Here is a 57671-nt window from a genome sequence, read left to right on the forward strand (position 1 = left end):
ACTGCACCAGATTTAATATTCGTTGCCGTTCGTGCAATCGCTCCTGTGGCGGGAATCCCCCCAAATAGCGGTGTCACCATATTAGCAATCCCCTGTCCAATTAGCTCTCGATTGCTGTTATGACGGCTCCCAGTCATGCCGTCCGCAACCACAGCGGATAAAAGCGATTCGATGCCGCCCAGCATGGCGATCACAAAAGCGGGCTGCAGCAAGTTCACCACACGCGCCCATGTGATCTCTGGAATATGAAACTGGGGCAACGCTCCCGGAATAGCACCGAAGGACGAACCAATCGTAGCCACCTGATCTTTGAAAAAGAGTGCGGCAATGAATGTGGATAGAACCAGACCGAGCAGTGAGGCTGGCACCTTAGGTGCGACCTTGGGCACAAGCAGAAGGACAGCCAGACAGATTCCAGCTGTCAGCAAACTGTGTATATTAATCGTTGAGAAATTCATCCCGATTTCTTTCATATTGGACCAGAAATCCTCGTGTTTTTCGATTCCCCGGAGCCCCAGGAAGTTTGCAATCTGTCCGCTAAAAATAATAACGGCAATTCCCGCCGTGAAACCGATGGTTACGGGCCTCGGAATAAACTTGATCAACGCTCCAAGCCTTAACACCCCCATAAGCACAAGCATTAATCCCGCCATCATCCCGGCGATCAACAGATTCTCGTATCCATACTGCATAACAATTGCGAAGAGGATCGGAATAAATGCCCCCGTCGGCCCGCCAATCTGGAATTTGGACCCACCCAGCAAGGAAATGAGTATTCCCGCAATGATCGTTGTATACAAGCCATACTCCGGCTTGACCCCGGAGGCAATGGCAAACGCCATACCCAGCGGAATTGCAATGATCCCCACAATCAGCCCCGATACCAGATCCTTGCGAAAATCGGAAGCATGATAACCCGCATATCTCCCCATCCATTTCATGTACATTAACCTTCTTTTCTTTATATATTTGAATATTTGAATATAATTAAAACACTACTCCCCTGAGTGGGCCCTGTCAATCGGATTCCACACCAGCCCGGCAGGAAAACAGCACAAAAAAACAAGAAGCTCCGGTAATTACGACCGGTTGCTCTTGTTTATTGTGTCAGGACTCTTTTCGAATGTCTTCCAGCATCGAAATGGCGTCAACCAGATGATTGTCAAAGATCTGTTTGGTGACTGCCAGCAAGTCTTTAATCAGCGGGTCGCGGAGCGAATACGTGACGGTTGTCCCTTCTTTTATTCCCTGAACAACGTTTTTGCCGCGTAGTACAGCCAGCTGCTGGGAAACAGCAGAGCCTTCCGATCCCAGAATGCTTTGCAGTTCATTCACGTTTTTGGCCCCATCGCTTAGCAGCTCCAGAATCTGAATCCGCATCGGGTGCGCCAACGCTTTGAAAAAATCCGCTTTAAACTGTTGTATGCTCTGATTCATACCCTATGCCCCTTCAATCGAACTTTTGAAGATGCAAATATCATAACATATAACCTATTGAAAGGAATGTCCCCTTCATCTGTGAGCATCTGGATGTTTCCGAACTCCGTCAGCAGGAAACATATTCAAACCAGTCAAAATCGGCGACCTGATCGGATCGCTCGCCGTTGCTTGTGCTAAACATTCCGATACAGCAGCCAACGAAGCCCCCAGCCACCTCGGTGCTCAAGCTGCTTGTATCCACCTTTTCTGTAACCAGGTGATACTGACTTCCATCCGTGCTGTAGTAGAAGCTTAGTTGCTGTCCTAATGCAGCCATTTTGATATACACGCGCGGCATCGCTATCTAGAGTGATTTGCGCAATGTGGGTTTCCTGCCCGTCGATCTAGGACATCACGCGCAATACCTGCTGCTCCTCGGTCATCGTACGCTCTATCCGAACATGATATTGATCATTCTGAATGACGACAAGGCGAGCCGTCTAGTGGATACTTCGGGGCACAAATTCCATCATCCTACACCATTTCTTTCAATTAACAGTACAACGAACACATCCTATCTATTCTCATATGCAGATTCAGATCCAAAAACCCTTTCTTTGCAATCAATAATGCACCTCTTCGAAGTACCAATTAGAGCCTGCGAGGAAATCCAAAACTTCTACAGGGTGCCCTTTTTGTGAACGGATAGGCCTCTGGACCATGGTGAGCAGAACATTTTGAAATAGTCCAGTTCAACGTTGCTAGGTACATCAAATAAAGCGCTGTGTAAGCATATGCATTTATAGTAAACTGGGGAAAATGTTCAATCACTTGGGAGGTCTGCTTATGCAACAGCAACATGCAGCACGAGTCGAGCTATTCGTTTCCAACACTCAGATCATTAAGAAGTCGTTCAAGTGGCAAAATGTGATGATGCACCGTCTGGCGGCCCTGCTGTATGCAGCGGAAAATAAACAAGCCGACGGCGATGCCATCCGTCAAAGCCATGAATTCATTAAACAAAATACCAATCTCTTCTCGGTATTCAGGGGAAATTCGGCGATCAGCGTCGCCACCATGCTCTCGCTAACGACAGATCAGGAAAAGAAACTGGAAAACACCCTTTTTATCTATGATCTGATGAAAAAAATTAAATTTCGTACTTCCGATTATCTGGTTATTGCCGCCTATCAGATTGCAGCTCACGCGACCCCTGACCAATTCGAACATAAAGTGGAACGAGCCAAAGCATTTTATGATCACATGAAAGCACAGTACCGCTTTCTCACTGGACAGGACGACTATATTTTCGCTGCCATGCTGGCCCTTTCCGATCTGGACGTGGACTCCGGTGTGACCCGTATGGAGCACCTCTATACTGAATTAAAACCTGAGTTCTCGCCGGGCAATAGCGTGCAAGCATTAACGCAGGTGCTGGTCCTCGGGGATGATAACCCGGAAGCGGGCGCTCGTGTATTGGCGTTAAATGAGACATTCCGCAGACGGGGGATACGATTGGATAAAACATACACCCTGGCTTCTCTAGGCATACTCTCCCTGCTGCCCGCTGACAGAGATACACTAGTAGAACAAGTTGAGGAAACATACGAATGGCTGCGCACACAGAAGGGCTATGGTAACTGGTCGATCAGCAAACAGGAATTGCTGCTGCTCTCGTCTTCACTGGTAGCGGTGCAATACTTGGAGGATCTTCGAAACGGCGTTTTGACCACGACTGTCTCCACTAGCATCACCAACATTATCATCGCCCAACAGGCTGCCATGACCGCTGCTGCAACTTCGGCCGCCGTTGTAGCTTCGTCTTCATCGAACTAAAGACTATGGAATGTATCGTACAAATTAAAACAGGCCCTCTGGAACCATCCAGAAGGCCTTCTTCATGTGAATCCATAAAGCTGTCAATCCTACGACTGAACAATTCCCGTGTCACGAAACTCCTCCATGAAACTATCCAACCAATCCGAGCCATAATCCAGTGCACCCATATCACTCTCGATAAAAGCAACATCCAGACCCATAACCCAGAATCTGCGAGCGATAATGAATAGATCTATAGCCTCTTCATCTTGTGTTGAGAAGCTTCGAATGGAACGATAGCCATTCAAGAGCGCATTCCACAACACTTCTTTTTGCTCACCAGACTGCCTCTTCCGGGCTTTCACCTGCGCAAGATCGTAGGCACGCCAACCTTTAGCTGCCCACTCAAAGTCATAATGGATAAACTGCCTGTCCTGTTGAAAAGCGTTATTGTTCCCATGCATATCGCCATGACACAGCCCTGTATCCAAACCTTGTTTGGTAGTGACGACGATGCGTGCTTTTAACTCTCTAGCAAACGTATGAAGAAATGATGATGCTTCATTTTTCTCACCAATGTAGTTAATGATTCGTTCAAGAGGCTCGTCAATTAGAAACTTCGTATCCAACTCATATCGTGGCTGGTCCAATACCACTTGCTCCATCGCCTTATGCAGCTCAGCCGCAGACTGACCAAATTTGTAACACGACTCTTCATCCTCAAGATTGTTCTCTGTCCCCTCGATGTAACGAAACATTACGGCCATTCGTCTGCCTTCTGCCGCATCCAGTACGGTATATCCGCTGCGATCTTTCTTCTCGATGTACTCTCCAATATCGGTATGTACTGATGAACCTAGAATGCCCTTTAATTGAGATAACAGGGATAGTTCGTAACGTACATCGTTTTCCGTAATTTCAGTACGGTAGACACGAAGAATATACATGCCCGTGGATGTTCGTACCCGGTATGTATCATTTAACCCTCTCAGCCAAAACAAACATTCTTCCCATGGTCCGATGTCATACTGATTACTCAATGCAAACTCCAGATATTTAGGGTTGAGCACTGAACGTAAAGCAGTCGGTTGGTTGAACATATGTATACTCCCTTTAGTTTAATATGATCATCACTATAGTTACGGATAATGATCGCTTCATCTATCAACCTATAACATAGTATATTTTTAAATTATTTTCCAGAATATATATTTAATCGGGTGAATGCTTAACTGAATTCGTTTCGCCTCCTTCTACATCTCTGAAGTTCATTAATTATAAGTGAGATTAGGGCCTGCGCTCTCTTAAAACAGACGAGCAGGCCCTATTATATTTGTTGGAAAAAGTCTTATTGGCCAATCTTACGATTCAAGCGCGGAAGCGAATTATGTCATAATATAATAGATCTGGATTCCTATAGATTAAGATGATTAAAAACGTTATAATTGAATATAATTAGCAAAATTGAGGAGGTTTGGAAATGAAAAAGCGATTATTTAGTATTCTATTCTCTGTAGCCATGATTACTAGCTTATTTGCTGGCGCTGCTTCAGCAAATGAAGCACCAGCAAAAGAACCAAAAGCTGTTGTAAACTCAGTTAAACTTAAACCAGTTGATGGGAATGACGACCTAGATGTATCTATTCAAGAATTATCAGATGGTACAGTTAGAAAAGTCATTAGTGGGTCAGGAAAGGCTGATGATAAACCTACTCGATATGATATTACGATTAACAGAGAAAAGAATACCTTTACTACCATTGAAACAGACCTCTCGAACGATCCAGAATATTCAATAAAACCATTTGCGCCTATATGGAGTAAACAAGTAAAATTATTAACATATGACCCAGTAGGCTGGGAAATTTGCTACTCAAAGGCGATTCTTTATTGGTATATGCAAAATGATTACGCCATTTATAGCAATGGCGGTTCCGCAACTTGGGCAGCTAATCCATCTCCTATAGACACACACTGGTATGTAGATTCGGAACAAACCCGGAGAAAGGATAAACCTGCTGCGGTTGGTCAAGAAACTGTCGCAAATTTTTCAAACTATGATTTTTTGAATGATAACTTATATACCTATGTTAACCACAATGTGTCAGTATGGGGATTTATGAATGGCTCCTTCGATTATGATGCTATTGAGGATGCAACTGGCGAAGCTAGCGTTTTGCTAACAAGCACCATCGAAATTTACTGATAAAAAAGAGATCAGGCATCAGATGCCTGGTCTCTTTTTTATTACCATTAATACAAAACTGATTAAAAATAAAACAAGATTAATCCAAATATACTTGAAAAATCCTTCACCAGAAGAGATATAAAGGCTTAATGGTAAAGACCAAATCACAAAAATTATAAATAATAAAATTCTTTGAGTTAAAGAAGCATATATCACTCCACAGGATGGAATAAGCAAACCAAAAACCAAAATAACGGTTGAAATTCCATTTGCATTAGGATCCATACTAACAAAAATAAAAGCAAGAATACCTATCAGACCACCGACAATACCCAGTACTTTTTCCATAACCATATCACCTCACAAAAATAATGAAAAACTGGTTTACTTCATTCTATAGGTTTTTTCTGTTTAGGTCATTTTTTAAAATAATGATTATAGTTTGCTCCTAAGCAGGAGACCTAATAGTACCCCTTAAGAAGACAGCCAAAAGAACACTTTATCTTCTGATGCTCATCTATTTTAGATACCTTGCCCTCCATACTCTTTATTGTTTGTCTCTTTTTGAGTAATAGAATATATTAATTGATGATGTACTTAGCTGCAGTAGCTTCTGGACAGAGAGATCCATTTCATATGCTAATTCAGATATGTATTCATAATCACTGGATTTAAGCCGTATAGACAAGCGCTTATCTTGAAATCCCAGTGAAGAATACGGCTTATTATCCAAGCTACCAATAATAAATCGATTTCTTTTATATGTTAGATTGCCGCGAAAGTGGATTTGAGCTGCATTGATGATTTCATCTTGTTCAAAACCCTTCAGAGTTGATGTTTCACAGATCGTTTTCATGGGCAGCTCACACAAGTAACTCAATTCAAATATACGTTCGTATTGATTGTTAACGCAGCCCCTATTATTCCCCTCCCGTTATTCCTGACCCCATCGATCCCCTACTTAAAAGCAATCACTTCCCTCTTGTCATTTCAGAAATAAATCATTGTTTAACACGTACTTCACGTATCAATCCGGTCGGAAATAAAGGCCTTTGTGGAGAGATGATCTCTCCGCAAAGGCCTTTTGCATGTACTACCTAAGTGTTGAATAACTGGATAATCGTTGGAATTTATCCTTGTTCAGCGAATGTGCCTCCTTTACAATAACTTTAGAAATTCCCGTATATCGATTTCTTCATTAAACAATATCCATATATGGTATAGCACTTCCTTAATTACGATATAAGCTCTTACTTGAGTTTATATAAAAAAATGATACAGGAGGCTATCGAATGTCCTTATTCAGATTCATTTTACCGTCTTCCAAGCTGGTATTGATTTGCTGTCTGCTGGTGCTTACAACGGTAAGCATGCTGTTCAACAGTCCAAAGGTGTTGTCACATGGTTACGTAGAAGGGCCGGCGAGCCGCGCTGCACTGTGTGCTTCGGGAGTCAACCAGGATTGCGGAAGTATCGTATATGAACCCCAAAGTCTTGAGGCGCCTAAGGGCTTCCCAACTACAGGACCTACGGACGGCCATATTGCAAGTGCTAACGGTGTGTTCCCTAAGCTTGATGAGCAATCCGCTACGCGTTGGTCGAAAGTGAATATGTCTAGTGGCAGTAATACGTTTACTTGGAAACTAACAGCTAACCATTCAACGGCAAGCTGGAAATATTATATTACGAAAACGAACTGGAATCCGAATGTACCTTTATCCCGTGATTCTTTTGACCTGACACCGTTCTGTTCCGTAGCCTATGACGGCAAGCAACCTCCATTTAGTTACACCAACTCATGCAACGTACCGGAACGCAGTGGTTATCATGTGATTCTAGCTGTCTGGGAGGTTGCAGATACTCCCAACGCCTTCTATAATGTCATCGACGTGAACTTCTCCGGGACGAATCCGGTTGATAATGTAGCTCCAACACCTCCAGCTTCCCTTGTGTCGACTGCAACTACAGCTACGAGCACATCCTTATCCTGGAAGGCTTCAATAGATAATGTAGGGGTAACAGGGTATAAAATTTACAACGGGGCTACCCTGGTAGGGAATGTATCCGGCACAACTACAAGCTATACGGTAACGGGTCTGACAGCAAGCACGACTTATACCTTTACTGTCAAAGCAGTCGACGCAGCAGGCAACGAATCTGCAGCCAGCAATAGTGTAAGCGTTACCACAACTACACCTCCAGCTAACGACACTACCGCACCAACATCTCCAGGCGGGCTGCACGTGATGGGAACACCGACCGCCTCCAGCATTCAGCTGATGTGGACGGCATCCACGGATAATGTCGGGGTGACAGGTTATAAAATTTACAACGGTTCTACTTTAGTTACAACGACATCCGGGACGGCAACGTCCTATACAGTAACCAATCTTGAAGCAAACACGACCTACAACTTTTCGGTTTATGCTGTTGACGCGGCAGGCAACCAATCAGCTGCAAGCACGGTCAGTGGTAAAACAGCAGCAGCTTCAACTGCACCTGCATGGGCAACCAACACCCAGTATACAGTGGGTACCATCGTCAGCTACAATGGCTTGACGTACAAGTGCCTCCTCACACACAAGTCTCAAGTGGACTGGATCCCTTCGGCAACACCAACCCTCTGGCAATTGCAATAACCGGATAGACTGAAGGATAATATGTAAATAATTTCATATAAATCCTGATTATAACCACAGCCGGTCCATTTTCATAGGCTCGGCTGTGTATTCTGGTTTCTGCTGAATGATCAGGCAACCTCTAACTTAACGCCGAAACGGCGATCACGTTATAATTTTAAGCGCATTTCGTACTGGCCAACATGATATACAAAACCTGATTTGACCAGGAAATCTTCCATCGGTTTCAGATGAGCTTCCATATTAAGGACACTGATCTTAGGAGATTCTGTATTAAGGATCATCTCTGTCAGGATGCTGCTTGCAACGCCTTTGCCCCGGTAATTTTGGTTGACTGCGAGCTGTGGAATATCACCTGTTTTTTTATCTATAATGCCATAGCCAACAATGCTGTGATCCTGACGTGCAACAACATAGATAAAAGCTTCCGGCACAGCGTAGATGGAATCAATTGAATTTTGCCAGGAGGGATCCTCATCCCAAAATCCCCTGAACTGCTCCAGATCGATCTTCTCCACACATTCCACCGTGCAGGTCGTTTGCGGTATGTATTTATCTTTTTGTAACTGGAAACATGAAAATTCTCTTTGAATTTTGAAGTTTTGTTTACTGTAAAGCTGAACGGCAGATTCGTTGGATTGGATGACTTCCAGCAAATATTGCTCTACATTTTTTTCTTTTAGCAGCTTTTGTATATTCAAGAGCAGATTTCTTGTTATGCCCTGCCGTCTGCATTCTTTTACAACACCTGTTCCAAGGTCATATGCGGTTGCCTTTCCATTCCAGTTTCGAAGTCCATTGATAACAAATCCGACCATTCTCTCATCCTTAAAGGCCCCCATAGATATTTCGGGGTGGTATCCCCTTCGTTGGAGCATTTGTTGAAACTTCCAAAAAGGCAAATCCATTTTAACCTGGTAGTCGGAAAACGCATCCACAAACACTTGGTGAAGTGTTTCCATGCTTATCTTGTCCAACATTTTATAAGTGTACATTAGGGCACTCTCTCTCCTTTGAAAAGATGAAAGCAATAACATATTAGGGCTCATGATCTCCTACCCTTTTTCATATGTCCTACTAAATAATGTTAACACTATACAGTGAAATCCGCACTATAAACGTCATAATTTCAACTATTTGGATCAGTTCGGAAAAGAGGTAGTGTCAGAGCATCCAACAATTAAAAAGCATACCTTAATGCACATTCGCATTAAGTATACTTCGCACTTCCTTCTTAATATTCAATGGGTAAAATTCCTTTTTAACTAAAATAGACCGCTCTCTGGTTAAGAGAATACGGTCTATGGAGTTAATATTCTATGAGGATACCGATTTTGTTAAACCTATTTTGGTGATAACCGTATCGTACGGGTCCAATTCCAAGGTCTCTTTTCCATACTCCGTATCGATCGTCGTTTTTTGAATTTGGTCACTATTGTTGATCACTACCAATATTTTACTCTCCGGATAATAAGTACACTCTGTATATAAGTTATCCGTGATGTACTTCGTCTCATTTAACTCATTGCCTGCAAAACGAATCAGATTCAGCAGCAGCCTTGTGTTCTCCCAACTGAATTCGAATGAAGGCAGATAGATTCCTTTTCCTTTACCAAAATCATGTGTAGACAATGTGACCATACCATCCGTGTCATCCACCACAGCAGCTGTTCCATCGGTAAGATATATGTTATTCTTCGCCGCTATTTTTGCCCCTTCCGGTAACAAACCATACTCATCGCGAGTCTCATATGTCCATTTTCCATGAACCACCCTGGCGCCAGTATCCTCATCCACCCCAAGAACATGTGCCATTCTGAAAAAGCTGTCGTACCCTTCTACCGCCGATGGCTGGTTGATGCCAATAAAGGTGCCGCCCTCATACACCCACTGAGTCAGTAAGTCCACACACGGGTGGTCATTCCAATGTTCTCCCCCGCTCCAGGCTGAACCAGCAGAGCCGGCATTGATCACGACATCTATATGCTGCAGTACACCCTGACGGATATCTTCAAAAGCAATGAACTGCACTTCAACCGGTAAGCCCGACAAGGCTTCATTTACATGAATTAAGTCATGCATAACCGTTTCATGGAAATGGCCAGATAACGTCCACGATCTTAATTTGCCCCAGCTATGCAGAACAGCTACCTTGGTTTTTATTTGATAGGGCTTGCCTTCATGATGCAGCTCTTTTATTTCCCTGAACTCGTCCGCAATCTTCTCAATATAATCGCAAAAGTCCGGGTAAGGCTCAACCAGATGCAGATATCCACCCAATCCAATCCGGTCAATCGGCTCTCTGAGCAAGGCGCGCCTTATATTGATCCAGTATTTTTTGGCATCCAGCGTGGGATCTCCGCCCTCCTTAAAAGTAGGAAGTCCGCCTAAGCCAACCGGAAACAAGTAGGGATGCAGCCGGATCTCATGGGTATCGACGTTGACACCTGAACACATCCTTGCCTCATAACCGGAGAACACACATTTAATCATCCCGTCGAATCCAAACTCCTGAAAACGGTCATTATAAGGCTCCATGCCAACCCAGCTATCATCATAGAAGACGTACGCCAGCTTGTCGTGATGATGCACGATATCAATTAACTTCTTGCCGAATTCGATAACAAAATCATTGATAAATGCCATCCAATCCAGCTTGCGCTGCTGTGCCGGAATATGAGTCACTCGATATTTGCCGCCATTCACAAAGTCTTCGGCAGAGAGCGAATATCCGTATTTTTTAGCAAACAGATCAAGCGCTCTTGAACTTACTGTAAAATCGTATGAACCCCAATCCGAGAAGAGATGGCGATTCCGCTCATCACTGCCCCAGATCCAGGCGAAATTATAAAATAATGAGGTGAACCGGACCACCGTTGTTTCCTGATGCTGCTGACACCAATTCTCCATCCATTCCAGCAAATATGTTTGCGTTTCCGGATAGATCGGATCAATCTGCATTAAGTGCTCTTTGTCCCAATGGTTCGTGGTGTGATTGTACATCGAAATCTCTTCCCAGATCCGATAGGCCATGAAGCTTACTGTGTATTTATGCCAAGGGACAATGCCGGTAATGACCACATGGCCGGATTCCCTTTCATAATTCCACAGTCCTCTTGGCACTTCCTCCCCGGTTGTCCGGTCGTAGACCTGCCAGTATTTAAACGCCTCTTTGGAATCATTCACCTTGAATTGTTCAGCAAAAAAATCTTCCATCAGATAGAATGATACATCATCTTGTACAGCTACCTTGGGATTCGTAATTAGAAAACATTGCTGCAGCTTATCCGTATTACGGGACGCCCATTCGTTATGATCCCGGATAATGCAAATCGTCGAGTAAATGCCATATCCAGCGTTAATAATCTCATCAGACAATTGCGTACCGTCACTGTCACGAATGACATCGGCCCCCCATCGCTCGGCAAGTTGTAAAGTCAGATCCTCATAACCGGCTTCCCCCGGCAGCGTAAAGGAGCCTTTGCTTGGTTTGGACAATTGGGTTCCCTCCCTATCTCAACATATCGGACAGAAAAGCGAGTGCCAGGCCCTGACCCCAGCCCTGAATCCAATCTTTTGGAATATTGCGATAGCCATCCCGATCCTTCATCACCGCCGTACCACCCGATACACCAAGCACACGTCCATCTTCACTTATGTTGTTCAGGATACCTTCCAATGCTTTTTGCACGTATTTTGTGTGTAGCGGATTACCGTTGTTGATCATGGCTGCTGCAATACCTGCAGAAGCCGACACCTCTTCATACGAATCCTCGTCGTCCAAAACCGTCCGCCACAAGCCGTTCTCGGTCTGAACGAGCTTCAGAGCGGCTAGTTGATCCCGCAGCGAACACTCGACGTCCATACATTGTGGATATAAGTACCAGTCTTTCAACTGAGGTTTCACCTGAGACATGGTATAAGCTCCCCAGGCGTTCGCTCTGCCCCAGTAAAATCCAGACATATGATCCTTGTTGACATTGTTGTAGCCGTGGTACCACAGTCCGCTACTCGGGTCCTGAAGGTATTTGATATGCCAGTAGTACTGATTCAGAGCATCCTGAATCATGGCCTCATCTTTTAATTTGCTTCCTACACGGAGCAGGAAAAATGCCGCCATAAACAATGTATCCGCCCATGCCTGCTCGGGAAAATCATTGGAAATGGATACGGTATGCTGCAGCACGTTATCTCCGAATCTAAGCGCATGATTTTGCAGATAATCCACCTTGCTCATCACAATATCCCAATATTTCTGATCCCCAGTTTCTTCATATAAAGTAATCAGCATATGGCCCATCGCGCATGTATTTACGGTCCAGTCCGGCAAGCCCAGCTCGATGTATTCATCCGCCCATTGGACAAGCCTGTCCAAAATCTCTGTATTCCCTGTCGTTTGATAAGCTCTGGTTACACCATAGTATGCCACACCGCAAGGCCAGTCCCATGTCAAATCCATCGCCAGTGTTTTTTGGGTAACGTTATCAATGACTCTTAAAATTTCTTCTCTGTCATATTTCACTTGAAGCATCGGTGATTCCCCTCTCCTGGCGCACACGCCCCCAAATGCGCTTGAGAGCTGTCCGTCCTTCGTTTGAAAACGCTTTACTTATTCCATTGTACGCAGTAAAATAGTTTCAATCTAAGCATATTCGCAACAAAACTGAGCAATTTCAATCATTTATGAATGGGAGTTATCGAATGTGCCCAGAAAAAAGCAACCCATTATTGAATACCGTCACTACAGCTTGCCGATCCACTTTCCTATTCTGCTGTTAAGCGGTGAACGTTGGAAAATCTCCGATATCAAAAGTGAACATCTCCATTTCCACAACCATTTGGAGATTGGCATTTGCCATTCAGATAGCGGCATGATGGAGATCAAAGGTGAATCAGTACCTTTTAAAGCCGGTGATGTGACCTTTATCCCCAGATATCTTCCTCATACAACGTATAGTTCACCCAATGAAGCCAGCTTATGGTCTTATCTCTTTTTCTCACCAGAGGATCTCTTTCAGCATTCGTTTAAAAGTAGTACCTACAGTAACTTTGAGCCCAATTGGTGGGCAATTCAGGGAATGAACTGCATATTAAACAGGGAGGATCATCCGAAGGTTTATACACTTGCGACATCGGTCGTAGAGGAATTGAAGCAAAAAGGTCCTTACTATCAGGAAAGTGCCTATGGCTTATTGCTATCCCTTTATATCGAACTCCTGCGAATCCATTCCCGGAATGAACCCTTGGCCGATCAAGAATCGCAGCATAATCTAAAAGGCGATCTTGTTATTTCTCCGGTTCTGGAGTATATCACCAAAAACTATATGTCGCCCATTACCATCGATTTTCTCGCTGATCTGTGCCACCTAAGCACCACCCATTTCCGAAGAAAATTCCATGACATCATGGGAACCGCACCTCTGGATTTCCTAAACAGCACCCGGATTGAAGAAGCCTGCAAGCAATTAAAAAGCACGGACGCTTCCATTCTTTCAATCTCCGAGCAAGTTGGTTTTCAGTCCATTTCCAGCTTCAACCGATGTTTCTCCAGACTTATGGGCGAGTCACCCAAACAATGGCGTAAAGGCGCACAGTCCGAAGCGCAATCTGCGAAAGCCTCCATTTTGGAGTTTACGGGGTGGATGTAGGGAAGGGATATCTGCGATAGAGTTTATAGACAAATTAAAGACGCTTCGGGAGCAAGTCTCGCGCGTCTTCTTTGAACTTAAATGTTTAGTTTAATTGCCATGCTAAATGTACCACTCACTGTACTACACATTACAAAAACGACTTAACACTTGAATGATTTGATCCTTGCTCATTGGTGCATCATGTCCTGGAACATACGTAGTAAATGAAAGGTCCTTCAAAAACTCAACATATGCTCTCATTTTAATAGGATCAATCTTGCCTTCCCCATGATAGTAATTTCCACTATGTGCATCACCTGCAAATAAAATTCCGGTTTCTTTTAAATATACAACACAAGAATCTTCTTCATGAGGTCCGCCTACCTTTAGTATCTGGCAAGTGGTATCCCCCAAATCTAGCGTCAAAGAATCCTCGAACATGATCGAACCCGTGCTAATCATAATATCATCAAACGTATCATATTCTTTTTTCATACAGTTATAGGCAAAATCTATTTCTTCTTTTGTCTCCAGGCGTCTTAAGACAGATTCTTCATCCCATTCCCATCCTTTTAGTCTCTGGAGTATTTCGTTCGTTGCCGATGAGACTATGGTTTCTCCATCAAACGCATGCATGCCAAAAGTATGATCCCAATGCCAGTGGGTGATCAAAGCATATTTGGGACGTGGCAGATCTTGCTCATCCAGACACTTGATAAATGCATCGAAATGCGATTTTGAGTTGCCACAATCAATCATAATGGAGAAGTTTCTACCTAAAACATACCCTAGAACAGGTCTATCTGTTTCTCTGACACTTTCGGAATAATAAATAGATTCATTTATTTTTTTCAGTTCCATAATATAGCGTTCCCACCTTTATCATACAGACTTAAGATGTACTATACCAAATCTCTCAAGCCAAAAAGAGAAAAATGAGTTACAACTACAATATGGGCTATCCAAAATCTTGATAAAAGATTTTAAGAACAGCCCATATTAATTTCCATCTATTTATCTCAAAAAACAAAACCGTGAGGCAATTCTACAATACCTCAGTCGTAAGCGTGAACCCTTCAATGACGACATCTTCGTCCACTTCAATCATGATACACCGTCTGCCTTGAAAATTCACTTGTTTCACATATCTCAAGTCTTGTGGGCTAACCGAAATTGTAGCCACTTTGGTTTCAATCTTAATGGACTTGGACGTAAACTTCGGCATGACACTGGTCGCTTTCATTTCATAATTCTTGTTGTCGACGATGGTTTCAAAGGCACGTTCCACCTTCTCAGACGTCAGGTCCTCTACACCGCTTGCAGTCAGTACACGTTCCAGATCTTTATAATCCAGCTTCGGAGGTTCTTCTTCATGTGACTCTTCGTTAATTTCGATGACCCGGTTGATCTCCTCGTACACATGTGCAATTGTGGCTGAGTCGAGCTGTTCACCGGCCACTTCCTTCACGATATCTTCGAAGATCGCCCGTTCTTCCAGTGCTGTCACAGACCTTTCTCCATTCAATACATTTTCAACAAAATGCGGATCCGGGAAATTGGATTTCCCTGTGCAATATAGAACACGATTCACATCGGAGTAGTTGTCCGTCACGCTGGGGTACAGAAACCCTTGCTCTGGCGTGCTTAATTTAACAACCGGATCTACAATGACATTGTACTTAAATTCTCTCTCCACGTAATCAAACAAAAGTGTTTTCCGCTGCTTCTCCGTAGAGTTCACGCTGCACAGAATGAATGGATGTGCAAACACTTCGTTTTTCTCGCTTTCTTCCGCTTCATCGTTTCGAGCCTTGGTAGGCAAGTAATACTGTCCACGAACAAACGTGACCACCATATCCCGTTCATACTTGGCATCTGCCAGCATTCTTTCCACCAACAGGAGCATCAGGTCCTGCCACTCCTCCGGATCCCCTGTTACCAATGCTTGGTGAAGCATCACCTGAGCCGGCTCCTCCGCTTGCTCCTGGAACCTCAGCTCAAACAATTTCTGATCCAGCTCGCCCGTTAGCAATTTTTTGAAATTGCCCATATACAGTTCCTGCTTCTCTCTATCCACCAGTTCAAACGGATGACGCTCCCAATGATAAATCTCGTTCGTTTCCTTCGTAATATACACGTTGAGTATATCGTAAATATTCAGTAGATCATGATCCATCTTAAACTGTTTGCGTATATGCGCGACTTCTTTTTTATTCATGATTCGTTAGACAACTCCTCAAGTAAATTGGCCTTACAAGTATAAACGATATAAAAAACCTTCGCTATATAAGTTCAACTAAAGAATATTTTCACTGGTACTCCGATGACAGAACAACCTTCCGATTGCTGTTATCCCCAGATTTTTTTGACTTCTTTTTTTAATGGTAAAATCTGGAGATAGCTTATGCTTCCGATGTAGCTTTCTTTTAGAAAGCTTTTAGGCGAAGTGTACGCTTTCGAAGTAGCTTTCTTACAGAAAGCTTGTAGCTTCGCTTCTTCAGTATGTCATCTAAACAGAAAGACGCATCAGGAATGATTCCCGTGCGTCTGCTCTCGTTATTTAATGCTTATCTTTTAATTATAAGCCGCCTGGCACCACATCTGCATTCAACAGTAGTTCACGGCTGGGAGAAGCTTTCCTCGTCTCACGCAGAAACAGTAACCCCATGAACAAGGACACTACGCCAATAATAATCAGCAATGCCCCCAACTCCTGACTGTAGGCGGTTAACGCCCCATCCCGAAAAGCCATTCCACGAATCAGGCGGTTAAGCCAGTTCATCGGTAATGCCCATGCGAATATTTGGAACGGTTCAGGAAATGCCAGCGGCGTTAGTTGAATCCCCGTAGCCAGAAAGGACGGATACAATACAAAGCTGGTTCGCAGACTGACTTTGGACGAATCTCTGGCCGTGTACCCAATCAACATCCCCAGAAGTGACAAGGCGAAGGCATAAATAACCAGTGGGATGATAAAAAGATAAGACTCCGCTTCAAACCGCATTCCCCCCACCTGCTTTAACAATCCATAGGATAAAAGCAGCGAAAGAGAACTCAGCACAGCGTAAGGCACACACCGAATCCATAGCTGGAAAGGTGAATTTCCGTTTGTAAACAGTTTTCCTTCCTGACGCAGCCGAGGTGCAATTGAGCCCGCTGCACTTGTTGTAATCATCAATACAACGATATTCACAAATCCAAGCACCATAAAACCAACATAACTGGAGGTTGGATTAAACAGCATCCGTTGCTGAAGGGACAACGGCGATACAATTCCTTTAGCTGTTTCGGCATCCATCCCTTTCTGGATCAGACGTGTCATGGAAAGGGTCATATTTTCCGTCTGGATGATCTCCTGAATCGCGGTCCGGATTCCGGTTAGCCCCGAGGGCATTGTGTTATCCATCAAGATGCCGATATTCGTCGATTTTCCCTGCTGTTGACGTAATCCCAATTGATTAGGAAGCATAATGACCGCTACAGCCTGCTCGTTGGCAAGTAATGTTTCCGGACTCATTCGGTTCGCATATACACTTTTGACACTCATATATTGCGAGGCATTTATTTTGGAGATCAGCTGCCGTGAATATTCACTATGATCCTCATCAATGACCACAACTGGCGATTTGCTAATTTGATTGTGTGAGAACATTAAACCAAAGAACAGGGCTGCAATAAGCGGGCCGATAAAAATCAATCGAACATACTTACTTCCCGATACGTACTTCCACTCGTCAATCAGTGAGTTCATCAAGTTTCACCTCTGCTGTCATCCCGGGAAGCAAATCTGCATTCAAATCCATCGATATTCGGACCAGGTACATACTTAAATCGGCTTGCCCTTTTTCCCGAGACATGCGCAAGCTCGCGAATTGCGGGGCAGATGAGATGGACGTAACTACCCCACTGACCTGTGTTGGCTGATCCAAATACGGAAAATGAACATCAATGCTTTGATTCACTTCAAGCTTTTGAACTTCACTTTCCTGTATATAAAGATCCGTATAGTAATTATTCTTTTGCAGAACAGCCAGCGGTACTCCTGCTTGTACCTGATCTCCCTGCTTTACAGCAACTCGGTCGACCAAACCATCATACGGTGCGAGTACATCGACATCTCCTTCCCCAGCTGATTTCACTTTGAATAACACTTCTCCCTCTTTCACGGAGTCACCTGCCGACGCACCCGCCTCTACAATCGCCCCAGGACTATTTTGATACATCACTGTCGTTTGCTCTGCCTCAAGCATGCCTTGTTTCCTGCTCTCGGCCTGACTTACAGCATCATTCCCTTTAACAGCCAGAAGTGAACCTCCAACAATGAACACCATCGCAATTCCAATATACAAACCTGCTTTTATCTTCATTCTTTTATCTCTCCCATTCCCCATCCTCGTATATGGTTAAATCTGCTGCCTGTTTTTACTTTTCATCATTTTGTTGACTGCGTTCTCGGCAGCTTCCATGATCACTTCTCCCAAAGTGGGATGAGGGTGAATGGTCATGGCCAGATCCTCCACGGTTGCACCCATTTCGATCGCAAGTGCGAGCTCCGATATCAGTGTCGATGCCTCCACGCCAACGATTTGCGCACCAATGACGATTCCTGAGGTCGGGTCAGCCACAATTTTCACAAATCCTTCGGTTTCCCTTAAAGCCAATGCTCTTCCATTGATCCCGAAAGAAGATTTTCCAATAACCATCGGGATGGCCTGTGCTTTGGCTTCCGTCTCACTCACTCCAACACTGGATAGCTCTGGATCAGAAAAGACAACAAGCGGAATCACCTTGTAATCCACTTTGGAGGTATGGCCTGCAATGGCCTCTGCTGCTACTTTCGCTTCGTAAGATGCCTTGTGAGCGAGCGCCGGACCGGCTGTTATATCTCCAATGGCATAAATATGCGGGATAACTGTTCTGCACTGTTCATCCGTTTCCACCAGTCCCCTGTTCGTTACGGGCAAACCTATGCGTTCCAGTCCTAACTGGCCGTCTGTATTGGGTTTTCTGCCGATCGTGACCAATATGTATTCAGCCGTAACCTTGTGCTGTTCCTGATTCCTCGAATAATGCAGTGTAATGGAGTCGGCATTCTGCTCCGCCTTTTCAGCAATCGCTCCGGTTACGAGGTGGATGCCGTCCGCCTTCAATTGTTTGACTACAGGGGCCGCAAGTTCCGCCTCGAATCCGGGCAATACTTGAGCTCCTCCCTCCAGAATCGTTACCTTTGTTCCGAATTTGGCATACATCTGTCCAAGCTCCACACCAATATACCCTCCGCCGATCACAACCAGACTACTCGGAACCTCCTGCAGAGACAGTGCTTCTGTGGAAGACAAGATACGACCTCCAACTGGAAATGCTGGCAGCTCAATCGGACGAGACCCCGTTGCAAGTATGAGGTTTTTAAAAGAAAGGCTTTGCTCCTGTCCAGCTTGCTGGATCATCACTGTGTACTCATCCACCAGACGGGCCTCTCCTTCGAGAATGGTCACACCCGCAGTCTTTAACAAATAGTGGACGCCACCTGCCTGTTTATTCACAACCCCCTGCTTGAACTCCTGAGCATTCCTAAAAGTCGCTGCCGCTTCAGCTTGATTGAACTGTCTGAACAAATCATGGCGATGTGATTCCGCAATTAATGCTTTGGATGGTATGCAACCCACATGCGTGCAGACCCCGCCAAGCTGTTTACGTTCGACAATTGCCGTATTCATCCCCAGTTGGGAAGAACGCAGCGCCGCCACATACCCTCCCGGACCTGATCCAATAACTAACGTATCTACCAATTGAAGCTTACCCATATCCTGATACCTCCTGATTTGAAGTCGATTTAAAATATGATGACCGTAATATATTATAACCATCATATTTTAAGGGCGTCAACAACTTCACTTGCCCTTTCATCAACCCACAGCTATCCAGTCGCCAAATTGACAGGCTTTATTATGATGACTATAATATTTTAAAAGTATAGAAATTGAACTTCACATTTACACAAGAACGGAGAGGACAGAATTACTTCTTTAGTTCAATTTCTATAGAATGATGAAGCTATGGAGTGAATGACAATGCCCTATCCCAAAGGCCATAAAATAAAAGTACGAGGTAAAATTGTTGAGAGTGCTGCTCGGGCTTTTCGCACCAATGGTATCCAGGATGTCAGTGTCCCGTTCATTATGAAGGGAGCCGGATTGACTCATGGAGGGTTTTACTCACACTTTGACAACAAAGAACAACTGGTCGCCGAAGCCTGCGAATATGCCATCAGCGATACCATCGCACTCCTTCAGAAAGTCGCTGATCAGGAAGAGCAGAATCCCAAAATTAATACAGTCATCGATTATTATCTCAGTCCCTATCACCGCGACAAAACGGAAATGAGCTGCATTTTCCCTGCCCTTTCCGGTGAAATATCCCGCTCCTCCGAAGAGGTTCGGCAGGTATTCACTCATGAACTGGAGCGGATGGTCGCTTTTATCTCCAATCTGGCAGATATGGATGTGTCCAAAGGTCGTGCACTGTTCAGCACCATGGTTGGCTCGCTTGTTCTTGCACGTTCTGTTAATGATCCTGAACTAAGCGACAGCTTTCTATCCGTGGGCAGGCAGCAAGCCAAAGAAATGGTTATGAAAGGTTAGAAAACACAAAAAACACGTCCATAATGGCGTGTTTTCTGTAATCTTTTGTACCAATCGTTTTATCCGACAATTATTCAGCTTAGCATCTTACATATTTGCGCTTGAACCCCGTACGTCCTTTTTCGACTGCCTTTTGAATGTTATCGGAAGCTTGTAGAAACTTGCTCTTCGGCTTGTCTTTGTTGACTTCAACAGGCCCCACAGCCTTGGCAATCTCCACCGCCTGCTCATGCAATGGAAGATAGGATACGCCAACGGTGTATAGGAAGTTGTTCATGGAATACTTGGTGCGTTCAGGTGATTCATGGATCGTCTGTTGTACCTGTCCAAGCATATCGTTCAGTTTACTTTCCTCAAATTCATGATCTGGACGGCTACCAAGCAACCAGCAATAACAGCTCCAGCCTGCCGACATTTTCAGTTCATCCCCGCTTGCAATCCACTTGTCCGAAACCGCTTGGGCAATGTCGGTCTCCGCCAACGTGACGGAAACGATGAAGTCAGAGATCATGTAAAAATAAGCGGCGTCGATCCAACGGTCAAAATCAGCTTCCGTCATCGCTTGGGGATCGGCAATCACGCCAGCAAAGTACATGGCATCATAGTTCCCTGTAGCGTAAAGCTGCTCAGCCAAAGGTTGATCCTTTTTAATTTTCTTCGCCATGGGTTTCATCGCTCCGGTTGCCACCCCAAAAAGCGGTTCTTGTGCGCCATTGGCCATATATATTTTCTTGGTTCGTTCTTTGCCCAGTGCCTCCAGCTCTTGCATTACTTCATCCAGATTCAATTCCCAACACCCCTTAACCCTATTAAATTTTTATGCCTAATCAAACAGACGCTTATGTTTGTCGAAAAACTGGTGGAAAAATCGCACATTGTCCAGTTCGAACCATTCTGCCGTTTGCAAAATCGTTCCGTCGAGATTGTAAATTTTAGCATGAAGCGTCCCCAAAACAAAGGGCGAGTGCGTCGAAATAATAAATTGACTATCAAAATAACGCGCCAAATCATTGATTTGCTCTGCCAGCCTGATTTGGTTAGCAGGAGAAAGCGACGTTTCTGGTTCATCCAATAAATATAATTGGCCCGGAAGCAGGTACTCTTCGAAAAACTGCATGGAAGTTTCCCCATTAGAGTATTTTTCCTGAGAAAACTGAATGTTATCCAGTTTTTTCTTAAAAGCATAGGAATGCTCTAACTCTTCTGTCTCGGCTTTGCTCATTCCTTGCTGAATCTGTTCATACAACAGTCCTTCGCGGAGCACATTTGCTTGCTGAATTTTCTTAATTTCATACAAAATGTCCTCTGACTTGATGTATCGGCTCCCTTCCGGCAGTTGCCGGATGACACGCTCTTGTTCGTCATGCCCAAACTCATAACTGCTCATATCCAGAAAACGCTGTACATAGGCGCTATGTCCATAAGTTGTCATTCGTTCAGAACCCTTGATTCCCAACTTGTTGGCGATCACGTTCAGCAAGGTGGATTTGCCAGAACCGTTGCTGCCATAGAGCACCGTAACTCGATCAAAAAAAAGGGCTTCCCCTGACATATGCTTGAATACATGATCAGGATATATATTGGGATTGCTGGAAATTTCCGAAGACAGTTTGAAATTGCTTAAATAAATCATCTGCTCACTCCTTATCCCTCATTCTGTTAGAGGACGGACGACCGCACACATCCTGGGCCAACAAATGGATAGCTCAGAAAGAATTCGCACAAGACACCTGAAAGAATATAACTTCTTCGCAGGCGGACATTTCTCCTTTCTTATACTTATTCCGACAACATTCTAAATACCTGCCACTTGTCTAATCGGGAAGGCTGCTTCCACCAGTTGAGCATCATTTGTCCATGTCCAAGCAACGTCTAGCTATGGCTGGGAACGTCGCTCATCGTTTAAGTTCAGTTTAGTTCTACTAACGAACCCGAGATGAGGAAGGATGCGATAAGATGAGCAACAACCAAGTGTTGGGCTTTGCCCCCGCCCTGGGCTGGAATTCGTGGAATACCTTTACGTGGGATATTAACGAACAGTTAATTCGGGATGTCGCTGATGTGTTCGTATCGGAAGGTTATCTGGCTGCTGGCTACGAGTATATTGTCATTGATGATTGCTGGAGCCTGAAAGAACGGGACGCAAGTGGCAATCTCGCAGCAGATCCCGAGAAATTCCCGAGTGGAATGAGAGCGCTCGCCGACTATATTCATGGCAAAGGACTGAAGTTCGGCATGTATTCATGCGTTGGTACGCATACTTGTGCCGGGTATCCAGGCAGCTTTGAGCATGAATTCCAGGACGCTGCGCTTTTTGCCGAGTGGGGCGTTGATTATTTGAAGTATGATTATTGCTTCAAGCCACGCCATATCTCGGGCGAGCTGCTGTACAAACGGATGAGCCTCGCACTCAAAAACTGCGGACGGGACATCCTGTTCTCCGCCTGCAACTGGGGAGCCGACGACGTATACGACTGGATTCGGGAATCGGGTGCTCATATGTACCGCTCTACCGGTGACATCCGTGATAACTGGGAATCAGTGAAAGAACTTGCCCTGTCGCAGTTAGGCAAACAAAGCTACACCGGCTCTTTCTGCCATAACGACATGGACATGCTGATTGTGGGTATGTACGGTGGGAGCAACAATGATTATATTGGCAGCATCGGCGGATGCAACGACATTGAGTATAAAACCCACTTCTCGCTCTGGTCCATGATGGGGTCACCGTTGATGATCGGATGCGACGTGCGCAAAGCCAACCAAATTACAAAGGATATTCTGCTGAATCCCGACCTGATTGCCATCAATCAGGATGTGGAGGCACGCGGAGCTTACCGTATTAAGCCAGAACCGCAGTGGTTTCACACAGACGATGTATTTATGCTGGTGAAAGTGCTGACAGACGGCGATCTGGCCATCGGTTTCTTCAACCTGAGCGATAGCCAGCGAGAACTTTCCCTGCAATTTTGGGACATGGGCCTGCCTTACGCTGCCGGTTACGCCCTGTCGCTGTACGACTGCTGGGAACATAAGGAGCTGGGCGAGTTCCGTGAACGCTTCGCCCCAGTTGTCGCAGCACATGATTGCCTCATTGTCCGGGCCAAGCTGGTGAAGTAGATGGTCAGCAATCGCCTGTGCCAGTCCTGTCAGGTTCCGCTTGCGGCGGACGATGTGGCCATCTACCTGAAGCTGGTATCGCGCTCTGCCCAGCAATTTTCGTGCATCGACTGCCTCGGCATGAAGCTGAATTGCGGGCGAGAGCCCATTGAGAAGCTGATTCGTTATTTCCGGGAATCCGGCAACTGCGCCCTGTTCCGCTGAAGCTCTGTTGGTTCCGCATGCAGCATCATGTACGCTGATGGCGTATGTGATGTTGCTTTCTTGAATACTTTGGAAAAGTATAACGGGTCATTGTAACCCACGGAGTAGGCCACCGATTGAATGGGCAAGCCCGACATCTTTAGTAGTTCGCAGGCTCGCCGAATTCGGCAAGATGTAATATACTCCAACACAGATTTGCCGGTAGCTCCCTTAAACCGGCGAAACAAATAGCTGCGCTCCAGATTGACTGCCTTTACGATCTCCGTGACGGTCAAGGTTGGCTTCCAGTAGTTCTGCTCGATGTATTTTCTCGCCAGCCAGACATAATCCTTGGTATCCATCTGCGGCTCCTTTGGATAATACTCCATGTAATAGGAAAGAAGGAGACGTAAACGGGCATCCGCCCGAAGCATTTCATAGGGTGATGCGCCCGCGTTCCACGCCAGATGAAAAAAGGGCTGCAGCGTCTCCCGCGTGACCGTCACCACAGGTTCTACCTCTGAGAGCTCTGTCAGCTCCAGCAAACGCCCTGCATCCTCGCCGCTGAACTCTACCCAAACATACTCCCACGGATCATGCGGGTCAGGGTAATAGTAGATCTCCTTCTGCGGAAATATGATAAAGCTTTCCCCCGCATCAAGCTGAAACACGCGGCCGCCCGTCTCAAGCGTCCCTTGGCCGCGAATAATATAGTGCAGCGCATAAACGTCACGTACTCCTGGCCCCCATTGGTGAAGGTTGGCTGGCTTGTGACCGCCGCTGATAAAATATAAATGACTGGCTCTGCTGCTCTCATGCCAAATCGGATTCAACCTTGATTCCCCCTAACGCATATATCAATTTTTATATATAATCCATGCATTCTTATATTTTGTTTGAATACTGGAAAGCTCCCTGAAAGTTGCTTATTATGAAAATAGAGGGCATCTCGCCCACACATTTGTAAGCGCATCCATACATCTTTGATCGGCATGATTGATATACGCTTTATCCAGAGAGGAGAATGTTGTGTTGCTTAGAATGGTAACGGTAGAACACGGACAAGTGCAAGGGCTGCCCGCGGCGGACCCGCGTATTACCAGCTTCAAGGGAATCCCTTTTGCCGCACCTCCTGTAGGTGGGAATCGCTGGCGCGCTCCGCAGCCGCAGTCCAATTGGAATGGAATTCTGAAAGCTTTTGATTTTGCCCCTACCTCCATGCAAGCCAAAACGGTTATAGACGATAACAACATCTATACCCGCGAATGGGCCGTTGATCCGGATCTGCCTATGGACGAGGATTGTCTGTATCTGAACGTCTGGACACCTGCCAAACGAACAGATGAGAAACTGCCTGTCTTTGTCTGGTATTTTGGGGGAGGCCTTCAGGTCGGGAACACCGCCGAAATGGAATTTGATGGCGAGCGGATTGCTCGCAGAGGCATTGTCGTCGTCACGATCAACTATCGACTGAATGCTTTCGGCTTCCTGTGTCACCCCGAGATCAGTGCCGAATCTCCCCATGCACCCGCCAACTTCGGACATCTCGATCAGCAAGCAGGTACCCAGTGGGTCAAACGCAACATCGCCGCCTTTGGCGGTGATCCTGACCAGATCACGATCGGCGGGCAGTCGGCAGGCGGAGGCAGTGTGCTCAGCCAGATGACCTCTCCGCAAAATAAAGGCTTGTTCCAGCGAGCCGTCATTATGAGCGGTATAGCTACCGAGCTGTACCCGAAGGTCCGCGTGCCTTCTGTCCGCTCCACACTGCGGGAAGCAGAGCAGGAAGGGGTTGAATTTTTCCGCTTCCTGGGCGTATCCTCTCTGGCAGAGGCCAGACAACTGGATGCCGAATATGTTCGCGACAAAGCTCTGGAATACAAAGGCTTCTGGGGCACCGTCATCGATGAACAATTCTGTGCAGGCGATCCGTTTACCCGCTTTATTCAGCAGGAACGTGAGCCAATCCCCGTCATGCTGGGACATACTTCTTCGGAATTCTGGACCCGACCTGCCGCAGCCAATATGGAAGAATTGAAACAGATGGCCGCAGAGCTATTTGGCGAGGAGGCTCCTGCCTTTTTGCAGCTATGTGAGGCTGATGCCGGCCAAACAGAGCGTGCCCTGCAGCACGCATCTGTCCGCATGATCCAGCATGCCATCCTGCTCGCCATCCGCGCGAACAGCGGTCATCCTTCTGAAACGCCGCTCTACTATTACAACTTCGACGCCGAGATTCCTGGCTGGGACCAGCCGGGTACCTTCCACTCCGTCGATCTGTGGTTTTTCTTCGAAACACTCGCCAAGTGCTGGCGTCCTTTCGTGGGCAAACATTACGATCTGGCCCGCCACATGTGCAACTATTTGTCTAATTTTATTGCTACAGGTGACCCGAACGGCCCAGATGCCACCGGAAATCTGATGCCTCATTGGATTCCTTGCACCACGGAGCAGCCGTATCTCATGGAATTCGGAGATCAGTCTCAATTACAGAAGGCAGACCCCGGACCGATGCTTACGTTTCTAGTGGAGCAGTATTTCAAAAAGCAGAGTGCTCATGTTGTTTAAGACATGAAGTTTGCCTTCTCATCTGATATGTATGGGCCATGCTGACGCATGGCTCTTCTTTACCGTGCGAATAGTCGAGTTTATGCTAATTCACCTACTTGAGCGCCTTCTCCACCATAGAATCCCGATGTGATACTGCATAGTCTTCTCTTAAAATACCGTACATTTCCATATCAATAATTCCTTTGCCTGACCATAAGGTAGCTTGTCTAAGCGTTCCCTCATGGATGAAGCTGTTTTTTAATAACACCTTTTTCGAATGTTCATTTGCAGGCATCACTTCTGCCTGAATTCGATTGACGTTAACCCTCGTGAACAAAAATTCGAGCAACATCCCCACCGATTGGGTCGCAATCCCCTTCCCCCAATGTGATTCAGCCAAAAAGTAACCGATCGTCACCATATTCACTTTCAGGTTAAAATCGACGACCTCAATAATGCCAAGCAACCGATCGGGTCCATTATTCGCGAATATGCCCCACTTCACTCTTGATCTCTTATGATAATCTCTCTCGAAATGTCCGATCATCTTCTTCACTGTCTCTTTATTATGTTTGGGTATGATACCGCAGTATTCGAATACATTGTCATTATCATAGATTTCAAAAACTTCGTTAGCATGCTGATCTTCAATCTTTTTCAATACCAATTCATCTGACTTTAGGATCGGAAATTGATCATAAACTGCCTCCACATTCATTTCGTCACTTCCCCATATTATCTTTTATTGAAAAATCATCATGATACGTCAAGCTCTTCGCCTCAGCTTCATAGTCATGTTTCATGGGATGTGTGGTTAAAGAGATTTCTTGATCGGAATACATAAATCGATTTTGCATTTCCCTTGCTCATCCTTCGCCGGATCATTCATGCAGAACTCAAGGCTTGGTCTGTCGTCGGCATCATACTCACTATTCGGCAGCCATAATCCAAATACGCTTTCATAGGCGAGAACGAAATGATCAATGGTGTCGTAGAATGGGTATACAGCGTACATTCCACCAGATAGCGTTTTAAATTCGACTTGCCCCTGATGTGGGAGCTTCTCAAATCCACGGGGCAATGTTACACAAGCATCGTATCGGCAAGCCCATTCTTCGACGAAAGTTCCATCATCCAAAGACACCCCAATAAAATAATGATCGTTCGGAGTAATTCCTTGCTCGCTAGCCCAACGTCCCAACTTCTCCCATGCCACATGAGTATGCAAATAACTCCCCACATGTCTGACATACGCCACTTCATAATCTGGCAGTTCCTTAATCGTTATCATTTTTTTCCAAGCCCTCTCTAGAAGATGATTTCTTCCATTTCTATTGTAATCTCCCAAAGAGGATAACTCTTCTTGCTGCTTGCTAAAATGTAAGGGATAATTGCTATGTTTTCCGATGTTATTTCGGACTTCACTTGGGGTCTTGCCAAAGTGCTTCTTAAAGAGAGCATTGAAGGTGGATACCGATTCAAAGCCGCAGTGATTCGATATTTCTAGTATGGTTCTCTTGTTTTCACCCAAAAGATATACAGCCTTCTGTAAACGCTCTCGATTTACAAATGCGATTGGAGACACACCTTCCAACGATGTAAATATTCTTGTAAAATGATATTTGGAAAAACCTGAAACATCAGCCAACATATCGAGGTTGAGCTTTTGATGACTATTTTGCCGAATGTATTGAATCACCTTGTCCAATCTATCTTTATATTCATTATTCATGTGTTGCACCCCTCAAATAATCTATGTATTATGGACTACCAAAATTATACACCCCGTTTGTCTGAACAGGATACCTCACCTGTACTTCGATTTCACAACTTTACTATAGGGCACTATCACATGATTAGCATTACGTATCTATGACCAAAACAAAAAACTCAAGTCGCAAAACCACTTGAGCTTAAAACATAGGTAGACATTATTTAGGTTTATGCCCTTAACGAGTTAGACCCTTAACGAGCCGCGAAATCCTCTTGCACCATAGTAGGATTCTGCTCCATTGTGATATACAAAAACCGTGTCATAGCGACGATCACAAAAGATGGCTCCGCCTAGTTTTCGAATATTAGCGGGTGTTGTCACCCAGCTCGACGTTTTCAAATCATAGTTTCCCAGCTTCTGCAGCTCCCGGTACTGCTCTTCCGTTAAAAGCTCAATACCCATGTCCGCTGCCATTCCAACCGCACTATTCTGTGGTTTATGCTCTTTTCTTGACTCCAAGGCTTCATGGTCATAACAAATACTTCTGCGGCCCTTGGGACTTTCCGCTGAACAATCCACAAAAGTGTATTCGTCTGCCTTACTGTCATAATGCACAACATCCGGTTCGCCGCCAGTCCTTTCCATTTCATGGAGTGACCACAGTTTTTCTGATTGAGCCTCTAACTTCGCTTGCAGGCTGGCCCATTCAATATCTGGATGACGGTTCATGTTTTTTTCAAAACGCGCTTTCAAGGTTTGGAGCAGTCCCTCACGTTGTTCCGGCGATAGCTCCCTCTCACTTCCAAATGTGCTCGTTGTCATCTATATTTCTCCCTTCAATAGGCTGTTTCTTTGTTAGATGTTTAAATAGTATTGCCGAATTTATTAGAATTCATCGGGCTAATGAAGCGTAAGTGCAAGCTAGAGAATATGCCAGCTTCTTTAATGGGGATACAATTTCAATCATTCTTGTCCAACTAAATTCTAGTAAATTCACAGTCGAAAAACAACCTGTTATTCCACAGCTTTTTACTTGTCACAGCTCACATATACTTGTACATTTTACATTATGGAATGAAGGCCAGACTTTCAAAATTACAAGAATATGAAATATTGCATTCAAATGCGGAATTCAAACTCAGAGAAAAGCTATTCATTATTACGTTTTGCCTATATTTTTGAACAATGACATGGAGGTATTACTCATGCAAACGCTCGAAACCAATCGGTTGAAGCTAAGAAATTTTACCACAACCGACGCAGCAGGATTATTGGAGTATACGGCAAATCCCAGAGTAAACTGCTTTAGGGATCACCAGATTTCGACGTTGGAAGAAGCTTCTGCGGAGGTTGAAAAAAGAAGCAGTGACGACTCCCATATCGCGGTCTGCCTGAAAGACAGCAACGAACTGATCGGGGAGCTATTTGGTATGAAAGAAGAACGAGATTCGGATACGTATGGTATCGGATGGAATTTTAATGCCAGATTTGAAGGGAAAGGATACGCAAGTGAGAGCACGAACGCCTTCATAGCGTACCTCTTTACGCAACAGGAAGTAAGAAGACTGTACGCTTATGTCGAGGACGATAACTTCAGATCACAGAAGCTGTGTGAGAAACTGGGCATGCGCCAGGAAGGCTGTTTCATCGAATTCGTTTCATTTGTTAAAAATGAAGACGGCACGCCAAAATACGAGAATACGTATCAGTATGCATTACTGAAAAAAGAGTGGCTTGCTCAGCGTGCACAATAGAGTTGACCATATCCAAATATCCATCCAGATCGGTTCACACCAAGGAACGTTTCTACAACAAAAGCGGCGACCTCTCCCGGATTGAATTCAGGAAAAGACCGCCGCTTTATAAAACGTTCTTTTTATTTACAATTTAGTTGCTCCAGTACTGCTTGGCAATCTTTTGACCTTGATCGATCTTTGCCCATTGCTCGGCTTCGCTTAGTTCGTTACCACCATCACAGGACGCAAAACCGCATTGATGGGACAATAACAGGCGATCCTTATCGATGATTTTGGATGCTTCGTCAAGTAAACGGATGACGCGCGCTTCATCATCAAGTGTACTTGTTTTGGACGATAACAAACCGAGTACAATCTCCGTTTCCGGTCTGTCCTTGAACACTTCCAGCGCCTCAATCGAACCTGCACGATCATCATCCCACTCCAGGAAGAAACGGTCATACTTCAATTGCTTCAGGAACAGGTTGGCAATTTTCGCGTAAGATCCACCGCCCATGTTGCGGGAATCGTAGTTGCCACGGCAGTTGTGTGTCCACATTTTCAAGCCCAGGCTATGACCGAAGTCAATTACTGTATTGTTAATATCAATAAATTCGGTAGCGAGACCCTGTACTTCCGCTTGGTCAATATGCTCCCCTGTAAACGGAGAGTTCGGGTTGTCGTCTGCAAAAAGCTCCCATAAGCAATCGTCGAATTGCAGAATTTTGCCGCCTACCGCAGCGAATTCTTCGACAAATTCCTTATACGCCTTCACAAGACCCGCTTTGAGCTCCTGAATATTCTGATAAACAGCACCCGTACCGCCGATATTATCCGACCAGGAAAGTTCACCAAAAATATGGGATGGCGACGGAACGCAAAGTTTCGTTTGCTGGTCACCAGCCGTGTCTTGCAACTGTTTGAACAGTTGAATGAAATGATGATTCTTTCCGCTCAGTTCGCCCGTAATACGCAGGCCAATATCTTTGCGTGTTTCATATTTTGACGTTCCATCCACGTCTCTGAAAAAATAGCCGTGATCCGCGATATAGCGCTCAACTCCGCCAAAACCCCACACAAAATCCAGATGCCACATCGATTTGGAAAACTCGCCATCTGTAATAATCGACAGGTCATGCTCGATTTCCTTCTTCACAACCTGTTGGATTGCCTCCGTCTCACACTTCTCATAACCTTCGAAGTTTTCATAGAATGGGTATTGGATATCATCACGATGTTCAATTTGCGTTTTATATTTCAGCAGCTCATCGGGCCGCAATAAACTTCCTACGATCTGGAACTTATCAGTCATGTAAAAACCCCCTCGTTGTATACCATTATCATATCATGCAAAAAGGGGTTAGAAGAGATACTTAAAAACCATAACTAGTTATAGCTAGAAGCTATAACTAGAATGACTGCTAAGATTACTTTTGATACTGAATGTTTCCAAAAGAAAAAACACAGCCAAGTCGGCCATGTTTTCCAAAAATATTATCGACTGTCCATTTAATTTCCGTGTTCATCTACCTCAACATGATCATCGCCTCCAAATTCAGGGAATATCACCCATATTAATATCGATGACTTTAAACCCTTCTTTCGCCATGCCGATACTCATTTGACGAAAGTATTCCGGCTTATCTCCCCAGATATGGGCTACCATCGGCTGTTCAATGTAACACCTTAATTCTTACCGCCATAGCCCTTATAAGTAGCGTAAACTGCATTTGCATATTGGTCTGCCAGAATAGGACGGCCATAAGAATCCGTAGCTCCCGGATACCAGTTATCTCCACCGTTGTAGTGTAATAATCCGTTGTAGATATTTCCAAACTTCGTAATTTTTTCATTTAAAATCAACGCGCCCAGATATACCTGATCTTGTTCACTGCTATGATTATACGCACGGCCAAATTTTGAGCTGAATTGAGATAAATACGCATTACGTGTGTTTGGTTCTACCTGCATCAATCCGTCGCCAGCCGATGGACTACCTGGTAAACCTGCTCCAAAGCTGCTTTCCTTTTTGATAACAGCACTTAGCAATAAAGCAAAATCTCCGCCTTTCCCATAGGTATTGTCCGCATTCATGACATATGTCCAGATATGGCTTGGAACCTCGGCAGGCTTTGTTACTGTAGGAGATGGTGAACCCGTATAAATCTTGACCGATGACATTTTGTCATTGATCGTGTTGCCAACCCAGGAAGAATCTGAAGTAAAGGTCCACTTTGTTCCTCCAAAATTATCATTCTCATATACTTCAACCGTCCAACCGCTTGGAACCTTAAGAGACGACATCCAGTCATTCGGAATTCCGTTTGTGTTCAACTGAGACAGTGTATAATTGCCTATCCCGAGTGTCACTGCTTTTCCTCCATAGTTTATATCTGCATAGAATGTTACTCCGTTCGTTGTCGGTGGTGTGGTTGGTGGCGTAGTTCCGCCACTACCGTCTTTCTGCCATAAAGCAGGAACATTGGACGGTTCCCAACCTACGAGAGAAGTATGTGCCTGAAGACAGGTATAAGTGCTTCCACTATAGGTTACTGTGTCATTTACTGCATATGTGGTATTTGGACCCCATGCTCCTCTAGCGGCTGCGTTTACTGACGGTAGGGCTACACAGAATGTGGATAGAAATACTGCTAAAACTACCAAAAGTGATAAGGGATTAAAAGGAAACCTTTTATTAGTCATTTTCAAACCTCCTTGTTTTTTTATTTATCTGTAGCGCTCCCGTGAGACATGCCACAGATTTTGAATGTACTATTATCTTATTTTATTTCCATTTTCTAAATTAATTCCACAATTTTTTTAATCAGATTATTACAATTCAAACAATACAACGGTAGGAGGATATGAAGATCGGGACCAAAAAGGTAATTAAAGTCGTGCTAAAAACAGAAGAAAGACTATGGACTTGAGATGATATAATCGATACCTTTGTTCGAGAGAAATCCAGCAAGTTTTTCCGCTTGTTCAGCACCAATCGCACTTAATTGAGCGTCAGGAGCTTGTCCGTCTGCTTTACAATGTCGAACAACATAAATATTTTTCATTCGTCGGTCCTCCCTATAAGCCAATGTTGCTTTTTAGACCTTTGTAGCTTCCTGACTTAGGAAAGCCTTTTTGAACAATCGCCATAAAATTCTCTGAGAATCCATAAGCTGCAAGTTTTTGGATCGGAACCAACTCCACACCACTTATAATCAAACTCGTTCGATGGGAAGCGTATTTCCCCACCTACGTTTTCGAGTAGGAACGTTATGTGTATTAGTGAAGGCGAAGCATCCGGTTTATCGCATATGTATAATAACTTAGAAACTTTAGTGTTAAGTCCTGTCTCTTCTTCGTTTTCTCTTGCAATTGCATCTTCAAGTATCAGCTAATCTCCTCCCAAATAACATTTCAAAAAATTATTATACCCCAATGTAATATTCGTACTTCCCTTCTGTCACTTGATCATTTTATGCAATCATAGTCATAATACCATACCAAAAAAGCCGCTTTGTCAGCGACTTATTCCTTTAGGAAGACAGCCCTCATGATATGCCAAGGCTGTCTTCGCCAACTCTAACGAAGTCTGATTCTGATTGATAACGGACTGAGCCGGTGCTGAAACCGTTGTTTTACCTTGGGCAATGCTCTGCCTAGGGGCGATGCCCCTCTTTCTATTATCTATTTTATCGCCTTATGCATTGCCGCGACACCACCACTATAGCTTTTTACATCTACTTTGGAAAATCCCGCTTCCAAAAACATTTGTTTCAGTGCATTTTTATTGGGAAAATGACGGGCTCATTCTTGTAACCATGAGTATTCATCATAACTTTTGGCAATAAACTTTCCAAGCAAGGGCATGATATAGCGAACATAAAAGAGGGATGCTTGTCTATAACCGATTAATGTGGGTTGGGATGTTTCTAAACAAACGACTTGTCCGCATGGTTTAGTTACTCGATACATCTCCCGTAGTACGGTGGAATAATCGGGTACATTTCTTAAACCAAAACCAATGGTTACATAATCAAATGAATCATCTTCAAAAGGAAGCTCCATGGCATTTCCCTGGATAAGTGTAAGCTGCTTTAAAGCTTGTTGCTCTTGCTTATCTTGTGCTATTCTGAGCATGTTTTGGCTAAAATCTAATCCAATGACTTCTCCATGCGTTCCAACAGCATTTGCTAAAGCAATCGCCCAATCCCCGGTTCCAGTGCACACATCAAGAGCTTTACTACCTACTTTCACATTCATCCGTTTCATAACATCATGGCGCCATGCGATATGTCTCCTGAACGTGATGACCGAGTTCATCGAGTCGTATTGATCCGATATCTTTTCAAATACCTGATGAACTCTTTCCGACTTTGTTTGTTCAGACATGAAATTCCCTCTCTTCCACAAGTGCAATATGATTCTTTCAACGAACATTATTTATTCTCATCACGCACTGCGCCGCAGTTCATAAAAATATTGCACAATCGGATGCTTTAACTTCATCATATCTCCCATGTTTAAAATCCGCTTTTTGCCAACTCGTCTGTCTATCAAAGCAAGAATATTCAATAAGATATCATCGCTCTCTATGCTTTCTTCTATAGAAGTAGATAAGAACTTATTCGCTGTAGCGACAAAATTGGATTTACTTAATGCAGCCTGTGCTGACAAAAGCTCCTTTGAGAGTACGGATACTTTTCTATTTCTTGCAATTACGTTTAGACGATCCTCTGGAACAGTCCCTTTTGTTTCCTTTCTGACGGCTTCCAATTCATCATCACTGATCGGAATTTGGATATTGGGATCATTCTTAATTTCCAGCTCCGTCTGATACCATCTGATTGAGCTGGTTTTATCACTCATATTGAGTACGTTCTTTTTATCTACCGAAATATAACAAAGCCCTGCTTTATCAGGTGAATAACGATAACCGGTTGCGCGATATTCAACTCTTCCAGCTAACGTAGGACTGAGAAAACTCTCCAGCTGTTGCTTCAATTTACTCCAGGACATAGATCCTCCTATTTTCAATAAGCCTACCGGTCGAATGGCGGCAAACATCTTAAATTAAACATCTACATGTACCTCTCTAATTCCAATAACGACATTCACCTAAAGTATAACACAGCACCAAGAAATGGCCTCTCCTATTGATATAGAAACAGGAATTGGTAACCCAAGGTGCTAATATCAACATAGAGAATAAACAGGGGAATTCCCCCTTTACAAAGGGGTTAGTCAATTGCAGGAATAGTGCTATTGTCAACATGGCGGAGATCTCCGCGATTCTGCTGAATGCCGGAGCATCGGTCACCCCGGCTATGAAAGAGTCCGTGAAGCGAATTGGCAAGGATTTTGAATTCTTCCGGGAAAAGTTCAATAAGGACAGCGTTGACGAAGTCTCAGAGGCGCTGCTCCAGTTGTATCGACTATTTGATGTCGAGCCGGTAGCGAATCGAATCATGCACGTTGGAACTGCCTGCAACCACCTGGTCCAAACAGCACCAAGAGCTTTGGGAATATCTCATCCCGCCTCAGGGCCATGGTGCAAACGGTGCAGGGAGAGGTGATCCGCATCACAGGACGCGTCTCTCATGAAGTATTGAATAATGGCGGTGGAAACTGGGATGCTGAGTATCGTAAGATGCTGGATGCTCTGACTCGGCACCTTGGCAGTGGTGCGCCATTAGCTCCGGTACTTCTCCAAGAGGCAGCAGGGCCGGTAGACTTCGCAATGGATCGGATTATGATGCGCCTGCTAGATTATGCGAGTTGGCGGTGTTATGGGTGCTTGCTAATCCTCAGCCCCTCGCGATGGAACAACCGGAGTATACGCGTTAATGCCCTAGGCCTTTTTCAATAAAATCGCGGGCTTATTCTTTATCTATTGAATTAGAAATAATGCAAAAAAGCTAAACTGCTTTCTCCCAAAATTATTGGAAGAATTGCTGTTTAGCTTTAATTATATTTCAAACAGTCACATGGATTTCCAGTCTTCCCTCTCCCATTTCGCACATTCCCTTAACAAAGAGAAGCTAACTTCCACGTTACCCCGCCTCATCGTGATCCTTACTTCCAAATTCATCGAGCAAAGCACGCACTTCACTTGTTGACTTGGCGTTCATTAAGCTGTTTCTTAGTTCACTTGCCCCTCGAAATCCACGGACATATATTTTGAAGAAGCGGGCAAGCGGGCTGAACGAACGTGGCTCCAATTCTGAGTATTGATCATGGAGATCCAGATGAAGCCGTAACAGATTAAGCAATTCGTCACTGCTGTGTTCCTTCGGTTCCTTCTCAAAAGCAAATGGATTTTGGAAAATACCGCGCCCAATCATAATGCCATCCACACCATATTGCTCAGCGAGCTTTAAGCCAGTCTGACGGTCAGGGATATCCCCATTAATGGTCAACAGGGTATTCGGTGCGATCTCATCCCGAAGTTTTTTAATCTCCGGAATCAGTTCCCAGTGTGCGTCTACTTTGCTCATTTCCTCTCTTGTCCGCAGATGAATGGACAGATTAACAATATCCTGTTTCAGAATATGGGTTAACCAGTCACGCCATTCGTCTACTTCGGTGAATCCGAGCCTTGTTTTTACACTGACAGGCAGTCCCCCGGCTTTGGCGGCCTGAATGATATCGGCTGCGATTCCGGGACGGCAGATCAATCCGCTTCCCTTTCCATTCTCCGCTACATTCGCTACAGGGCACCCCATATTGATATCGATCCCTTTAAAGCCTTCTTTTGCCATACCGATACTCATCTCACGAAAGAATTCCGGTTTATCTCCCCAAATGTGAGCCACAATCGGCTGTTCATCTGCTGTAAAAGTCAAACGCCCGCGCACACTTTTGTTCCCTTCCGGGTGACAATAACTCTCTGTGTTCGCAAACTCCGTAAAAAATACATCCGGTCTGCCCGCTTCACTTACGACATGCCGAAACACAACATCCGTCACATCTTCCATCGGTGCCAGTATAAAAAATGGTCGTGGTAGTTCACGCCAAAAGTTTTCCTTTGTCATCTCTAAAACTCCTCTATACATCAGGGCAGTGGTTGCCCGTAAAATACTCAGTGAATCAGTGGATCTTCCCAGATACATCTATTACCTGGAACCATGAACCGAGGGATGAGGCTTTTCGCCCTTTTCCGATTCTATCACGTCTTTATTGGATTTTCAGCCTAAGTTTACAGTAGATCTTCGCATAATGCCCTCATTTTACCGTTATTGGTCGGCTGCGACCAGAACGTGCCCCTGATATGTAGATCAGGGCATTTTCACTTGCTACTCTTCATAAGCTCATCTACAATTAAGCTCGGCAGGCATTTAACCTGCAGATCGACATTTGGAGGAGGCATGGCTTACATATGGAAATTTCACTGGATATAATTAAAGATAAAGTCGAATGCTTGCAGGCTTATGACTTTCATGAACTGGCGCGAGCGATTGAAGAACGAATTGAAATCAATAAAGCGCTAATGCTGCGTGTGAAGCAAGTCCAACATCAAGTAACATTTGACCCTATTCGTACCAAAATGTTATATAGTGCGGTCGTGCATTTTGCCGTAGATTGATGGACCAAGACTTTGAATAGTGAACACCAGATTACTGACTTAAATTGCAGTTACGCTTGGTCATTTTATGTAGTCACTATGGAGGATTAAGGGGAGAATACCATGCAAGATTTAATATTTATGAGGAATTTTAAAACGAATGAAGCACTTCGTAAGAGTTTTTTCGAGCTTGCTGCCAACACGTTTGAGATCAATTTTGAAGATTGGTATCAACAAGGGTACTGGGGCGAGGGTTACATCCCTTATTCATATGTCGATGGGGACCAGGTTATTGCCAACGTTTCCGTTAACATCCTTGAACTCATTATTCAAGGAGAGAAGAAAAAGGCGATTCAAATCGGCACGGTGATGACACATCCTGATTATCAGGGGAAAGGACTCTCTACACGTTTAATGAATAAAGTCTTAGAGGAATACGAGAACAAATACGATTGCATGTACCTTTTTGCCAATGAATCGGTGCTTGATTTTTACCCCAAGTTTGGGTTTAAGCCGGTGGAAGAACATCTTTTTTCAATGAATTATACGGCAAAAAAATCACCAGAGGCTGCGAACATTCAGAAACTTGATGTTACTAACGCGGCGGATCTGAGACTTATCCATAGATTTTCACTCGAAAGATTGCCTGTTTCGCAGCATTTTGCAACCGATCATGTCCAGGGCATATTCATGTTTTACTGCCTGAATGTTTTTAGTGATGATATTTATTACCTGGAAAATGAAAACGTCATCGTTATTTATAAAAAAGAGAAACATCACATCGACCTCTTCGATGTAATTAGCTTAAACACAATCCATATGACAGATATTTTACATCAGATTGCAGATGAGGATATGCAGGAAATAATCTTCCATTTCACGCCAGATGCAACAGATCTTATCGTTCTAAAAAGTACAATCACCAATGACGGCTTATTTGTAAGAACCCCTGGTGATCATCTCTACCCTGTGCATGTTAAACATCCGATTACTTCGATCGCTTAATGATTTATTTAATCATGCCTCGCTCGGTTCGGGAGTTCCAGATCAATCTGGAATCGGCATCAGTGTCAGTACAGTTTACGAGGTCGTCCCCCGGCCGCAGTACCTCGATAATGACGGGAGCATTAACCCGTTTCCCTTCATGATGGATCAGGAATGCACAACGTTTCCGCTCTTTTTTTGTTCTCCACACGACTTCGCTGTTTTGTTCACCAAGCAACATAATGTGAAAGCCTCCGAGGCACTGCATAAGCGGAATGGAGCCTTTTGTAGGCTCCGACGGATTGACGGGCTCCTGCTTATGTTTAGAGATACGTGCCAGTGTACTCTGCAATCGACCAATCGTAAAATACTTTAGCAGATAATCCGTCGATTCGATCTCGAATTATGGATACTGGCACAGTGCGACCTACTCTTAAAAAAGTAAACGATTGCTTATCCATCCTGATCTGACTGATCTATCTTTACACTACACCTTAGGCTTCAAATGTTTAATTACAGATACGCTCAAAATGGTCATCCCTACACCAAAGCCTGATATGGATAATGGACCAAGTAGAAATCGCATGACTTCGCTCTGCACAACAAAGCTTGCGAGCATAACAACCATACAGATTACCGTGAAAATTCCCACAGTTAACGTGCCTATAACATCATTCAATGAATGATTTTGCTCACGAGCAATCGTAATTTTATTATCCTTCAGAATAGGCAGCTCCAATAATCTAGGGATGTAGTCCGTAATCTGCTCTTTGACCTTGCTTATGCGCTCCTTAACCATCTGCCCTTTATCCATATGGCTGGCGTAGGACTGACTTGCTGCGGATAAAGAGTAGGTATCATCTACAGATGACAACGTACCATCCAGCGTAATGATAGCTCTGAATGCACCAGCAATGGTCGGTTTTAAGGACATCCCCATATCCGTGATCAGGATCATCATATGTTTCATCATGACACTTGTCGGGTCTGGTGAGAAAGATGCTTCTGCTAACAAACGGTTAAGGCGTTGTTCAATCAGCTTTTTATCCAGTGATTCTCCTTCCTCACAGACTCGCGTTAAGCCTTGCGCCATCTCTTTCGTATCTTTAGTGCTGTAACCCATCAGGAAGCTTAACATGCCGCCTCGTTCCTCATCCGTTAGATATCCCACTGAACCAAAGTCGATCAATGCAACTTCTCCATCAGAAGTAAGCATGAGGTTGCCAGGATGGGGGTCCGCATGAAAGATACCAATCATCAGAATTTGATCCAAAAATGCGTGCATCACCCTCACCGAAACGTCGTTTGTCACTGCTTTTGTGAAGCTGGTTCCTTCGATATATTCCATGGTGAGCACCTGTTTCGTCGAGAACTCGGCGTAGATTTTAGGAACACGGATCTGAATATCATGTTCCTCGAAGGCTTTTCGCAACAGATTCGTATTTAAGGCCTCGATATCAAAATCGGTTTCTTCAAGCAAATTCTGTTTGAATCCTTCGGCCAACTGGATTAACCCAAGTCTCTTGATTTTGATAGAGCGTTCGGACAGCCATGTGACAAACTGGATCAAAATATCCAAATCCACTGTCATCTTCTGCTTCACGTCAGGTCTTAAAATTTTAACAACAACCTTCTCGCTCGTTAACTTTAGCTTTGCCAGATGAACCTGTCCGATCGAAGCCGCAGCAATCGGCTTCATCCCAAAGGATTCATAGGTTTCATCCATATTCCCGATTCTAGCGTCAATGATTGTTTTCAGCTCATCTTCGCTCAGAGGTTTGACCTGGTCATGCAGACTGGAGAACGCTTGAATATAGTTGGCAGGCAGCATGTCCTTTTTGGTCGATAACACTTGAGCAAACTTAACAAACACGCCGCCCATGTTATCCAGAACCTCAGCAATCGCAAAGGGCAACTTGGCATGATCCTGCTGAATCAAATGAGCCAAACCTTTACGTGAAATAATCCAGAACAAACGCATCATCCGTCTGAAAGCACGAACCTTATTCCAGATATAGAGGAACGGATTGGTGGCTTGCAGCATTTTAAAATTGAACAGGCTAAGGAGCATGTAGACATAACACGCAATAAACACAACTAATAACGGATAGTACATAAACATAACTCTAAGAATCTCGGCATCCGGTGGAGCTGCGGTTTGATTGAAGTATGTAAACGAGAGCACCAGTGTTACTATGGTCGTACTGAATAATACCGCCAAGATTAGTCTAAGCTGATTGCTTTTTAAAGTGCTGATATTTCCGATTATAAAATAAACCAAAAACGACGCCACTAAAATACTGCTTAGGTAAAATTGTTCCAGAGCCTGAAGCAGCGTACTCACTACGAGCGAACTGACTAACGAGATTAGAACTTTATGTTTTCTGTTGAAGAACGAAGTCAGCAACATGAATACAACGAAGCACACGAGCAATGTAATGAAAAAGAACATCTTACATCCCACCTGTTATGTAATGGTATCGTTTGATTTTCCCCTCCTCAATATAACATACTCACCCTCGCGTTCAATAAACATAAATAAACCGCCCCAGGTAAAGGCAGCGGTTCGCTTGATGATGTCTGATGCCTCCCCCCAGCCATACTTAAAAAAGATCAAAAAGGAGCAGGATTCCCCTGCTCCTTCGCTATGTGAAACTTCTTTCTCTCATCAAACGTAAATTCACAAGGTATAATGAAGTCAGATAACCGTTCAGCATGATCTTATGAACATCATAATGAAATGAAGGAGAGGACATTCGTGGCGTTTATCCCGTTAAACTGTCCCAATTGCAACGGAAGAATTGAATACAAAGAGGGTGAGATTTTAAAGTGTCCCTATTGTGAAACAGAGCTTTTATTGAAGCAAAATCATGTCTATTACGTAGACCAGACCATCAATCATTACCACGGAACGCCCCCTAAAGCACCGCTGAAGCAGACTGCCTCCGTAAAGGTAATGCTGATACTGATGTTAGTCCTAGCTGGCGCCATCGGTACATATTTTTATTATAGCAACAGCTCCACCTATTCAAAAACAGAAGCCAATATGCCTGTGCGAAAGATGCCTGAAAGCGAGGTTCTGCTCTCCTTTTTGCGGGATATCTTCGATAAAGGATCTGCCTTGCCGACCGAGGAAGAATTGGCTCGTCTGCGCTATTTGACCGTGGAGCATTCGGAGAATGACCAGTGGCAGTTTACCTATAGCTTCTCTGATCCCTTCAGCGATGAGCAGGCCGAGAAGATCACTTATGTTACTCAGGACAAGAAACTGAATAGCCAGCAGATCGATCAGCGAGATTTTGAAGCCTTTAAGGGACTGACGGCATTAGACCTGACGAATACCTATGAAATCTCCCAGACGGATCAAACCACTTTTGCCCATATGTCCGGATTAAAAAGTTATGGAGGCGCTTTTAACGAATCCTTCAGTAAATTTTCGGGCTACTTTGGCGACAAGTCTAAAATTACGGAGCTTTCCACTCAGCTTCGCAGCAACCAGGAATTGGCCCTGCTGCTGGAATTTCCTAATCTGAACTCCTTATCCATTACCTATGTGGATGAGTCTGTAACGGATTTCTTTCTGTTGAATAAACTGCCGCTCAAGTCCCTGTCGCTCACCTTTGTCGATGAACTCGGATGGTTGTCGTCCATGACCGGGCTGTCATCCTTGTCCATACATTACAGTGAAGCTACAGACCTACAGCCGCTGTATGCCTTAACCCAGCTTCAGGAGCTTCAGCTTTCCTATTTAACCAACGTAAAGTCCATCGACTTTGTACAAAATATGCCTGCTCTACAAACGCTAGATATCGAAAATGTAAACTTTTCAAGCCTGGAGCGCTTGGCCGACAAGGCCTCCATTACTAAACTACGCCTGGCTTCTCTAAGTCAGCTTAGCTCGGTAAAGACCATAAACAGTCTGTCTTCTCTACGGGAATTATCGTTGTCCGGTCACTACGAGAAAGCAGAAGCGCTGACATTGCCTAATGTGGGGCGAGCGGAAATTCCAAGCTCCTTTCTCACCGGGCTAAAGGCCCCGGCTACAACCAGTCTGACGCTTCGTGGCGGAAGCGGGGAATTGAACTTGGCTGCGCTGGGGAAATTCCCGAAACTGGAGCAGCTATCGCTCTGGGAGATCGATGAAATAACCCGTCTTGGCGCCTTGGACGGCTTGTCCAGCCTAGAGACCCTGAACATTTACGACTCGTCACTATATAAGGAGAGCGATGCTTTATTTCGTTTGAAGCAGATCAAATCTCTGATGTGCTCCGAGTGCAGGCTGAATTTCGAGCAAAAATCGGCCGCAGAGAACGGCGTGCTTGAACATTTGACCTTAGAGCAGCCATATTTCAGCATAAGCAACACCTCTGTTGCTGAAGTTGACCAAATGATGCCTTACTTTGCCAACATGTCCGCTCTACGTTCCTTCACTCTGCAAGACAGCAATTTGTCTTCTCTCGAATTTATGAGTAACTGGCAGGCCATAGAAGAGCTTCATCTCGAAAACAATGCCATTTCTAATATCGAGAACCTAAGCCAGCTGCCTGATCTGCAAAAGGTATATCTATCCGGTAATTCCGTACAAAACAAATCCGTGCTTGGTACGGGTGTGCACATATATTAACTACCGCCTGGGATGATGGGGATTTTTAGACTACTGTAGTTAATGAAGTAAAGAGGAGCAAATGCTCCTCTTTACTATTTTCGCTAGGATATCTGTATGATCTGTTTGTAGGCACTCCAGAAAAGGGTCTTGCAAAATGATTAGGGAAGCGACCCTCGTATCAGGGAATCTGTTACAGTCAGGCCCTCATTCTCCTTCTCCTCGCCCCTTTACTTTTATTCAAATCAGAGCGCTTCGGATTGACCGCGCCAAAGATATGATACGGTGTTATCCCCTTTGCAAATAGGCTATCGATCAGCTTGACCAATTCTTCTGACGATAGATCTTTGTCGTTGCGTATCCAAAGACGAAACATAGATATTAATGTTGAAATGTAAAACTCAATGATATATGGTGCCAAGACATCATCTGTTGGAAAATCCACAATCAATCGCTCAAAGGGAATTTCTCTTTTCAAGCGTTCCACAAAATGAACAGAACCATAGTCGCCCAAGAGGGCTTTCAGAACTGAAATGTCCTCTGCATTTTCCAAGCATTGAAGTGCATCCTGGAACGTATGTGTAGAAAACTCTCTGCCTGCCATTTCCTCGTTAATGGATTTCAAAACACGCTCTTCAACGCAGTCCAACAACTCATAGATATCTGTAAAGTATTGATAAAATGTACTGCGATTATATCCTGATTTGTTAGTAATCTCTTGAATAGATATTTTTTCGATGGGTTTTTGGCTATATAAATCGCAGAATACATTTATAAATGTCTGCCTTGTTTTGTCCGTAATTTCAGGTTGCTTTTTCATTATTTGCCTCCGTCTGCTGTTCGATCAATTATACGACAGATATTAAAAATCTGATGGTTGATGACCGTATAGTGAATCAATACAATAACATTATACAACACGTTGTTGGATCATCAACAAGGATTAAAATATTTTTTTCAGGAGGTAATATGAGAATTTTATTCTTTGGTAGAGGTGTCATATCCACCCAGTTGCTTGGGCTTTTGAAAAGGCAGGGCATACCGTTGAGTTTTACGTTAGAAAAGGGAGAAAAGAAACCCTCGGAAGTCATATAGCGCTTGAAATGTGGGACGCACGAAGAGGGAAACAGTTAATCCAAGAAAGCTGGAACATCAAACTGCATGAGGAGATAAGCCCAAATTACGATCTCATTATTGCGAGTGTCAACACGAAGCAACTTCCCGAAGCAGCACAATTACTATCGACTACCGCGGGTAACACCCCTATCCTAATATTCAATAATATTTGGCAGGATTTAAAATCATCGATCTTGCCCTTGTCTATGAACAATGTTGTCTTTGGGTTCCCAGGAGCAGGAGGCGGCATTGAGGACAATAAGCTTAGGGGCGGCTTTTTAAAAACGATATTTCTGGAAAAACCACGGGTAGGCACGGAACAGATAAACAACAAGGTCAAAGAACTATTTGAAAGCGCCCATTTTAAAATCAATTGGACAAAAGATATGCAAAGCTGGCTATGGAATCATTTTGCCATGAATGCGGCGATGGAGACCGAGGTGTTAAAACGGGGAAGTTTCCCAGCAGTCTTGAATCATAGTGACTCATTCGCAAATGTCGGTAAGAGTATGCGGGAAATGACCCCTGTACTTAAAGCAAGAGGCGCAAAGATGGACGCGATTACTCTACTGTTGACCAAGATTCCACCAGCACTTCTCGGCACGCTGTTTAACAAGGTTATTTTTGCAAAGGGCAGCTTACCACGACTTTTCATTGAATACAACAATAGTAAAGCCGGTTTTGCGGTACTTGAAGTTGTGAGAGCAGCAAAAAAGTTAGGCATACCTTTACCACGTCTTACTGTGGCATTAGAAAACACTGAACAACACCAAGCTATTGAAAACGGATAAACTGGAAAACTGGATATTTCAGACCAACATCAACTCTACTAATGATTATATAAAACTATCATCCGACGAACGGAAGCCTCATCAAATGCCCTTCGCTGAATGAATTACTTCGGTTAAAACAATTATAGCCCGAGCTTTAGAAGCTTCGGGCAAAGTAGCTATATTAAAACAGGTAAATGTAGCTTCAAAACACTACACCCTAACCAACATCGCCACTGACTCCACATGCACCGTATGCGGGAACATATCCACCGGCGTTACCTCAACCGTCCGATACCCACCATCCTCCAACACACGCAGATCACGTGCCAGCGTACTCGGATTACAGCTCACGTACACCACTCGCTCGGGCTTCATCTCCAAGATCGTTTCCAGCAAACGTGGATCACAGCCCTTCCGCGGTGGATCGACAACGATGACATCAGCTTCAATACCTTGTTCTTTCCAGCGTGGTATAACGTCCTCGGATGCACCAACTTCGAACTTCACGTTCCGCATCTCGTTCAGCATCGCATTACTACGTGCGTCCTCGATAGCTTCAGGTACGATCTCCACCCCGTACACCTGATCTGCATGCTGCGCGAGGAAAAGAGAGATCGTTCCGATGCCGCAATAGGCATCAATTACCGTTTCTTTGCCGCTCAGTCCTGCGTACTCCACCGTTTTCCCGTACAACACTTCCGTCTGCACTGGATTCACCTGGTAGAACGAACGTGCCGAGATTGCAAACTGCACATCACCGATATAATCATAGATCACATCACGTCCCCACAGGACGCGGGTCTCATCGCCAAATATGACGTTGGTCTGTTTTTTGTTCACGTTCTGGCAGATACTCGCGACATGCGGAATCGCTTCACGGATACTGCCAATCCATTCGTCCTTGTACGGAATGTCTCGACCATTCGTGACCAGAACAAGCATCATCTCGCCTGTACGGAACGCCTTCTTCACGACCACGTGACGGAGCAAGCCTCGACCTGTCTCTTCGTTGTAGGCGCTGATTCCAAAATGACTGCCGATCTCCTTCACCTTCGCAACCACTTCGTCATTGTGTTCGTGCTGAATAAGACACGTTTCCATATCGATGATCCGATGGCTGCCTTTAGCGTAAAATCCACCTACCAATCCACCTTCGGTTACGCCGATCGGCACCTGTGCCTTGTTGCGATAGCGCCATGGCTCGTCCATGCCCATCGTAGGCAGTACGCGAATGCCTTGCTCGGCATCTTCTTCGTTCATGACACCTTCCATTCGAAGACGAATACGATTGCTTCCAGTCATTTGTTCTTGAGATGTAGCCAGTCCAATTGTCTGATTCGCATCATGTTCCAACCGTTCCGCCAGCTTCACCTCACCAACTGAAGCGTCATCCTGCACGTTGGATGCCAACGTCTCCGTATCCTCCACCATCACGTTCAACTTGCCAATCCGCTGCAAATTATCTACCACCAACTGGCGTTTCCACGCAAGCTGTCCGGCATAGCTCATATGCTGGATCTGGCAGCCGCCGCACTGATCGTAGATCGGGCAAGGCGCGGACACACGATCCGGGCTTGCCTTCACGATCTCCAGCAGTTTGGCGTAACCATACTGCTTCTTGGTCTTCATCACACGCACACGCACGGTTTCACCTGGAAGCGCACCCTGCACGAAGAGCGTATAACCATTCGCACGACCTACACCCTCACCGTCATGGTTCATGCCAATGATGTCGATGACGGTCTCTTCATTTTTACTAACGGGCAGTCCTTCGACTGGTGCAGATTCACGCGTTCTCCCCTTTGGACGAACGGCAGAAAGAGATGCGCCTTGTGGCCGCACCTCTTTTCCTTGCTGACGTGGTGATGGACGAGATGATTGACTTGGCTGACGGGACGCTGAAGCGTTCCCTAGCCCCTGAGAGGCAGCCGAATTCCGGCGGTTTTTTCCACGACCGCTGCGGTTCGTATTAGACAACGTACATTCACTTCTTTCTTCTTATATAGTACCCTGCCTGTGCAGGCAGTGGTTTCAGTCATGTGGGACACTTTCTGGTACACGTACACGAGAGATAATTCACTGAATCAAGTGAACCTGAGACACTTTATTTACGTCAAAAATAACGTTCCAAAATCCTAACGAACTTCAGAGACGTTATTTCAGTCTACAATCGTGTTTCCATATCTTTTTAGGTCATTTCAGCCTAAATAGCGACGCTGAGATTCATTAGAATTCTAATTCCACTCATTTCGCCAAAATAAGAACTCCTGAGTTCATTAGCACGAACGAACCCCATGAGATTATACGTGATCTCGGCAACCGCCGCAACTGGAAAAGCTCTACGATAAACCGCTTCATTGCTTGACTCATCCATGCAGTATGCAGAGTGCAACGACAACCCTTTTTCCATTCCCCGGTCCGACGTCCCGCTTGCCGGATCATGTTTGACTTCCATGTCTTGGGAGACTTCAGGTTACAGCGTCCATTCGGATCAACGATACAACATCAGGTGATGACGCAGGTTCTTGAATGTCGCAGGCAGTGTGCCGCCCAGCTCGCCATCCAGGTTCAACTGAACATAGCCCGGTGACGTAACTTCCATATAATCCGTTTGAAAATGAACGACCTTCTTGTCATTCAGATGTTCACCACGCAACGCAAGGGTTACGAGGCGAATCATGTCAGCCAGATTACATTTGCGTACACCGATCACATCGAACAGACCATCATCAATGGTTGCACCCGGAGCCAGCTTCTCGAAGCCGCCGACGGAGTTGGTATTGGCGATCAGAAACAGCATGAACTCATCATGAATCGTTTCCTGACCTGCCGCGCGGATAACCAGTTCCTGCGGAGACAGACTCGCCATTTTCTCAATACCTTTCATGTAATAGGCAAGTTGCCCAATCATCGTTTTCAGACGACTTGGCACCTCATAGGTCAGCTCGGTTAACGAGCCTCCGCCTGCGATATTGATAAAATATTTATTGTTTGCCTTTCCCAGGTCAAGTGGGCGAAGCTGCTGGTTAACGACCAGATCTACGTAATCTTCCCACTGTCTCGGAATACCCAGCGCGCGCGCAAAATCATTCGTCGTTCCCAAAGGAAATACACCCAGCGGAGGACGATTCTCCCGCTCGGCCATGCCGTTAATGACTTCGTACAACGTACCGTCGCCGCCTGCGGCAATAATCATGTCATAACCACGCTCGATTGCGAGCTCCGCTTCCCGGGTTGCATCTCCTTCACCCGTTGTTGCATGTACTGAAGCTTCAATTCCACCTTGATCCAAACGCTGCAAAACATCAGCCAGACGTTTCTTCATTTCTTCCCGGCCAGAGGTCGGATTATATATTAAACGAGCTTTTTTCATCTCATACGCCACCTATTCCACATTATCCATGAGTCTGAACAACCTCATTTTCTTACCACCTGAGAGTAAGCACAGTCGGCATCATTTTACATGATGACCCACATCCGTTAATCCTGCCCGAATCTTCATCCATACCTATATCTATGCATAAGGAATTCCATCTCATTCCAAAGCCTTTATGTACTATCATATCATCAAATATGAAGATGTCCTAGCCTGTAAGGCATAAGCTACTTTTTTCATAACGTATCATAATGAATTTTACAACAGGATAACAATAATGATAAAACCAAGAGCACTACATCACTCCAGCAATAGCGTTCATGCTCTCTGCTGCGCCCCTGTCTATCCTTTACAAAATAAACCTTTCACACTCATCTTGAATCTAATCCTATCGATTTCCTGTCATTCACGAACTATCACTCATCCATTCTGCCCGCCTGGGCAGGAATTAATCTTGTCCGCAGCATATTATAAAAAGGTGCTCCAGCTTGGCTGAAACACCTTTCATATTGGGTCCTATGCTTTTCCCCAACCAATCAGAAACTTACGTTCATTTCAGGATAGAAAATTCCTTTTTTAGCACATCCCAATGAGGTGTAGGCCTATGGGTTGCCTTTTTCCAATTGGTAAAAGCATCGTTTAACGCTTCAATCTCACCAAAAGAACCCGCCATCAGCTTATGCATCGGAAGAATACTGTAGAGTTTCAACATCAGATACAACGTCCGCTTATGCTTGCGGATCAGCTTGGCCTGTGCTTTCGGGATCATGGCGATGCCCATCGCCTCCAGTACAGCAATTCCCTCGTTCATGGCCCCGATCATGTGCAGGAGCTGTTTTTTGCTACCCTCCGGCTTCTTCAACTCTCGCTCTTCATTAAAACTCACCGCATTCAGCATCAAAATCGGGATGAGATGGCTTTTCAGCCAAGCATCGATATCATCAATCACATCCAGCTTGTATTTTGCATTAACAAATGCCTGATCCAGCAGAGGCTGAAAAGGGATCTCACCGTCCAGCGCGCCAATCACCATCAGTCCCTTTCCCACGCCTATAGACAGCATCCGCTTGTCGTTCCGCTTCCCACCGCTAACGTGAAAACCAAACGCTACTCGCTTTTCCACCCGGCTATTGTCTTCCAGAAACGTCTGCATGCTTCGCGCATCCGCGTTGTTGCCTACAATCACAATGTTGCTGCTCTGATTGTCAGCCAGTATAGGCAATACGGACGGAAAATCATTATATTTCATCACAACAAAGATAAGATCATAATGGTCATCCACATCAAGCTTCCGGGCTACTTGAACCGGATCCACTGTCGTTTTAAACTGAAACACATGGCGAATGACGATGCCATCCCTCTCCAGTTCTTCTGCCCGCTGCCCCCTGGCCAGCATGGTTACGTCGTTTCCGCCGCGCACCAGAACGTGTGCCAGCTGACTGCCCAATACCCCTGCGCCATACACCAATATTTTCATTCGTTATCCCTCTATTTCGAATTTTATGAATAATCGTTGCTTTATCAACATTTGTTGATAAAATAAGAGTAACAAAGCACCTGTTCTGCTTCAATCGTTAAAATATCGGCTTTTGTTGAATAATCAACGAAATGCACATTTTTGTTGAAAAGTATTATAGAAACATTGGTAGGAGGGGCCATGGACAGACGCGTACTCAAAACAAGAAAGGCCATCATGGAGGCTTTTGTGGGATTGCTTGAAGAGAAGGATTTCGAGCAAATGACGATCAATGACATTGCTGACCGTGCCAACGTCAACCGCGGCACCATTTATTTACACTACGCGGACAAGTTTGATCTGCTGGATCAATGCATCGAAACGTATTTGCAGCAATTGGTGGAAACCTGTCTCAACGGTAGTCCTGCATCTCCGGTTACCGCCAAAGATGCATTACTCCGCACCTTCCGTTATCTGGAAGAGCATGCCGCTATTTATTCTACGCTTCTCACCAAAAAAGGAATTCCCGCATTCCGAAGCAAGCTGATGACACTTATGGTCCAGGGAGTCGAGGATCAAATGGACGCGTGCGGCATCCAGCGGGGCATGAAAATGGAGATTACTGTACAATTCCTGGCTTCGGCAGCTGTTGGCCTGCTGGAATGGTGGATTATGCATTCCATGCCTTATCCGGCAGAGGAAATGGTTGAGCAATTAATAACTTTGCTGGAGCTTCATCTGAGTCTGCATGCTCCGGTAAATGGATAACCTGATTATTGAATTATTTATTCAATCCACTGCTGCACCCTGACATAATGCTGTCAGGGTGCTTTTGTTAGAATTGGCTGTGTAAAGAGGAAAACACCTTCAACCCAAATTCGAGGAGGCGATTCAATGACCACTTCTAACTCCACTTCTAACGGTATTAACACCGGAATTCATCCTTTCCGCATTGCTATTCCACAGGCAGCTCTTGATGAGCTGCAATACCGCTTGTCCCATGCCCGCTGGCCAGAAGCGCTGCCGGGCGCAGGATGGAAATACGGCGTGTCCCTTGATTATGTGAAAGAGTTGGCATCCTATTGGAAGGAGGGGTATGATTGGCGCAAACAAGAAGCGCGTCTGAATGCATACCCTCAATTTACGACGACGATTGATGGAGCTAATGTGCATCTTCTCCACGTTCGTTCGCCCGAACCGGATGCACTTCCACTCCTTCTCACACACGCCTGGCCGAGCTCCATCGTTGAATTTCTGGATCTGATCGACCCACTCACGAATCCTCGGGCCCATGGGGGAAATCCGGCGGACGCTTTCCATCTCGTCATCCCTTCCATACCCGGCTTCGGATTCTCAGGCCCGTCCCTCGAAGCGGGATGGAACATCACTCGTATTGCCAGAGCCTGGGCGGAATTGATGAATCGTCTGGGTTACGAGAAATACGGAGCACATGGAAGTGACTGCGGTGCGCTTGTTTCCCGCGAGATGGGGATTCAACAGCCGGAAGGTCTGCTCGGCATCCATGTGCTGCAATTGTTCTCCTTCCCATCCGGCGATCCGGCGGAGATGATTGAGTTATCCGAAGAAGATCAGAAGCGCCTGCAATTTCTCGCAAACTTCCATGAACGGGCGGGCTTCAACTTGATTCAACAGACCCGGCCGCAGACGCTTTCTTATGGTCTTGCGGATTCTCCGGCAGGCCAGCTTGCCTGGATTGCGGATTTGTTCAACGGTTTCGGCGACCATGTGGAGTTCATCGATCGCGACGCATTTTTGACAAATGTGATGATCTACTGGCTTACCAATACGGCAGAATCCTCGACTCGCTTGTATTACGAGAATGCCAACAACCAAGATCCGGCGGCGCAAGGGCCGAATCAGGCTGCGACAGGTGTGGCTGTATTCGGCAATGATTTCAAATCCATAAAACGCTTTGCAGAGCGCGACAACACCAACATCATTCATTGGTCGGAGTTCGAACGCGGCACCCATTTTGCCGCTATGGATGAATCGGATATTTTGGCCGCTGACCTAAAAGAATTTTTCCGTCGCTTTAGATAAGGTCTATCGCAATTATGACTAAGGAGGCTTCACAAAATGACCGTAGACCAAAAAACGCAAAATAGACATGGATCTAATGCAAAGGTGCAGGTGCTTGGCCCCCGTGCCCTGAATCGAGCTCTTCTCGCACGGCAAATGCTGCTGAGTCGGGTCAACCTTTCCGCACTAGAGGTCATCGAGCGGTTGGTTGGTCTGCAGGCTCAAGCTCCGACTGCTCCTTATTTCGGCCTGTGGACGCGTATGGAAGATTTCCATCCGGATGAGTTATCCCGGCTTTACTTAAATCGCCAAGTTGTGCGCATCGCATTGATGCGCTCGACCCTGCATCTGGTGTCTGCGCGAGACTGCCTGGATCTGCGGCCATTGGTTCAGGCTGCGCATGACCGCGGCTTGAAAGGCACCTACGGCAAGCACCTTCTCGGATTAGATATGAACGAGCTGGCATCGGCAGGTCGGGCGTTAATCGAAGCTGAGCCGCTTACGTTTAATGAATTGGGCAAACGACTGGGCGAGCGATGGCCCAATCATGATCCTGCCGTCCTTGCGGCAGCCATCCGAGTCTTATTACCGCTCGTACAGGTACCTCCTCGAGGACTCTGGGGTAAGCATGGCCAGGCTAAGCATACTTCTGCGGAACAATGGCTCGGTCATCCTCTCTCCTCTGAGTCATCGATAGAGAAGGTCGTTCTGCGTTATCTGGCGGCATTCGGTCCGGCCACCGTCAAGGACATACAAGTATGGTCTGGACTCACCCGGATGAGCGAAATAATCAAGAAATTGCATCCGCAGTTGGCCATTTTTCGTGACGAACAAGGCCGTGATCTGTTTGACCTGCCTGACGCTCCGCGGCCCGATGCACAGACCCCATCTCCACCGCGGTTTCTTGGGGAGTTTGACAACATGCTGTTGTCGTATGCAGATCGCAGCCGTATCATCGATGAGGCGTACCGTAAACGGGTATTTAGCGTGAATGGCATCATACGTTCCACGCTGCTCATTGATGGTTTCGTCTCCGGAATATGGAAGATTCAGCGAGAACACGGTACTGCAACGCTTATCATTGAACTTTTTAAACCACTTTCTACAGAGGATCATATGGCTCTGATGGAGGAAGGTGCCAAGCTCCTGAGATTTGCAGCGGCTGATGAAAAGTCTCATGCCATTGTCTTCACTTCATAGCAGGCTTTGAACGATGAGTATAGAAAATATTAAGAATCTGGCCTATGACAACGGAATATGGCAAGGAGGAACTTAAGAGTGAAGATCGATCGGCTGCTCGCCATTACAATGACCTTATTGAATCAACAGCGTGTCAGCGCTACTGAACTCGCTGAGCGCTTCGAGGTTTCCCTGCGTACCATTTATCGGGACATGGAGACCATTAATCAAGCCGGAATCCCTATTGCTTCATTTGCTGGTTCGGATGGGGGATACGAGATCATGTCCGGCTATCATATTAGCAAACAGCTCTTGTCGTTGGACGATTTTTCATCTATCTATACAGCGCTGCGTGGGGCCAAGTCGGCTACGGACAGTTCAGATATCGATGGGCTGCTGGAGAGAATTAGTGCGTTGATGCCAGCGCAGACGAGTGCAAGGGGAGCAGTTCATGTCGATATTGATCTGAAGCCGACGCCTAACGACAGGGTGAAGATCGCGCCTCTTCACAAAGCAATTAAAGAACTGCATATGGTCCAATTTGTCTATTTGGACAATAAGGGGGTCGAAACAAAACGCACAATCGAACCCATGGGACTATTTCTCAAAGGTTACGTTTGGTATCTATACGGTTACTGCCTGACTCGATCGGACTACCGCGTCTTCAGGCTTACTCGCATGCTCCAGCCTAGAAGTTTGCCTGAAACATTCGTCCGCCGCAATTATACGCTGCATGATGTGGAGCAGCAGTTCATAAGTAAAGCTGATTTTGCTAGGGTAAAAGCCCTTTTACGTTTTGATCCAGCCGTCAAGACGAGGGTGAGAGATGAATTCGGTTATGATCAGGTTACCTCGAATCCGGATGGCAGTTTATCTGTAACTGCCCATTATTCCTCCACGGATCGGGCTGTGCAGAACATTCTGGGTTATAGCAGCAATGTCACGGTTATAGAACCTCCCGAGCTCATTGCCGAGTTGCGCCGTCATATCCGGAATATGGCTAATATGTATGGAGCATCGTTGTCATTCGCTCCGACTGACAACGATCCTGACAATAAATATTATAATCCGTGATCTGGTTATAACAAAAAAACGGCCTCTCAGCCGTTTATGTTTAGGTAATGATGAAGACTGGTTATACCCTGTCCAGCAAAATTCGGATCTGGCGCTCCAGCCACGTTCCTAACAGCGAATGCGGAAGCAGCGTCTCACCACTATACGCGTAATCCAGTTCCTTCAGTCGACCCGGGATCACCTTCATGGTGAAATAACCGGCACTCAAAAACAGCGGCGCCACTATAACCCGGCTCCCCCGCTCTTCGCTCCAGTATTTCGCCTTATCGTACACACTATCGGGATTTAGCAGCGCATAATCGGTATGAGCGACACCACTGACTTTCCGCACCCGCTGTGCGAGTGAAGAAATACCAGCTTCCCATCGCTGACGGAATCCATCATGGATACTGCCGTGACCTACCAGCAGAATCGTCTCCTGCTCTGGTTGTTGTGAAAGGGACCTCACTTTATCCCACACCATGACCGCGATATCCGGGTCGTTATCCACAGGATAACCGAAGTGAACCCGTGCATTTACGTGAAACGGTTCCAGATCCGTCTCGCGTTCCGGGGCATCTTTGGCACCGATGGCATATTCAATTTCATCCACATGTGTACTACCGGATGAAACAAACAACGGTACCACCAGGATGTCCGTTACGCCTTGTGCTTCCAGTCGGTCGATACCGTCCTGGATCAGGCGTCTTTCCACAAGTTCAAGAAACCCGGCTTCAACGGGTAATGATTCAGGCAGATTCAACCGGGAGACCGCGTCATCGACGGATTCCACCCAGGTCTTCTCCTGAGAACCGTGACTAATGATAAGTACACCCGGTTTCTCCATTGCTTAGCGTCCCAGGCGTTCCAGCGTCATTTTATACCCGTCATTGCCGTAATTCAGGCAGCGTTTAACACGAGAGATCGTAGCGGTACTTGCTCCCGTCTCTGCTTCAATCTGGTTATACGTATTTCCTTTACCAAGCATACGGGCTACTTCCAGCCGCTGGGACATGGATTGAATCTCGTTTACCGTGCAAAGGTCATCAAAAAATACATAACACTCTTCAATATCTTTCAGAGTCAAAATGGCCTCAAATAGTTGTTCAATACTTTTATCATTTAGCTTTTTCAGCTGCATTTCATCATCATCCCCTAGCGGTTACTGTGTACCTACATTGTACTAACCCTGAGTTGGTATTTCAAGCGTTACCGTTTTCACGCAGTACAGAATAAAAATACATGTTACCGCTTTCAACAGGTACTATTGTCCTTCCCTCGCGTACAATCCCTGCTATATCACGATTTTTCCCATTATTCGCCTGTATATATCCGATTAATCATGTATGATTTTATCCATTTGAAATGTTACAAATTTGTGTCTAAACTAGACCACCCAACTCTAAACCTCTTATCTCCCTCTGCGCCCAAATCCGCAAATATCCCGTTTTCCGGGATAACCGCCTACGCCGTCTCTCCGCGAATGACATACAGTATAGCAAAAGGGAGTTCCATCTCGGTCTGTTATGCACATCTGTCATACAGCTGATGGAACGCAATTCCGAAATCCAACATAGAAGGAACGTGATAGTTCATGCCACAGCATTATTATCACCGCCAGTCCGCCTCGCGGCAGCGTCCGTCTTCCCATTCGCATCGGCAGGCTTATACATCTGCATACATGCCGCCGCGCGCATTGAATGAAGTTGAGGTTCAACCCGTATATCCTGGAGTAGATCCATACTACCCTCCATTCCAGGAGGTCGAAGCGTCCGGACTTGTACCTTATAGCCCAGGAGGCCCGGGAGGACCTGGAGGAAGTCTCTTTGGCGGAGGAGCTCCTGCAGCCCCTCCTGCTCCGGTGACAGCACCTGCATCTTCCTCAGGCTTTTCACTGGCCAACATCGGAGAACTGAAGGGTATGATCGACCGCTTTGGGGGAATCGATGGCATCATGAATGGGATCGGCAAAATGCAAAAGGTCGTTGGCGGCTTTCAGCAGATGGCGCCAATGATGAAGCTCGTAATGGGTATGTTTCCTTTTGGCAAAGGAAAAAAGAACAGCAGCGCTGCGGATAAAGATTATGAAGAATATTCCCCGCCTCGCTCACGTAAACGCCGTAAGAAAACGACTGCTGCGCCGCGTAAACGCAGCTCCAGCAGCAACCCCCGTCGTAAATCCAACTCCACCAGACGTCGTCCCAAAAGCAGCAAAAAAATCTAATTCATTTCCCAGGCACTCTCTTGGAGAAAGAGGGTGCCTTCATCCATGTTCACGCTGCTGCTCATATCTCCAATCCATGCACCTTTTCAACGAATAAAATAAATTACAAACAGGAATTCCAGGAACCTATGTTCTTATCTCAGTGAATTGAGGTATACTGGAATTAGATAAAGGAGGCGGACTATGGAACTGTTCAAAGATAAATATACTCCCGCTTTAATCAATCGGACGGGAGAACAGCTGCACCAATTTTATCCCAAGCTGAACATACAGCAATTCCGAGAACTTGTATTTGCCGAGGGCTGGGATGATCTGGAATTCAAAGCCCGTATTCGCCGAATCACGTTGGCTCTAACTGAAGTGCTACCTCCCAGCTATGAAGAAGCATTGACGATTATCGAACAGGCTGCACCGCATATGCGAGGCGTTGAGTATTTGTTCGTACCCGATTTTATTGAAGTAAACGGACTTGCCTTGGAAAACTACGAGCTATCCATGAAGTACTTGACCGTCTTCACACCTTATTCCAGTTCCGAGTTCGCGGTACGCCCGTTTATTGAACGTTACCCGATCGAGACGATGAAACGTATGATGGAATGGGCAGGCAGTTCCAATGAACACATTCGCAGACTTGCCAGTGAAGGCAGTCGTCCGCGTCTTCCGTGGGGTTCCAAACTTCGGGCATTCATTACCGATCCAACGCCTGTACTTCCGATTTTGCATAAATTGAAGCAGGACGAGTCCTTGTACGTGAGAAAAAGTGTTGCCAATCATCTGAACGATATCTCGAAAGATCATCCGGAACTGGTTCTGGATCTGGCCTCCAGCTGGTACGGGCAACATGAACACACCGACTGGATTGTTCGTCATGCAAGCCGCTCCCTGCTCAAGAAGGGCCATCCAAAAGCATTACGTCTCTTTGGCTACGTAGAGCAGGACGCGGCACATATTGAGCATCTTCAACTTGCAAAAGATACAGTAGCCATCGGAGAGGATCTTCATTTTTCCTTTGATGTAATGAATGAAAGTGGGCAGTCACAGAAGCTGCGGATAGAATATGAAATCGGATATATGAAAGCAAATGGCAAGCAGGCACCAAAGCGGTTCAAGTGTTCTGACAAGACTTTTCCTACCGGAAGAACCAAGGTTGCAACGAAGCAATCGTTTAAAGTCATTACGACGAGAAAGCATTATGTCGGTTTGCATACACTAACGATTGTCGTTAATGGACAACCTACCGCTACAGCTACCTTTGTATTGGAGCAAACAGAGTAATCTACAATACGATGGAGCCATCCAACTTATTATGAAAACGTAACAGAGTTCATTTCATGATAAGAATCCCATGTGGCAATTCAGCTCATGGAATCCATTTTTTGAAATATTCCTAAGGTGTCTTCAGTACTGAAGATGCCTTTTACTATTTTCACCCTGTTCGTAACAGCTAGATTCCCCTAAACCAAGTTATGCTCATGATGCTTCTTCATTTATCTTATCCACATGTGGACATCTATTCCGAAAATGAATCTATATGTACTCCTATTTGCCCTCTTATGCACATCATAGACAGGCTAAAGAAGCGATCTGTGCAGACCGCTAACTCTTCACTTGCTATCCAGTTTCTATTATCCCTTACTTAAACCAGCCCCGCTTCACAAACCAGGCCAC

The 57671-nt window shown here is 45.3% G+C and carries 54 protein-coding genes and 3 pseudogenes (2 of these 57 cut by a window edge); 21 read left to right on the forward strand and 36 right to left on the reverse strand.

Going from position 1 to position 57671, the window contains the following annotated elements; translation table 11 throughout:
• From ACFTRD_RS30300 to ACFTRD_RS30310, 3 genes are all read right to left on the reverse strand, one after another.
• Positions 1-941, reverse strand: the 5' portion of a protein-coding gene (locus ACFTRD_RS30300; protein ID WP_379386485.1) for a SulP family inorganic anion transporter. Its footprint begins 841 nt before the window's first position; only the first 941 of its 1782 coding nucleotides appear in the window; its start codon is at positions 939-941; its stop codon lies beyond the left edge, outside the window.
• Positions 942-1107: 166 nt separating this feature from the next.
• Complete coding sequence (locus ACFTRD_RS30305) at positions 1108-1437, reverse strand: ArsR/SmtB family transcription factor (protein ID WP_379386487.1); 330 nt, start codon at positions 1435-1437, stop codon at positions 1108-1110.
• 109 nt (positions 1438-1546) lie between these two features.
• On the reverse strand, positions 1547-1768 hold the full coding sequence (locus ACFTRD_RS30310; RefSeq protein WP_379386489.1) for a beta-xylosidase family glycoside hydrolase: 222 nt from the start codon (positions 1766-1768) through the stop codon (positions 1547-1549).
• Positions 1769-2265: 497 nt separating this feature from the next.
• Here ACFTRD_RS30310 and ACFTRD_RS30315 point away from each other — a divergent pair, with 497 nt between their 5' ends.
• Positions 2266-3255 carry a DUF4003 family protein gene (locus ACFTRD_RS30315; RefSeq protein ID WP_379386491.1) on the forward strand — a complete coding sequence of 330 codons (990 nt, stop codon included), beginning with the start codon at positions 2266-2268 and terminating at the stop codon, positions 3253-3255.
• Between the two features lie 89 nt (positions 3256-3344).
• Here ACFTRD_RS30315 and ACFTRD_RS30320 read toward each other — a convergent pair whose 3' ends face one another.
• Entirely contained in the window at positions 3345-4337 is a 993-nt protein-coding gene (locus ACFTRD_RS30320) for a phosphotransferase (RefSeq protein ID WP_379386493.1), read from the reverse strand.
• A gap of 380 nt (positions 4338-4717) precedes the next feature.
• On the opposite strand from ACFTRD_RS30320, the gene ACFTRD_RS30325 reads away from it, so the two are divergent.
• Positions 4718-5443, forward strand: coding sequence for a hypothetical protein (locus ACFTRD_RS30325; protein ID WP_379386498.1), 726 nt, complete (start codon positions 4718-4720; stop codon positions 5441-5443).
• Positions 5444-5461: 18 nt separating this feature from the next.
• Here ACFTRD_RS30325 and ACFTRD_RS30330 read toward each other — a convergent pair whose 3' ends face one another.
• Positions 5462-5773: a hypothetical protein gene (locus ACFTRD_RS30330; protein ID WP_379386500.1), complete on the reverse strand. Its 312-nt coding sequence runs from the start codon at positions 5771-5773 to the stop codon at positions 5462-5464.
• 944 nt (positions 5774-6717) lie between these two features.
• Here ACFTRD_RS30330 and ACFTRD_RS30335 point away from each other — a divergent pair.
• The gene (locus ACFTRD_RS30335; protein WP_379386502.1) at positions 6718-8064 is read left to right on the forward strand and encodes a lytic polysaccharide monooxygenase; all 1347 of its coding nucleotides are present in this window, start codon (positions 6718-6720) and stop codon (positions 8062-8064) included.
• A 149-nt stretch (positions 8065-8213) separates the two neighbouring features.
• Here the strand turns inward: ACFTRD_RS30335 and ACFTRD_RS30340 are convergent, their stop codons facing one another.
• The 3 genes from ACFTRD_RS30340 to ACFTRD_RS30350 all read right to left on the reverse strand — a co-directional run bounded on the left by ACFTRD_RS30340 (position 8214) and on the right by ACFTRD_RS30350 (position 12595).
• Entirely contained in the window at positions 8214-9059 is an 846-nt protein-coding gene (locus ACFTRD_RS30340) for a GNAT family N-acetyltransferase (protein ID WP_379386504.1), read from the reverse strand.
• A 322-nt stretch (positions 9060-9381) separates the two neighbouring features.
• Positions 9382-11562, reverse strand: a complete 2181-nt coding sequence (gene gnpA, locus ACFTRD_RS30345; RefSeq protein ID WP_379386506.1) for a 1,3-beta-galactosyl-N-acetylhexosamine phosphorylase — start codon at positions 11560-11562, stop codon at positions 9382-9384.
• Between the two features lie 13 nt (positions 11563-11575).
• Positions 11576-12595, reverse strand: coding sequence for a glycoside hydrolase family 88/105 protein (locus ACFTRD_RS30350; protein ID WP_379386508.1), 1020 nt, complete (start codon positions 12593-12595; stop codon positions 11576-11578).
• A 172-nt stretch (positions 12596-12767) separates the two neighbouring features.
• Here ACFTRD_RS30350 and ACFTRD_RS30355 point away from each other — a divergent pair, with 172 nt between their 5' ends.
• Positions 12768-13712: a helix-turn-helix domain-containing protein gene (locus ACFTRD_RS30355; protein ID WP_379386510.1), complete on the forward strand. Its 945-nt coding sequence runs from the start codon at positions 12768-12770 to the stop codon at positions 13710-13712.
• A 123-nt stretch (positions 13713-13835) separates the two neighbouring features.
• Here the strand turns inward: ACFTRD_RS30355 and ACFTRD_RS30360 are convergent, their stop codons facing one another.
• The 5 genes from ACFTRD_RS30360 to lpdA all read right to left on the reverse strand — a co-directional run bounded on the left by ACFTRD_RS30360 (position 13836) and on the right by lpdA (position 19498).
• Positions 13836-14555 (reverse strand): MBL fold metallo-hydrolase, encoded by a 720-nt coding sequence (locus tag ACFTRD_RS30360; protein ID WP_379386512.1) that lies wholly within the window; start codon positions 14553-14555, stop codon positions 13836-13838.
• A 184-nt stretch (positions 14556-14739) separates the two neighbouring features.
• On the reverse strand, positions 14740-15912 hold the full coding sequence (locus tag ACFTRD_RS30365) for a DUF4317 domain-containing protein (RefSeq protein ID WP_315794510.1): 1173 nt from the start codon (positions 15910-15912) through the stop codon (positions 14740-14742).
• Between the two features lie 360 nt (positions 15913-16272).
• Positions 16273-17445 carry an ABC transporter permease gene (locus ACFTRD_RS30370; protein ID WP_379386515.1) on the reverse strand — a complete coding sequence of 391 codons (1173 nt, stop codon included), beginning with the start codon at positions 17443-17445 and terminating at the stop codon, positions 16273-16275.
• A complete protein-coding gene (locus ACFTRD_RS30375) occupies positions 17429-18061 on the reverse strand; it encodes a biotin/lipoyl-containing protein (protein ID WP_379386517.1) in 633 nt (210 codons plus the stop codon). The genes ACFTRD_RS30370 and ACFTRD_RS30375 overlap by 17 nt, the downstream gene beginning before the upstream one ends.
• A 36-nt stretch (positions 18062-18097) precedes the next feature.
• The gene (lpdA, locus tag ACFTRD_RS30380) at positions 18098-19498 is read right to left on the reverse strand and encodes a dihydrolipoyl dehydrogenase (protein WP_379386519.1); all 1401 of its coding nucleotides are present in this window, start codon (positions 19496-19498) and stop codon (positions 18098-18100) included.
• A 267-nt stretch (positions 19499-19765) separates the two neighbouring features.
• Between lpdA and ACFTRD_RS30385 the strand changes: the two genes are divergently transcribed.
• Positions 19766-20335 (forward strand): TetR/AcrR family transcriptional regulator, encoded by a 570-nt coding sequence (locus tag ACFTRD_RS30385; RefSeq protein ID WP_379386521.1) that lies wholly within the window; start codon positions 19766-19768, stop codon positions 20333-20335.
• 79 nt (positions 20336-20414) lie between these two features.
• Here ACFTRD_RS30385 and ACFTRD_RS30390 read toward each other — a convergent pair whose 3' ends face one another.
• Both ACFTRD_RS30390 and ACFTRD_RS30395 read right to left on the reverse strand, forming a co-directional pair.
• On the reverse strand, positions 20415-21122 hold the full coding sequence (locus tag ACFTRD_RS30390) for a DNA alkylation repair protein (RefSeq protein ID WP_379386523.1): 708 nt from the start codon (positions 21120-21122) through the stop codon (positions 20415-20417).
• A gap of 36 nt (positions 21123-21158) precedes the next feature.
• Complete coding sequence (locus ACFTRD_RS30395) at positions 21159-21968, reverse strand: AAA family ATPase (protein ID WP_379386525.1); 810 nt, start codon at positions 21966-21968, stop codon at positions 21159-21161.
• A 323-nt stretch (positions 21969-22291) separates the two neighbouring features.
• Here ACFTRD_RS30395 and ACFTRD_RS30400 point away from each other — a divergent pair, with 323 nt between their 5' ends.
• Together ACFTRD_RS30400 and ACFTRD_RS30405 are read left to right on the forward strand one after the other, a co-directional pair.
• Positions 22292-23455: a glycoside hydrolase family 27 protein gene (locus ACFTRD_RS30400; RefSeq protein WP_379386527.1), complete on the forward strand. Its 1164-nt coding sequence runs from the start codon at positions 22292-22294 to the stop codon at positions 23453-23455.
• On the forward strand, positions 23456-23659 hold the full coding sequence (locus ACFTRD_RS30405; protein WP_192263316.1) for a hypothetical protein: 204 nt from the start codon (positions 23456-23458) through the stop codon (positions 23657-23659).
• On the opposite strand, the gene ACFTRD_RS30410 is transcribed toward ACFTRD_RS30405, so the two are convergent.
• The gene (locus tag ACFTRD_RS30410) at positions 23620-24471 is read right to left on the reverse strand and encodes an AraC family transcriptional regulator (RefSeq protein WP_379386530.1); all 852 of its coding nucleotides are present in this window, start codon (positions 24469-24471) and stop codon (positions 23620-23622) included. The genes ACFTRD_RS30405 and ACFTRD_RS30410 overlap by 40 nt on opposite strands.
• Positions 24472-24679: 208 nt before the next feature.
• Here ACFTRD_RS30410 and ACFTRD_RS30415 point away from each other — a divergent pair, with 208 nt between their 5' ends.
• A complete protein-coding gene (locus tag ACFTRD_RS30415; protein ID WP_379386664.1) occupies positions 24680-26206 on the forward strand; it encodes a carboxylesterase/lipase family protein in 1527 nt (508 codons plus the stop codon).
• A 94-nt stretch (positions 26207-26300) separates the two neighbouring features.
• Here ACFTRD_RS30415 and ACFTRD_RS30420 read toward each other — a convergent pair whose 3' ends face one another.
• The 3 genes from ACFTRD_RS30420 to ACFTRD_RS30430 all read right to left on the reverse strand — a co-directional run bounded on the left by ACFTRD_RS30420 (position 26301) and on the right by ACFTRD_RS30430 (position 28724).
• Entirely contained in the window at positions 26301-26906 is a 606-nt protein-coding gene (locus ACFTRD_RS30420; RefSeq protein WP_379386532.1) for a GNAT family N-acetyltransferase, read from the reverse strand.
• Between the two features lie 96 nt (positions 26907-27002).
• Positions 27003-27920 (reverse strand): AraC family transcriptional regulator, encoded by a 918-nt coding sequence (locus ACFTRD_RS30425; protein ID WP_379386534.1) that lies wholly within the window; start codon positions 27918-27920, stop codon positions 27003-27005.
• Positions 27921-28145: 225 nt separating this feature from the next.
• Positions 28146-28724 (reverse strand): DUF4256 domain-containing protein, encoded by a 579-nt coding sequence (locus tag ACFTRD_RS30430; protein ID WP_379386536.1) that lies wholly within the window; start codon positions 28722-28724, stop codon positions 28146-28148.
• Between the two features lie 383 nt (positions 28725-29107).
• On the opposite strand from ACFTRD_RS30430, the gene ACFTRD_RS30435 reads away from it, so the two are divergent.
• Complete coding sequence (locus ACFTRD_RS30435) at positions 29108-29656, forward strand: GNAT family N-acetyltransferase (RefSeq protein WP_379386538.1); 549 nt, start codon at positions 29108-29110, stop codon at positions 29654-29656.
• Positions 29657-29789: 133 nt separating this feature from the next.
• On the opposite strand, the gene ACFTRD_RS30440 is transcribed toward ACFTRD_RS30435, so the two are convergent.
• The 7 genes and pseudogenes from ACFTRD_RS30440 to ACFTRD_RS30470 form a co-directional block, all read right to left on the reverse strand.
• Positions 29790-30950, reverse strand: coding sequence for a cobalamin-independent methionine synthase II family protein (locus ACFTRD_RS30440; protein WP_379386540.1), 1161 nt, complete (start codon positions 30948-30950; stop codon positions 29790-29792).
• Positions 30951-31205: 255 nt separating this feature from the next.
• Positions 31206-31313, reverse strand: a pseudogene (locus tag ACFTRD_RS30445) (tRNA-dihydrouridine synthase); the annotation flags it as partial.
• An 11-nt stretch (positions 31314-31324) separates the two neighbouring features.
• Positions 31325-32341 (reverse strand): carbohydrate-binding protein, encoded by a 1017-nt coding sequence (locus ACFTRD_RS30450; protein WP_379386543.1) that lies wholly within the window; start codon positions 32339-32341, stop codon positions 31325-31327.
• Between the two features lie 215 nt (positions 32342-32556).
• Complete coding sequence (locus tag ACFTRD_RS30455; protein ID WP_379386545.1) at positions 32557-32703, reverse strand: histidine phosphatase family protein; 147 nt, start codon at positions 32701-32703, stop codon at positions 32557-32559.
• Between the two features lie 13 nt (positions 32704-32716).
• Positions 32717-33023, reverse strand: a pseudogene (locus tag ACFTRD_RS30460) (NUDIX hydrolase); the annotation flags it as partial.
• 299 nt (positions 33024-33322) lie between these two features.
• Positions 33323-34027: pseudogene (locus ACFTRD_RS30465) on the reverse strand (demethylmenaquinone methyltransferase).
• Between the two features lie 60 nt (positions 34028-34087).
• Entirely contained in the window at positions 34088-34654 is a 567-nt protein-coding gene (locus tag ACFTRD_RS30470; RefSeq protein WP_192263297.1) for an SF0329 family protein, read from the reverse strand.
• 254 nt (positions 34655-34908) lie between these two features.
• Here ACFTRD_RS30470 and ACFTRD_RS30475 point away from each other — a divergent pair, with 254 nt between their 5' ends.
• Together ACFTRD_RS30475 and ACFTRD_RS30480 are read left to right on the forward strand one after the other, a co-directional pair.
• Positions 34909-35211 carry a hypothetical protein gene (locus ACFTRD_RS30475; RefSeq protein WP_379386548.1) on the forward strand — a complete coding sequence of 101 codons (303 nt, stop codon included), beginning with the start codon at positions 34909-34911 and terminating at the stop codon, positions 35209-35211.
• Positions 35208-35504 carry a hypothetical protein gene (locus ACFTRD_RS30480; RefSeq protein WP_379386553.1) on the forward strand — a complete coding sequence of 99 codons (297 nt, stop codon included), beginning with the start codon at positions 35208-35210 and terminating at the stop codon, positions 35502-35504. Before ACFTRD_RS30475 ends, ACFTRD_RS30480 begins: the two co-directional genes overlap by 4 nt.
• Before the next feature lie 184 nt (positions 35505-35688).
• Here ACFTRD_RS30480 and ACFTRD_RS30485 read toward each other — a convergent pair whose 3' ends face one another.
• Positions 35689-36669: a tRNA dihydrouridine synthase gene (locus ACFTRD_RS30485; RefSeq protein WP_379386555.1), complete on the reverse strand. Its 981-nt coding sequence runs from the start codon at positions 36667-36669 to the stop codon at positions 35689-35691.
• Between the two features lie 344 nt (positions 36670-37013).
• Between ACFTRD_RS30485 and ACFTRD_RS30490 the strand changes: the two genes are divergently transcribed.
• Positions 37014-37220: a DUF2536 family protein gene (locus ACFTRD_RS30490; protein WP_062836253.1), complete on the forward strand. Its 207-nt coding sequence runs from the start codon at positions 37014-37016 to the stop codon at positions 37218-37220.
• Between the two features lie 102 nt (positions 37221-37322).
• Positions 37323-38204, forward strand: coding sequence for a GNAT family N-acetyltransferase (locus tag ACFTRD_RS30495; protein ID WP_379386558.1), 882 nt, complete (start codon positions 37323-37325; stop codon positions 38202-38204).
• Between the two features lie 4 nt (positions 38205-38208).
• Here the strand turns inward: ACFTRD_RS30495 and ACFTRD_RS30500 are convergent, their stop codons facing one another.
• Together ACFTRD_RS30500 and ACFTRD_RS30505 are read right to left on the reverse strand one after the other, a co-directional pair.
• Positions 38209-38424 carry a hypothetical protein gene (locus ACFTRD_RS30500; protein ID WP_379386560.1) on the reverse strand — a complete coding sequence of 72 codons (216 nt, stop codon included), beginning with the start codon at positions 38422-38424 and terminating at the stop codon, positions 38209-38211.
• Positions 38425-38670: 246 nt separating this feature from the next.
• The gene (locus ACFTRD_RS30505; protein WP_379386562.1) at positions 38671-40635 is read right to left on the reverse strand and encodes an ABC1 kinase family protein; all 1965 of its coding nucleotides are present in this window, start codon (positions 40633-40635) and stop codon (positions 38671-38673) included.
• Positions 40636-41040: 405 nt separating this feature from the next.
• Between ACFTRD_RS30505 and ACFTRD_RS30510 the strand changes: the two genes are divergently transcribed.
• A complete protein-coding gene (locus ACFTRD_RS30510) occupies positions 41041-42807 on the forward strand; it encodes a leucine-rich repeat domain-containing protein (RefSeq protein WP_379386564.1) in 1767 nt (588 codons plus the stop codon).
• A gap of 178 nt (positions 42808-42985) precedes the next feature.
• Here ACFTRD_RS30510 and ACFTRD_RS30515 read toward each other — a convergent pair whose 3' ends face one another.
• On the reverse strand, positions 42986-43606 hold the full coding sequence (locus ACFTRD_RS30515) for a TetR/AcrR family transcriptional regulator (protein ID WP_379386566.1): 621 nt from the start codon (positions 43604-43606) through the stop codon (positions 42986-42988).
• Between the two features lie 283 nt (positions 43607-43889).
• Here ACFTRD_RS30515 and ACFTRD_RS30520 point away from each other — a divergent pair, with 283 nt between their 5' ends.
• On the forward strand, positions 43890-44693 hold the full coding sequence (locus tag ACFTRD_RS30520; RefSeq protein ID WP_379386568.1) for a ketopantoate reductase family protein: 804 nt from the start codon (positions 43890-43892) through the stop codon (positions 44691-44693).
• A gap of 192 nt (positions 44694-44885) precedes the next feature.
• On the opposite strand, the gene rlmD is transcribed toward ACFTRD_RS30520, so the two are convergent.
• From rlmD to ACFTRD_RS30535, 3 genes are all read right to left on the reverse strand, one after another.
• The gene (gene rlmD / locus ACFTRD_RS30525) at positions 44886-46652 is read right to left on the reverse strand and encodes a 23S rRNA (uracil(1939)-C(5))-methyltransferase RlmD (protein ID WP_379386570.1); all 1767 of its coding nucleotides are present in this window, start codon (positions 46650-46652) and stop codon (positions 44886-44888) included.
• A gap of 514 nt (positions 46653-47166) precedes the next feature.
• Positions 47167-48048, reverse strand: a complete 882-nt coding sequence (locus ACFTRD_RS30530; RefSeq protein ID WP_379386572.1) for a diacylglycerol kinase — start codon at positions 48046-48048, stop codon at positions 47167-47169.
• A gap of 553 nt (positions 48049-48601) precedes the next feature.
• Positions 48602-49528 (reverse strand): ketopantoate reductase family protein, encoded by a 927-nt coding sequence (locus tag ACFTRD_RS30535; protein ID WP_379386574.1) that lies wholly within the window; start codon positions 49526-49528, stop codon positions 48602-48604.
• Between the two features lie 180 nt (positions 49529-49708).
• Between ACFTRD_RS30535 and ACFTRD_RS30540 the strand changes: the two genes are divergently transcribed.
• The 4 genes from ACFTRD_RS30540 to ACFTRD_RS30555 all read left to right on the forward strand — a co-directional run bounded on the left by ACFTRD_RS30540 (position 49709) and on the right by ACFTRD_RS30555 (position 53800).
• Positions 49709-50275 carry a TetR/AcrR family transcriptional regulator gene (locus tag ACFTRD_RS30540; RefSeq protein ID WP_379386576.1) on the forward strand — a complete coding sequence of 189 codons (567 nt, stop codon included), beginning with the start codon at positions 49709-49711 and terminating at the stop codon, positions 50273-50275.
• Between the two features lie 126 nt (positions 50276-50401).
• Entirely contained in the window at positions 50402-51568 is a 1167-nt protein-coding gene (locus tag ACFTRD_RS30545) for an epoxide hydrolase family protein (protein WP_379386578.1), read from the forward strand.
• A 36-nt stretch (positions 51569-51604) separates the two neighbouring features.
• Positions 51605-52747 carry a winged helix DNA-binding domain-containing protein gene (locus ACFTRD_RS30550; protein WP_379386580.1) on the forward strand — a complete coding sequence of 381 codons (1143 nt, stop codon included), beginning with the start codon at positions 51605-51607 and terminating at the stop codon, positions 52745-52747.
• Positions 52748-52825: 78 nt separating this feature from the next.
• A complete protein-coding gene (locus tag ACFTRD_RS30555; protein WP_379386582.1) occupies positions 52826-53800 on the forward strand; it encodes a helix-turn-helix transcriptional regulator in 975 nt (324 codons plus the stop codon).
• A 61-nt stretch (positions 53801-53861) separates the two neighbouring features.
• Here the strand turns inward: ACFTRD_RS30555 and ACFTRD_RS30560 are convergent, their stop codons facing one another.
• The gene (locus tag ACFTRD_RS30560) at positions 53862-54626 is read right to left on the reverse strand and encodes a sirohydrochlorin chelatase (protein ID WP_379386584.1); all 765 of its coding nucleotides are present in this window, start codon (positions 54624-54626) and stop codon (positions 53862-53864) included.
• A 3-nt stretch (positions 54627-54629) separates the two neighbouring features.
• A complete protein-coding gene (locus ACFTRD_RS30565; RefSeq protein WP_017690665.1) occupies positions 54630-54920 on the reverse strand; it encodes a YerC/YecD family TrpR-related protein in 291 nt (96 codons plus the stop codon).
• 453 nt (positions 54921-55373) lie between these two features.
• On the opposite strand from ACFTRD_RS30565, the gene ACFTRD_RS30570 reads away from it, so the two are divergent.
• A complete protein-coding gene (locus tag ACFTRD_RS30570; RefSeq protein ID WP_379386587.1) occupies positions 55374-56003 on the forward strand; it encodes a tyrosine protein kinase in 630 nt (209 codons plus the stop codon).
• Between the two features lie 183 nt (positions 56004-56186).
• Entirely contained in the window at positions 56187-57278 is a 1092-nt protein-coding gene (locus ACFTRD_RS30575) for a DNA alkylation repair protein (RefSeq protein ID WP_379386589.1), read from the forward strand.
• A 357-nt stretch (positions 57279-57635) separates the two neighbouring features.
• Here the strand turns inward: ACFTRD_RS30575 and corA are convergent, their stop codons facing one another.
• A protein-coding gene (gene corA, locus ACFTRD_RS30580; protein ID WP_379386591.1) for a magnesium/cobalt transporter CorA crosses the window boundary here: on the reverse strand, positions 57636-57671 show its final stretch. It continues 924 nt past the right edge of the window; the window shows 36 of its 960 coding nt (coding positions 925-960); its start codon lies off the right edge, out of view — the gene reads right to left on this strand; its stop codon occupies positions 57636-57638.

Origin of the sequence: Paenibacillus sp. NPDC056933 (assembly GCF_042674385.1) — a bacterium.
Classification (GTDB): domain Bacteria; phylum Bacillota; class Bacilli; order Paenibacillales; family Paenibacillaceae; genus Paenibacillus.

What these genes read in the sequence shown, in the direction of transcription:
- ACFTRD_RS30395 (WP_379386525.1), bottom strand. Translation starts at nt 21,968, where the DNA reads ATGATTTATTTAAGCAATTTCAAACTGTCTTCGGAAATTTCCAGCAAT.
- ACFTRD_RS30475 (WP_379386548.1), top strand. Translation starts at nt 34,909, where the DNA reads ATGGCGGAGATCTCCGCGATTCTGCTGAATGCCGGAGCATCGGTCACC.
- lpdA (WP_379386519.1), bottom strand. Translation starts at nt 19,498, where the DNA reads ATGGGTAAGCTTCAATTGGTAGATACGTTAGTTATTGGATCAGGTCCG.
- ACFTRD_RS30400 (WP_379386527.1), top strand. Translation starts at nt 22,292, where the DNA reads ATGAGCAACAACCAAGTGTTGGGCTTTGCCCCCGCCCTGGGCTGGAAT.
- ACFTRD_RS30540 (WP_379386576.1), top strand. Translation starts at nt 49,709, where the DNA reads ATGGACAGACGCGTACTCAAAACAAGAAAGGCCATCATGGAGGCTTTT.
- ACFTRD_RS30485 (WP_379386555.1), bottom strand. Translation starts at nt 36,669, where the DNA reads ATGACAAAGGAAAACTTTTGGCGTGAACTACCACGACCATTTTTTATA.
- ACFTRD_RS30535 (WP_379386574.1), bottom strand. Translation starts at nt 49,528, where the DNA reads ATGAAAATATTGGTGTATGGCGCAGGGGTATTGGGCAGTCAGCTGGCA.
- ACFTRD_RS30515 (WP_379386566.1), bottom strand. Translation starts at nt 43,606, where the DNA reads ATGAAAAAGCAACCTGAAATTACGGACAAAACAAGGCAGACATTTATA.
- ACFTRD_RS30420 (WP_379386532.1), bottom strand. Translation starts at nt 26,906, where the DNA reads ATGAATGTGGAGGCAGTTTATGATCAATTTCCGATCCTAAAGTCAGAT.
- ACFTRD_RS30470 (WP_192263297.1), bottom strand. Translation starts at nt 34,654, where the DNA reads ATGTCCTGGAGTAAATTGAAGCAACAGCTGGAGAGTTTTCTCAGTCCT.
- ACFTRD_RS30385 (WP_379386521.1), top strand. Translation starts at nt 19,766, where the DNA reads ATGCCCTATCCCAAAGGCCATAAAATAAAAGTACGAGGTAAAATTGTT.
- ACFTRD_RS30370 (WP_379386515.1), bottom strand. Translation starts at nt 17,445, where the DNA reads ATGAACTCACTGATTGACGAGTGGAAGTACGTATCGGGAAGTAAGTAT.
- ACFTRD_RS30450 (WP_379386543.1), bottom strand. Translation starts at nt 32,341, where the DNA reads ATGACTAATAAAAGGTTTCCTTTTAATCCCTTATCACTTTTGGTAGTT.
- ACFTRD_RS30415 (WP_379386664.1), top strand. Translation starts at nt 24,680, where the DNA reads ATGGTAACGGTAGAACACGGACAAGTGCAAGGGCTGCCCGCGGCGGAC.
- ACFTRD_RS30500 (WP_379386560.1), bottom strand. Translation starts at nt 38,424, where the DNA reads ATGTTGCTTGGTGAACAAAACAGCGAAGTCGTGTGGAGAACAAAAAAA.
- ACFTRD_RS30325 (WP_379386498.1), top strand. Translation starts at nt 4,718, where the DNA reads ATGAAAAAGCGATTATTTAGTATTCTATTCTCTGTAGCCATGATTACT.
- ACFTRD_RS30545 (WP_379386578.1), top strand. Translation starts at nt 50,402, where the DNA reads ATGACCACTTCTAACTCCACTTCTAACGGTATTAACACCGGAATTCAT.
- ACFTRD_RS30360 (WP_379386512.1), bottom strand. Translation starts at nt 14,555, where the DNA reads ATGGAACTGAAAAAAATAAATGAATCTATTTATTATTCCGAAAGTGTC.
- ACFTRD_RS30575 (WP_379386589.1), top strand. Translation starts at nt 56,187, where the DNA reads ATGGAACTGTTCAAAGATAAATATACTCCCGCTTTAATCAATCGGACG.
- ACFTRD_RS30435 (WP_379386538.1), top strand. Translation starts at nt 29,108, where the DNA reads ATGCAAACGCTCGAAACCAATCGGTTGAAGCTAAGAAATTTTACCACA.
- ACFTRD_RS30505 (WP_379386562.1), bottom strand. Translation starts at nt 40,635, where the DNA reads ATGTTCTTTTTCATTACATTGCTCGTGTGCTTCGTTGTATTCATGTTG.
- ACFTRD_RS30490 (WP_062836253.1), top strand. Translation starts at nt 37,014, where the DNA reads ATGGAAATTTCACTGGATATAATTAAAGATAAAGTCGAATGCTTGCAG.
- ACFTRD_RS30495 (WP_379386558.1), top strand. Translation starts at nt 37,323, where the DNA reads ATGCAAGATTTAATATTTATGAGGAATTTTAAAACGAATGAAGCACTT.
- ACFTRD_RS30565 (WP_017690665.1), bottom strand. Translation starts at nt 54,920, where the DNA reads ATGCAGCTGAAAAAGCTAAATGATAAAAGTATTGAACAACTATTTGAG.
- ACFTRD_RS30350 (WP_379386508.1), bottom strand. Translation starts at nt 12,595, where the DNA reads ATGCTTCAAGTGAAATATGACAGAGAAGAAATTTTAAGAGTCATTGAT.
- ACFTRD_RS30305 (WP_379386487.1), bottom strand. Translation starts at nt 1,437, where the DNA reads ATGAATCAGAGCATACAACAGTTTAAAGCGGATTTTTTCAAAGCGTTG.
- ACFTRD_RS30520 (WP_379386568.1), top strand. Translation starts at nt 43,890, where the DNA reads ATGTGGGACGCACGAAGAGGGAAACAGTTAATCCAAGAAAGCTGGAAC.
- ACFTRD_RS30335 (WP_379386502.1), top strand. Translation starts at nt 6,718, where the DNA reads ATGTCCTTATTCAGATTCATTTTACCGTCTTCCAAGCTGGTATTGATT.
- ACFTRD_RS30455 (WP_379386545.1), bottom strand. Translation starts at nt 32,703, where the DNA reads ATGAAAAATATTTATGTTGTTCGACATTGTAAAGCAGACGGACAAGCT.
- ACFTRD_RS30430 (WP_379386536.1), bottom strand. Translation starts at nt 28,724, where the DNA reads ATGACAACGAGCACATTTGGAAGTGAGAGGGAGCTATCGCCGGAACAA.
- ACFTRD_RS30405 (WP_192263316.1), top strand. Translation starts at nt 23,456, where the DNA reads ATGGTCAGCAATCGCCTGTGCCAGTCCTGTCAGGTTCCGCTTGCGGCG.
- ACFTRD_RS30365 (WP_315794510.1), bottom strand. Translation starts at nt 15,912, where the DNA reads ATGAATAAAAAAGAAGTCGCGCATATACGCAAACAGTTTAAGATGGAT.
- ACFTRD_RS30320 (WP_379386493.1), bottom strand. Translation starts at nt 4,337, where the DNA reads ATGTTCAACCAACCGACTGCTTTACGTTCAGTGCTCAACCCTAAATAT.
- ACFTRD_RS30375 (WP_379386517.1), bottom strand. Translation starts at nt 18,061, where the DNA reads ATGAAGATAAAAGCAGGTTTGTATATTGGAATTGCGATGGTGTTCATT.
- ACFTRD_RS30570 (WP_379386587.1), top strand. Translation starts at nt 55,374, where the DNA reads ATGCCACAGCATTATTATCACCGCCAGTCCGCCTCGCGGCAGCGTCCG.
- ACFTRD_RS30330 (WP_379386500.1), bottom strand. Translation starts at nt 5,773, where the DNA reads ATGGAAAAAGTACTGGGTATTGTCGGTGGTCTGATAGGTATTCTTGCT.
- ACFTRD_RS30425 (WP_379386534.1), bottom strand. Translation starts at nt 27,920, where the DNA reads ATGAATAATGAATATAAAGATAGATTGGACAAGGTGATTCAATACATT.
- ACFTRD_RS30340 (WP_379386504.1), bottom strand. Translation starts at nt 9,059, where the DNA reads ATGTACACTTATAAAATGTTGGACAAGATAAGCATGGAAACACTTCAC.
- ACFTRD_RS30315 (WP_379386491.1), top strand. Translation starts at nt 2,266, where the DNA reads ATGCAACAGCAACATGCAGCACGAGTCGAGCTATTCGTTTCCAACACT.
- ACFTRD_RS30530 (WP_379386572.1), bottom strand. Translation starts at nt 48,048, where the DNA reads ATGAAAAAAGCTCGTTTAATATATAATCCGACCTCTGGCCGGGAAGAA.
- ACFTRD_RS30560 (WP_379386584.1), bottom strand. Translation starts at nt 54,626, where the DNA reads ATGGAGAAACCGGGTGTACTTATCATTAGTCACGGTTCTCAGGAGAAG.
- ACFTRD_RS30550 (WP_379386580.1), top strand. Translation starts at nt 51,605, where the DNA reads ATGACCGTAGACCAAAAAACGCAAAATAGACATGGATCTAATGCAAAG.
- ACFTRD_RS30440 (WP_379386540.1), bottom strand. Translation starts at nt 30,950, where the DNA reads ATGACTGATAAGTTCCAGATCGTAGGAAGTTTATTGCGGCCCGATGAG.